Annotated in this window: 42 protein-coding genes (1 of these 42 cut by a window edge); 19 read left to right on the top strand and 23 right to left on the bottom strand. The window is 40.8% G+C overall.

The genetic code is table 11. The annotated features are described in order from the left end of the window. From RMY63_RS08365 to ntcA, 4 genes are all read right to left on the bottom strand, one after another. On the bottom strand, positions 1 to 114 hold the 5' portion of the coding sequence (locus RMY63_RS08365) for a VOC family protein (RefSeq protein WP_322728261.1). 303 nt of this gene lie to the left of the window's left edge; 114 of the gene's 417 nt are visible here — the first part of the coding sequence; it begins with the start codon at positions 112 to 114; the stop codon falls past the left edge of the window. A gap of 204 nt (positions 115 to 318) precedes the next feature. Then, complete coding sequence (locus tag RMY63_RS08360) at positions 319 to 774, bottom strand: Holliday junction resolvase RuvX (RefSeq protein ID WP_322728260.1); 456 nt, start codon at positions 772 to 774, stop codon at positions 319 to 321. 150 nt (positions 775 to 924) lie between these two features. Beyond that, positions 925 to 2,415 carry a DUF3084 domain-containing protein gene (locus RMY63_RS08355; RefSeq protein ID WP_322728259.1) on the bottom strand — a complete coding sequence of 497 codons (1,491 nt, stop codon included), beginning with the start codon at positions 2,413 to 2,415 and terminating at the stop codon, positions 925 to 927. Positions 2,416 to 2,583: 168 nt separating this feature from the next. Further along, the gene (ntcA, locus tag RMY63_RS08350; RefSeq protein ID WP_010998529.1) at positions 2,584 to 3,255 is read right to left on the bottom strand and encodes a global nitrogen regulator NtcA; all 672 of its coding nucleotides are present in this window, start codon (positions 3,253 to 3,255) and stop codon (positions 2,584 to 2,586) included. Positions 3,256 to 3,634: 379 nt separating this feature from the next. On the opposite strand from ntcA, the gene fabI reads away from it, so the two are divergent. The 5 genes from fabI to RMY63_RS08325 all read left to right on the top strand — a co-directional run bounded on the left by fabI (position 3,635) and on the right by RMY63_RS08325 (position 10,746). Beyond that, the gene (fabI, locus tag RMY63_RS08345; protein ID WP_322728258.1) at positions 3,635 to 4,411 is read left to right on the top strand and encodes an enoyl-ACP reductase FabI; all 777 of its coding nucleotides are present in this window, start codon (positions 3,635 to 3,637) and stop codon (positions 4,409 to 4,411) included. 136 nt (positions 4,412 to 4,547) lie between these two features. Beyond that, positions 4,548 to 5,183 (top strand): imidazoleglycerol-phosphate dehydratase HisB, encoded by a 636-nt coding sequence (gene hisB, locus RMY63_RS08340; RefSeq protein WP_322728257.1) that lies wholly within the window; start codon positions 4,548 to 4,550, stop codon positions 5,181 to 5,183. A 384-nt stretch (positions 5,184 to 5,567) separates the two neighbouring features. Next, positions 5,568 to 6,551, top strand: a complete 984-nt coding sequence (locus RMY63_RS08335; protein ID WP_322728256.1) for an ABC transporter ATP-binding protein — start codon at positions 5,568 to 5,570, stop codon at positions 6,549 to 6,551. 497 nt (positions 6,552 to 7,048) lie between these two features. Continuing rightward, complete coding sequence (locus tag RMY63_RS08330; RefSeq protein WP_322728255.1) at positions 7,049 to 8,518, top strand: SLBB domain-containing protein; 1,470 nt, start codon at positions 7,049 to 7,051, stop codon at positions 8,516 to 8,518. A gap of 827 nt (positions 8,519 to 9,345) precedes the next feature. Continuing rightward, on the top strand, positions 9,346 to 10,746 hold the full coding sequence (locus tag RMY63_RS08325) for a choice-of-anchor Q domain-containing protein (RefSeq protein WP_322728254.1): 1,401 nt from the start codon (positions 9,346 to 9,348) through the stop codon (positions 10,744 to 10,746). A 498-nt stretch (positions 10,747 to 11,244) separates the two neighbouring features. On the opposite strand, the gene RMY63_RS08320 is transcribed toward RMY63_RS08325, so the two are convergent. The 6 genes from RMY63_RS08320 to RMY63_RS08295 form a co-directional block, all read right to left on the bottom strand. After that, positions 11,245 to 13,473 (bottom strand): GumC family protein, encoded by a 2,229-nt coding sequence (locus RMY63_RS08320; protein WP_322728253.1) that lies wholly within the window; start codon positions 13,471 to 13,473, stop codon positions 11,245 to 11,247. Positions 13,474 to 14,248: 775 nt separating this feature from the next. Then, on the bottom strand, positions 14,249 to 15,445 hold the full coding sequence (locus tag RMY63_RS08315) for a glycosyltransferase family 4 protein (protein WP_322728252.1): 1,197 nt from the start codon (positions 15,443 to 15,445) through the stop codon (positions 14,249 to 14,251). Positions 15,446 to 15,735: 290 nt separating this feature from the next. Continuing rightward, complete coding sequence (locus RMY63_RS08310; protein ID WP_322728251.1) at positions 15,736 to 16,764, bottom strand: O-antigen ligase family protein; 1,029 nt, start codon at positions 16,762 to 16,764, stop codon at positions 15,736 to 15,738. Between the two features lie 196 nt (positions 16,765 to 16,960). Continuing rightward, positions 16,961 to 18,064, bottom strand: coding sequence for a glycosyltransferase family 4 protein (locus RMY63_RS08305; protein ID WP_322728250.1), 1,104 nt, complete (start codon positions 18,062 to 18,064; stop codon positions 16,961 to 16,963). An 82-nt stretch (positions 18,065 to 18,146) separates the two neighbouring features. Beyond that, positions 18,147 to 19,574, bottom strand: a complete 1,428-nt coding sequence (locus RMY63_RS08300) for an oligosaccharide flippase family protein (RefSeq protein ID WP_322728249.1) — start codon at positions 19,572 to 19,574, stop codon at positions 18,147 to 18,149. 213 nt (positions 19,575 to 19,787) lie between these two features. Further along, positions 19,788 to 21,230: a sugar transferase gene (locus RMY63_RS08295; RefSeq protein WP_322728248.1), complete on the bottom strand. Its 1,443-nt coding sequence runs from the start codon at positions 21,228 to 21,230 to the stop codon at positions 19,788 to 19,790. A gap of 1,036 nt (positions 21,231 to 22,266) precedes the next feature. Here RMY63_RS08295 and RMY63_RS08290 point away from each other — a divergent pair. The 3 genes from RMY63_RS08290 (at position 22,267) to RMY63_RS08280 (ending at position 30,853) form a co-directional block, all read left to right on the top strand. Then, the gene (locus RMY63_RS08290) at positions 22,267 to 23,169 is read left to right on the top strand and encodes a methyltransferase domain-containing protein (protein WP_322728247.1); all 903 of its coding nucleotides are present in this window, start codon (positions 22,267 to 22,269) and stop codon (positions 23,167 to 23,169) included. Between the two features lie 271 nt (positions 23,170 to 23,440). Beyond that, complete coding sequence (locus tag RMY63_RS08285) at positions 23,441 to 29,383, top strand: non-ribosomal peptide synthetase (RefSeq protein WP_322728246.1); 5,943 nt, start codon at positions 23,441 to 23,443, stop codon at positions 29,381 to 29,383. 288 nt (positions 29,384 to 29,671) lie between these two features. Beyond that, positions 29,672 to 30,853 (top strand): aldo/keto reductase, encoded by a 1,182-nt coding sequence (locus RMY63_RS08280; RefSeq protein ID WP_322728245.1) that lies wholly within the window; start codon positions 29,672 to 29,674, stop codon positions 30,851 to 30,853. 335 nt (positions 30,854 to 31,188) lie between these two features. On the opposite strand, the gene RMY63_RS08275 is transcribed toward RMY63_RS08280, so the two are convergent. After that, complete coding sequence (locus tag RMY63_RS08275; protein WP_322728244.1) at positions 31,189 to 32,517, bottom strand: hemolysin family protein; 1,329 nt, start codon at positions 32,515 to 32,517, stop codon at positions 31,189 to 31,191. A gap of 240 nt (positions 32,518 to 32,757) precedes the next feature. On the opposite strand from RMY63_RS08275, the gene mfd reads away from it, so the two are divergent. Together mfd and RMY63_RS08265 are read left to right on the top strand one after the other, a co-directional pair. Beyond that, a complete protein-coding gene (gene mfd / locus RMY63_RS08270) occupies positions 32,758 to 36,384 on the top strand; it encodes a transcription-repair coupling factor (RefSeq protein WP_322728243.1) in 3,627 nt (1,208 codons plus the stop codon). A 75-nt stretch (positions 36,385 to 36,459) separates the two neighbouring features. After that, the gene (locus RMY63_RS08265) at positions 36,460 to 36,672 is read left to right on the top strand and encodes a hypothetical protein (protein WP_322728242.1); all 213 of its coding nucleotides are present in this window, start codon (positions 36,460 to 36,462) and stop codon (positions 36,670 to 36,672) included. Between the two features lie 242 nt (positions 36,673 to 36,914). Here RMY63_RS08265 and RMY63_RS08260 read toward each other — a convergent pair whose 3' ends face one another. Beyond that, positions 36,915 to 37,436 (bottom strand): hypothetical protein, encoded by a 522-nt coding sequence (locus RMY63_RS08260; RefSeq protein WP_322728241.1) that lies wholly within the window; start codon positions 37,434 to 37,436, stop codon positions 36,915 to 36,917. A gap of 175 nt (positions 37,437 to 37,611) precedes the next feature. Then, positions 37,612 to 39,375 (bottom strand): gamma-glutamyltransferase, encoded by a 1,764-nt coding sequence (gene ggt / locus RMY63_RS08255; protein WP_322728240.1) that lies wholly within the window; start codon positions 39,373 to 39,375, stop codon positions 37,612 to 37,614. 843 nt (positions 39,376 to 40,218) lie between these two features. Here ggt and RMY63_RS08250 point away from each other — a divergent pair. From RMY63_RS08250 to RMY63_RS08240, 3 genes are all read left to right on the top strand, one after another. Continuing rightward, positions 40,219 to 40,461, top strand: coding sequence for a type II toxin-antitoxin system HicB family antitoxin (locus RMY63_RS08250; protein WP_322728239.1), 243 nt, complete (start codon positions 40,219 to 40,221; stop codon positions 40,459 to 40,461). A gap of 143 nt (positions 40,462 to 40,604) precedes the next feature. Beyond that, positions 40,605 to 40,823, top strand: coding sequence for a hypothetical protein (locus RMY63_RS08245; RefSeq protein WP_322728238.1), 219 nt, complete (start codon positions 40,605 to 40,607; stop codon positions 40,821 to 40,823). Then, on the top strand, positions 40,820 to 41,089 hold the full coding sequence (locus RMY63_RS08240) for a hypothetical protein (RefSeq protein ID WP_322728237.1): 270 nt from the start codon (positions 40,820 to 40,822) through the stop codon (positions 41,087 to 41,089). The genes RMY63_RS08245 and RMY63_RS08240 overlap by 4 nt, the downstream gene beginning before the upstream one ends. Before the next feature lie 134 nt (positions 41,090 to 41,223). Here RMY63_RS08240 and RMY63_RS08235 read toward each other — a convergent pair whose 3' ends face one another. The 3 genes from RMY63_RS08235 to RMY63_RS08225 form a co-directional block, all read right to left on the bottom strand. Beyond that, positions 41,224 to 41,655, bottom strand: coding sequence for an NUDIX hydrolase (locus tag RMY63_RS08235; protein WP_322728236.1), 432 nt, complete (start codon positions 41,653 to 41,655; stop codon positions 41,224 to 41,226). An 8-nt stretch (positions 41,656 to 41,663) separates the two neighbouring features. Further along, positions 41,664 to 42,116 (bottom strand): DUF3531 family protein, encoded by a 453-nt coding sequence (locus tag RMY63_RS08230; protein WP_322728235.1) that lies wholly within the window; start codon positions 42,114 to 42,116, stop codon positions 41,664 to 41,666. Between the two features lie 112 nt (positions 42,117 to 42,228). Beyond that, entirely contained in the window at positions 42,229 to 43,161 is a 933-nt protein-coding gene (locus RMY63_RS08225; protein WP_322728271.1) for a Sll0314/Alr1548 family TPR repeat-containing protein, read from the bottom strand. Between the two features lie 543 nt (positions 43,162 to 43,704). On the opposite strand from RMY63_RS08225, the gene dusB reads away from it, so the two are divergent. Beyond that, positions 43,705 to 44,760, top strand: a complete 1,056-nt coding sequence (gene dusB, locus RMY63_RS08220; RefSeq protein WP_322728234.1) for a tRNA dihydrouridine synthase DusB — start codon at positions 43,705 to 43,707, stop codon at positions 44,758 to 44,760. A gap of 178 nt (positions 44,761 to 44,938) precedes the next feature. Here dusB and RMY63_RS08210 read toward each other — a convergent pair whose 3' ends face one another. After that, positions 44,939 to 46,339, bottom strand: a complete 1,401-nt coding sequence (locus RMY63_RS08210) for an amidase (protein ID WP_322728233.1) — start codon at positions 46,337 to 46,339, stop codon at positions 44,939 to 44,941. Between the two features lie 208 nt (positions 46,340 to 46,547). On the opposite strand from RMY63_RS08210, the gene RMY63_RS08205 reads away from it, so the two are divergent. After that, entirely contained in the window at positions 46,548 to 48,047 is a 1,500-nt protein-coding gene (locus RMY63_RS08205; RefSeq protein WP_322728232.1) for a hypothetical protein, read from the top strand. Positions 48,048 to 48,157: 110 nt separating this feature from the next. Here the strand turns inward: RMY63_RS08205 and RMY63_RS08200 are convergent, their stop codons facing one another. Next, positions 48,158 to 48,412, bottom strand: coding sequence for a hypothetical protein (locus tag RMY63_RS08200; RefSeq protein WP_322728231.1), 255 nt, complete (start codon positions 48,410 to 48,412; stop codon positions 48,158 to 48,160). Positions 48,413 to 48,532: 120 nt separating this feature from the next. On the opposite strand from RMY63_RS08200, the gene RMY63_RS08195 reads away from it, so the two are divergent. Beyond that, positions 48,533 to 48,778, top strand: a complete 246-nt coding sequence (locus tag RMY63_RS08195) for a helix-turn-helix transcriptional regulator (RefSeq protein WP_322728230.1) — start codon at positions 48,533 to 48,535, stop codon at positions 48,776 to 48,778. Between the two features lie 85 nt (positions 48,779 to 48,863). Here the strand turns inward: RMY63_RS08195 and map are convergent, their stop codons facing one another. The 5 genes from map to RMY63_RS08170 form a co-directional block, all read right to left on the bottom strand. Continuing rightward, positions 48,864 to 49,691 (bottom strand): type I methionyl aminopeptidase, encoded by an 828-nt coding sequence (map, locus tag RMY63_RS08190; protein WP_322728229.1) that lies wholly within the window; start codon positions 49,689 to 49,691, stop codon positions 48,864 to 48,866. 338 nt (positions 49,692 to 50,029) lie between these two features. Beyond that, positions 50,030 to 50,554 carry a plastocyanin/azurin family copper-binding protein gene (locus RMY63_RS08185; protein WP_322728228.1) on the bottom strand — a complete coding sequence of 175 codons (525 nt, stop codon included), beginning with the start codon at positions 50,552 to 50,554 and terminating at the stop codon, positions 50,030 to 50,032. A gap of 103 nt (positions 50,555 to 50,657) precedes the next feature. Next, positions 50,658 to 53,519, bottom strand: a complete 2,862-nt coding sequence (locus RMY63_RS08180; RefSeq protein WP_322728227.1) for a pitrilysin family protein — start codon at positions 53,517 to 53,519, stop codon at positions 50,658 to 50,660. Between the two features lie 142 nt (positions 53,520 to 53,661). Beyond that, entirely contained in the window at positions 53,662 to 54,105 is a 444-nt protein-coding gene (locus RMY63_RS08175; protein ID WP_322728226.1) for a VOC family protein, read from the bottom strand. A 304-nt stretch (positions 54,106 to 54,409) separates the two neighbouring features. Then, positions 54,410 to 54,922 carry a TIGR02652 family protein gene (locus RMY63_RS08170; RefSeq protein WP_292868208.1) on the bottom strand — a complete coding sequence of 171 codons (513 nt, stop codon included), beginning with the start codon at positions 54,920 to 54,922 and terminating at the stop codon, positions 54,410 to 54,412. Between the two features lie 239 nt (positions 54,923 to 55,161). On the opposite strand from RMY63_RS08170, the gene RMY63_RS08165 reads away from it, so the two are divergent. From RMY63_RS08165 to RMY63_RS08155, 3 genes are all read left to right on the top strand, one after another. After that, a complete protein-coding gene (locus RMY63_RS08165; RefSeq protein WP_322728225.1) occupies positions 55,162 to 55,689 on the top strand; it encodes a gamma carbonic anhydrase family protein in 528 nt (175 codons plus the stop codon). Between the two features lie 230 nt (positions 55,690 to 55,919). Continuing rightward, on the top strand, positions 55,920 to 56,045 hold the full coding sequence (locus tag RMY63_RS08160; RefSeq protein ID WP_229547922.1) for a photosystem II protein Y: 126 nt from the start codon (positions 55,920 to 55,922) through the stop codon (positions 56,043 to 56,045). A gap of 149 nt (positions 56,046 to 56,194) precedes the next feature. Beyond that, positions 56,195 to 57,541 carry a folylpolyglutamate synthase/dihydrofolate synthase family protein gene (locus tag RMY63_RS08155; protein WP_322728224.1) on the top strand — a complete coding sequence of 449 codons (1,347 nt, stop codon included), beginning with the start codon at positions 56,195 to 56,197 and terminating at the stop codon, positions 57,539 to 57,541. Positions 57,542 to 57,671 lie beyond the last annotated feature (130 nt).

Here is a 57,671-nt window from a genome sequence, read left to right as displayed (position 1 = left end):
CAGCTTTCTCAATCCCAAGCCATCCTCGTAAAACTCAACCACTTTTGCCAGTTTGTCGGTTGGTCTAGCAATTCTAAACTGAACAGCGGGAAAATGTGTATTATTTGTGTTCATATTACCTTTTCATTGAACGACAGAACAACAGACACAAAGGAGACAAGATGTAGTAAAGATGTGGAGCAGCTTAGTATAGCAAAGTGCTGAGTGCTGAGTGCTGAGTGCTGAGTAGAAACTCAGTATTATCAAAGGTTTCAGCAACCAACATAGTCCTAACCTATGCTTCGACTGCTATAACTCCTAACTTATTGACTTGACTCTTCACTCCTTACTCCTCATTGCTGATTCCGTGAGGCGATTTAAGTATCTTTCGATTAAGAGAATAGCAACAATGTCATCTATGGGTCTTGGAGGCTGTCGTAGACCCTGTGGTAATAGCTTGATTAGCCCTTTGGGCGGAAACATTTGCCAATAGCGATCGCGTGCTTCTAAGGTTGTGTAGCGCTCATCCACTAAAATAATACTCAACGGTTCTGTCAATTTTTGATATAATTTCTCTCTCCACTGTTTGGCTGTAGTTTGGTCGCCCATGACCATCAAAGAGATCGGAAACCTTTGACGCAGTGTCTCAATGGTAGCGATCGCCTCTTTTGCTAGCACGACTTGATGATAATACAGTTGCCGATCCAGTCCCATCACCGCTAAACCACACTTATCTCGACCTGGATCAAACCCCAAGATGACTGGTTGGGTTGGTGAAAATTCACGGAAATTCATAATAAATTAAAAATTAAAAATTAGAAATGTACCCTTACAGGGATCTTGCTGGGCGTAGTGTCTGCTAAATAAAAAATGCAGCTACAGCAACTATTCTGGCTGCTGTTCAATATGTTTAAATCTTACTAACAACAGTGTGCAAATAATTTTTTAAGTACTAAAAATAATTTTTCCGTTAACTATTGCCACCAATTTTACTCTCAATGGCCCGGCTGTATAAGTATCCTCTGCTGCGATTGCTTTGATCTCCAAGGGTTGATTATACTGTCTTAGTTGGCTGACAAAGCGCAGAAAAGTCCCCTCTACTTGCACATTTTCGACAATTCCGGCATTACGGGCCCGAAATTGGGAAGCAGAAATCAGTATTTCTAGCCGCTGCTGTAACTGATAAGATGTCATGGTTTTGGAATCAGCAGTAGTCGTGGCTAGCACCGCGCCTCCCGAAAAAACCAGTTGATTCTGGGCTGTATCCGCGAAAAATTCTATCTGCTTTTCTCCCCTAACATAATTACCAGCAGAGAAAATTCGCACGACATATTCTTTACCATCGCCAATCTGCTTGCTTAATTGATCGACTCTATCCTGGGTCACGCGCAGCAGCTCTAAATTTGCCGGATTTGCTCCTGGCTCGCTTAATTCAAGGTTGGCGTTGCGATTGGCTTCTTGTAAAAGTTGTACCACTGCCTGACGAGCAGCAGCAGGTTGAGTAACACGAATTACAGCAGCCGACAGAACTTGACCACGAACTAAGGCCAGCTTGCCCAAACGCAGGTCGCGGTAAGACTGATAATATTTTTCCAGTCTGGCAACTTCCTGTTCTAGTTCCTCCTGTTGTGCTTCCAATTCTTTGAGGCGCGATTCTCGTTTGGCAATCACTTGCTCTCGCGCTGTAATTTCGACATTACGTTTTTGAATTAGTTGATCGAGTTGAGAAATTTTTTGATCGCGCTGTTCTATGGCTTCTTGACGGTTAGCAAGTTCGCGATCGCGTTTTTCAATTGCTGTTTTGGCTTCGTCAATGGCTTTTTTCGCTTCCGCATAAAGCCGTTGGCGTTCTGTCTTCAGTAGTTCAACTGCCGCCTGTAGTTCCTTTCTCTGGTTGTAAACACTTTGCAATTCAGCTATGGCTTTTTGGTATTGAGTTACCACCCGATCTAGCTGACCTTGAGTGCGTTGGAGTTGAGTTTGGGTTTGGGCTTGTTGACTAATGGTGCGGTTCAGCTGGGCTTGCGTTTCCCTCTGTTTGGCATTTGCCGTCTGCAAGGATTGATTAATTGCCTGCAAGTCTTGTTGTGCCTTTGCTTGAGCAATTCTTGCTTGGTTTAGCTCGCTCTCTACCTGACTTTTCTGAGTTTCTGCGGTTTTTAGCTGTTCTCGCTTCTGTCTGAGGTCTTTTTGAATATCCTCTAACTCAAAGACTCCTTTTCGCAAGCCTTCGTCGGCAGCGAATAAAATCCCTAAAGTTGATGCGGAAATTAAACCACCAGTAAAAATTGTTACTAGTATAGCGGTATTTTTCGGACGAAGCTTAAAAAGTGAGAGGCGGGCTTTGCCAACTCGTGTGCCGATGCGATCGCCAACAGTGGCAATTACGCCTCCCAGAATCAAAATTGCTGCGATGAGGATGTATCCGGTGGTCATCTTTAGCTACCGAAATCCTTCCAGATACAGCCTACTACTTTTAAGCATTGTCTGGAAAGAAGTGGAAATTGGCAATAGCTGAAATTATTCAATTTTAGATTTACCTCTAGCTATTAGTGTCATTTTTCAAAATACAACACGCGCCGATTCCCCTTCCTCCAATTGTTTTTATGTGAACTGCCTACTTAAGGTAACAGGTTTATGCACAGTAATCTTCTTTTTGTGGATGGAAATCATCTTTTTCTCACGCAAATCTCCCAGTAGCCTAGTAACAGTAACACGAGTTGAACCAATTGCCTCTGCGATCGCTTGATGAGATAACTTCAGATCAATTGTGATCCCATCTGCACAAGGAACGCCAAAATCCCGACAAAGAATTAACAAAAAACTCACCAACCTAGAACCCATATCGCGGTGGGCAAGAGTTTCAATCATCATCTCTGTTTGTAAAATTCGCGAAGACAGACCTCGCAGCATTAACATTGATAATTCTGGATTTTCCTTGAGTGCTTGCTCAACTTGTTCAATTGGTGCCGACAGTAATTCCACAGGGGTAAATGCAACTGCATGGTAAAACCTATCCGATTTATTTCCTGTCAGCAATGACAATACACCAAAAACACTATTTTCTCGCAACAGTGCTACCGTTATTTCCTCTCCTGCCTCGTACACCCTGGAAAGTTTCACAGCACCCTTTAAAAGAAAATAAACTCGTTCGGCAGGATCGCCAGGAAAAAAGATCGTTTTATTGCGTTCAAACGTTTCCACAACTGGCGGAAACGCCCCGGTCGCCATCTGACGAAAAACATTTGCTAGGGCTTTATCTTGTGTCACGATCATCTCCCTTCCCCTACCCAATGCCGGAAAAACAAAAACTGATTACCTAAGAATACACCTGAAAAATGAATAAAGCACCGTCAACCTTTCTGTACTTTCCTATACTCAAACTAATCTCTTCATAACTCTTTGTTTATAATGATACATAATTGTTGATCCTTTCAGCTACTACTTGTTGATAAGTAGTTCCAATAGCTGTATTCAAAAGGTTTTTTGAAGAACAAATAAAGATATCTTGAGAATATCTTTATAAAAAATCAAGATTTTTTTCATAGAAAACACCCTTAGCAATATTCATTTTTGTCAATCCTGTATAAAACAAAGACAAAACGTGCCTCAGATTCTAGTATGCTCCTAATGATCGATCGCATTAACAATTTATATGCTAAATCTGACTGGAAAAAATGCCCTTGTTACAGGTATTGCCAATAACCGCTCGATCGCCTGGGGCATCGCTCAACAGCTGCACAAAGCTGGAGCAAACCTGGGTATTACCTACCTACAGGATGAACGCGGCAAGATGCAGAAAAAAGTCGCAGAATTGGTAGAACCTCTTAACCCCAGCTTATTTCTTCCCTGTAATGTCCAAGATGACGAACAAATTAAATCTACCTTTGAGACAATCCGCGAACAGTGGGGAAAGCTAGATATCCTCATCCATTGTCTGGCTTTTGCCAGCAAAGATGATTTAAGTGGAGATTTTAGCCAAACCTCTCGCTCTGGCTTCAACACCGCCTTAGAAATTAGTACCTACTCGCTGGTGCAGTTAAGTGGTGCAGCCAAACCTTTGATGACAGAGGGAGGTAGCATCGTCACCCTGACATATTTAGGTGGTGTCAGAGCAATCCCCAACTACAACGTTATGGGAATTGCCAAGGCGGGGTTAGAAATGAGTGTGCGTTACCTGGCTGCTGAACTAGGGCCACAAAATATCCGCGTCAATGCCATCTCCGCAGGCCCCATCCGCACTTTGGCATCTTCAGCAGTGGGTGGAATTTTGGATATGATTCATCATGTAGAAGAAATAGCACCCTTACGACGCACCGTCAGTCAGCTAGAAGTAGGCAACGCTACCGCTTTCTTGTGTAGTGATTTGTCCAGCGGCATTACCGGACAAATTCTCTATGTAGATGCAGGATATGAAATTATGGGAATGTGACGCGATAAAGTTAGGAGTTAGGGTGAGAAAGTTAGGAGTTAGAAGTGAGGAGTTAAGAGTTAAAAATTTATAACTCATAACTCATAGTTCTTAATTCCTAACTCATAACTCCTAACTTTTAACTCTTCCACTCCCCATGCAAACAACCAAACTAAATTCAAACTACGATCGCTTAACCCAAACCCCTCGGATTGCCACTATTCACCGCACCACTGGTGAAACTAATGTGCAAGTTACCATCAACCTGGATGGTAGAGGAACTTGCACAGCAGCAACAGGTATTCCGTTTTTGGATCACATGTTGCATCAAATTGCCTCCCACGGGCTGATTGATATAGATGTCCAAGCCAAGGGAGACTGGGAAATTGACGATCATCACACCAACGAAGATGTAGGCATTACTTTAGGGCAAGCTTTGAACCAAGCATTAGGCGACAGAAAAGGCATTGTCCGCTTTGGTAGTTTTCTTGCACCACTGGATGAAGCCTTAGTTCAGGTAGCGCTAGACTTTTCTGGACGGCCTCACCTCAGCTATGGCTTGCAAATTCCTACCCAGCGTGTAGGAACCTATGATACCCAGTTAGTGCGAGAATTTTTTGTGGCTTTGGTGAACCATAGCCAGATGACACTGCACATTCGGCAACTGGATGGCATTAATTCCCATCACATCATTGAAGCGACATTTAAAGCTTTTGCAAGAGCAACACGGCTGGCGGTGGAAATTGACCCTCGTCGTGCTGGTCTAATTCCTAGTTCTAAAGGTGTTCTGTGAAAGGAGTCAAAAGGGGCATGGGGCAAAACAGTTCCTTTTTTCCGAGTTCCCAGTCCTGAGTAAAGAAGCAAGATTCCCAACTCAGCACTCAGCACGGGCTAAACCTTAGCTATCCGCTAACATGACTCAGCACTCTTGAGGGGCATGGGGCATTGGGCATTCAAAAGAGGCTCCAGGGCCGGGGTGCTGCTCTTGCTAAAGGGAAAACTCTTCTCCCTTGCTCCCTCTGCCCCCTGCTTCCCTGCCTTTTCCCCACTCCCCACTCCCCACTCACTCCCTACTCCCCAGTTCCCGATAATTGACACACAGCTTGGTGATGGTTATTATCAGCCTACCGGGTAATTTTTAATTAATACCAAGCTGATAAATAGTGATTTAACCGAGATGAAGTCTGTTGCAGATGACCCTAATTCTCAACTTAATACGACAGACATTCCGCCAGTAGTACTAACTTCTGAGTTGCGAAAAGTCTATCGCACTGGTTTTTGGCTAAATCAAAAAGTCGTATCTCTGAAAAACTGTTCTTTAACGGTTTACAAAGGCGAAACCTTTGGGTTACTAGGGCCAAATGGTGCTGGGAAAACCACCCTTTTAAAATTGTTGCTGGGAATTATTCATCCTACCTCTGGACGGGGATCGTTGTTGGGTAAGCCAATAGGCGATCGCAGTGTTAAGCAACATATCGGTTATCTACCAGAAAATCCCTATTTGTATGACTATCTCACTGGCTGGGAATTTTTGCAGCTAGCAGCTGGGCTATTCCAAATTCCCCAAAGTATCCAACGCCAACGTATTCCTCAACTGCTGGAATTAGTGGGTTTATCCCAAGCCGATGCCCGTAAAAAGTTGCTGCGTCGCTATTCCAAAGGAATGCTACAGCGTGTTGGTATGGCACAGGCGCTAATTAACGAGCCAGATTTAGTTTTTCTGGATGAACCAATGTCTGGTCTCGATCCGGTGGGACGCTACCAAATGCGGGAAATTATTCTGGCGCTCAAAGCCGCTGGTAAGACGATTTTTTTCAATAGCCACGTTCTGAGTGAAGTAGAACAGATTTGCGATCGCATTGCCATCCTCGCTCAAGGTGAACTAATTTGCTCTGGTTCCCTCAATGAACTTTTAGGCTTCAAAAACACATATCACGTCAAAGGTCAAGGTGGTAACTGGGAAATTCTCAAAAAATGGATACCCACTCTCATATTTGAGCCTGATGGTTCCTGGCACGGTACACTACAAGATGATTACTATGATTTTCTTGCCAGTCTTCGTCTCATGGAAGGTAAAATTATCGCCATGAACTTGTCACGTCACTCCCTAGAAGAATTTTTTATTCAACAAATCCAAAGAAAAAACAACTCATTGAATTAGTTTTGTTGCCAAATAGGAAATTGTCGACTGGCTTAAAGAACAAAACCCAAATTCTGCTTTTTTAAGTTCTCTTTGCCAACGCAACCCACAAAAAATAAAATTCCGACATCTTTTCAAGGTTATTTGTATTTATTTAATGAACTTGTTCCTAATTTTAGTAGTCCCTTACTACTCATCGCAGATTTTAAATATCATTAAATTAACTTTGACAAGAAAACTTTATTCGTAACTACTTGATTGTTGGCTAACAAACAATTTCTTGTAGAAACTGGGTTTAGTTGCCTAAATCCTATATTTTTTGATATTGTTCTATTCAAGCAACATTAACTTTAAGCTAACTTCACTAAAAATTTAAGTTCAATAAACAAATTTCCTCCGGAAAATCACACTTTTCTAGGAAAATAAGAGTGTCGGGGAACTTGAATATTTAGGTATAGTCAAAATAAAAATGTTTAGACAGTACTTTATAGATTGTAGTTTCAGAGTCTCAGGTAAATATGCTTAACAAAAGTTTGTCTAAATTCCTAATTCAGCCAGCTGTCGGTATGGCTTTGTTAACTGCTGTCAATGCCGCTGTGTCATCTGCCAGTCTAGCTCAGGGACAACCATTACCACCAACTACACAACCACCAATCACACAAACACAATTAGATACTAATTATTCATTAGGAGGCGGCGATCTCATCCGTGTAAATGTATTTGAAGTGCCTGAATATACAGGTGAATATCAAATTCCCCCAGGTGGAGCAATCAACCTACCTTTAATTGGCAGTGTGTCAGTACTAGGGCTAACAACTGAACAAGCTTCTGACGAAATAGCTAGAAGATATGCTCGCTTCCTCAAACGTCCCTTAATCTCAGTCAATCTGTTGTCTCCTCGTCCCATCAATATTTTCGTTGCTGGAGAGGTGACACGTCCTGGAGCTTACACTCTAAGCTTGAGCGGAGGCGCCGGCAACAATCCAGGCGTACAATACCCAACTGTATTAGCCGCATTAACAACAGCGCAGGGGGTGACTTTAGCTGCGGATGTGACTCAAGTTCAATTACGGCGTAAGATAGGACGTTCTTCAGAGCAAGCTGTTAGCCTCAATTTGAAGGAACTCATTCAAACAGGCAACTTATCGCAGGATATTACCTTGCGAGATGGAGACACTATAGTTGTGCCAACAGCAACCAACTTCAGCGTCGCAGAATCTCGCAATATATTTGCAGCTAACTTTGCCGCCAGTCAAACCACACCCCGCACAGTAACAATTATTGGTGAAGTTAACCGTCCTGGTTCGTATCTTGTTACCCCAGGTAATACAGATAGCCAAGTGGGCGCAACCCCTAACAGTGGCACTGCCAGCCCTACTGGTCTACCAAATGTGACACGGGTAATTCAATTAGCTGGTGGAATTACAGCACAAGCTGATGTGCGTAATCTCAAACTACGCCGACCTACAAGAACTGGCTCAGAACAATCTATAGATATTAATCTTTGGCAACTGTTACAGAGTGGTGATGCCAATCAAGACATCATTGTGCAAGACGGAGATACGATTGTTATTCCGACGGCAACTGAAATTAACCCCGCAGAAGCGACTCAATTAGCTACCACTACTTTGTCTCCTACACGGATTCAGGTTGGTGTGGTCGGCGAAGTCAAAAAACCAGGGTTAACAGACGTTCAACCAAATAGCTCTTTAAATCAAGCTATACTCGCCGCTGGCGGATTTAATGATGCCAGAGCTAGTAGTAAAGCTGTTGATTTAATTCGCCTCAACCCTAATGGTTCTGTCACTAAACGTATAGTAAAAGTGGATTTCTCCGCTGGGATTAATGAGCAAACTAATCCCATACTCCGCAATAATGACGTTGTAGTAGTCAACCGATCTGGTGCAGCTAAGACTGGCGATACCATAAACACTGTAACTGGACCTCTAGGTATTATCCTTAATCTTCTGAACTTATTCGGACTCTAGTTTAAGAGATAGATGCAAATGGGGACGTTGCCAACCCTCTTCGTCCCTAAAATTGCACTATCCTTTGATCAACACCAAGTTACATATAACTAACGCTCGACAAGGCATCGCTTCTTCCAAATTGCGTTTTATAGAGGCTGTGATACTGGTTAGGACAAGTCTGCGATAAATATCTGACAGATGCTCTCTTCTGATTTGCCAATGTTCTAAGCTATCTGACCACTTCTATATATCCGTTATTATAATAATTTTAAGTAATATTACTCTTAGAGAAATACTGTAAACTTTACAACTCTCACTGTAAATTCTTAATGTGCATTAATAGGCTTTGGCAATCTTTATTGTAGGTACTTGGATTTCTTATGATAATGAGAATATTTTAGACAGCATATGCGGTAAGTACTAGTCCAGAATTTATTTTTAGTCATTTAGTGATTCTTATTATCATAAGAATTATTTAAGTAAATTAACTAATTGATGACAGATATACTATTTTAACCACAGATACCGCGTATACACAGTAGAATGATGTCGAATTGGAAATGACGCCATTTGTGCGGTTGCTTGGTGTTCATGAATAGGGTAACTCTGGATACTGATATTTTTTATTCAGTGATTTTATCAGATGTTTGCGATTTTTTGGAACACAAGCTCAAAAGGTGGTTCAGCCATATTTAGGCGAAAATGCGCAGGTTTAAACCTATAAAACCGTGTATAAACTTACAAGTGGCAGTGATATGACCGTATCCAATACTGGGTTATTAACTAAGGCTAGAGTTACTGACCGTTAACGATTGAGTTTTTGCAACATACCCTATTTTTTCCCTATGATGATTCATGGTTTCGGTTTTCTCAGTTTGAGCGCATCTTTTGTACTTCCCTGGGCATTAACAGGTCTGGTTCAAGGACAGAGAATAACAGAGTCTTTATTTAAAGATGTTCCTCAGTCATCTACTGTTCAGGAAATACCAGTACCTAACCGCAAGCTAATCAGTCGTATTTCAACTGCGACAACATACTATGTTAGTGGTAACGGAAACGACAGAAATAGCGGGCTTTCTACCTCATCTGCTTTTAGGACACTTCAAAGGGCAGCAAACCTTACCAATCCTGGTGACACGGTACTTATTATGAACGGGGACTACAAGAATAGGCCCAAAGATGGGGCTGTACTAGGTATTAAACGTTCTGGAAGAGCAAATGCATGGATTAAATATAAAGCATATCCTGGGCATTTTCCAAAAATTCAGCACAATACATGGAATGGTATCTCGATTTCAAATGGAGCTTCATATATCGAGATTAACGGGCTGGAGGTCATAGGGAACAATGCTAAAATGAACTATAATGAGGCGTATGCGTCATATTTGTCAAGAAAGAAGAAGAAGAAACCATCAAATCCGCTTACTGACGGAAATTGCATAAGCATAGGAGAAGACAAAAGTCATCCTCATCACATAAATATTCTGAACAACAAAGTGCATGATTGTGGAGGATCAGGTATCTCAGCAATGCAAACTGATTATGTGAAAGTGGATAATAACACTGTTTTCAATAACGCTTGGTACACAGTTAATGGTTCCAGTGGCATTTCCATGCTTGATAATTGGAGTTCTGACAACAACCGGGGATACAAGATATTTGTGACCAATAACAAGAGCTACAAAAATCGAATGTACATTCCTTGGATTAAAGTCGGAAAGATATCAGACGGTAATGGCATTATTGTAGATGTTTCAAAAGGATATAGAGGACGGATTTTAATTGCTAACAATATCACCTACAAGAATGGTGGTTCAGGTATTCATGCCCATGATAGTGAGCATATCGATATTATCAACAACACGGCATATTTGAATCAGCAAAGTCCAGAAGTTAAAAAAAAGGCAAAGGGCGAAATTTATGCTGGTTATTCGTCTGATGTCAGAATTTTCAATAACATTATGTATGCTTCTCCAGGTAATGCTGTGAATAGCAACATGAAAAATGTCAACGTCACTTATGACTACAATGTTTATTCCAATAATTCGACGATCAAGATTACAGGATCTCGTGATATGATTGGAGATCCACAGTTTGTTAATGCCTCGGCTCGTGACTTTAGATTGAAATCAACAAGTCCGGCAATTAATAATGGTTTAAAGTGGAAAAGTTTGACAACGGATTTTCTAGGCAATCCTCGTGTGTCCGGTTATGCAACCGATAGAGGAGCAATTGAAAATAGGTAGTAGTTAAAAGTATAGCATTGGGTTGTATGATAAGGTTCTTATTTATACAGAGCTTTTGTCTACAACCCAATTGGAGACGGGTCATGAAAAGCCACAAGGGAAAACAAGACCCAATAGCACGACCGCATAAACAAGAAGAATAGAGATGCTGAAATTATGTGCGGCTACCGGAGATATTTGGATGAATAAGGTTTTGTGCATGGAGCGAACTGAGTTACACATATTACTTGCGAGGCTAGCAAAAATCCTAATAAACCCAATTAAACTAGAGTGGCAACATCTAAAGAAATCGGACTACCATCCTCAAAATTATCTATAGCTTCTAATATAGCGTTTCCTATACTGATGAAGATATACCTTATCAGATATAGGAGCGCTATATAATTCTAAGTCCGGTTAATTATTTATTATTTAAAACTTCTTGCGTCTTGGCGTCAGTATTTATTAATAAATATTTATCCGAACTTGATTAGCTCCTAAAATAATTTTTTTGAAGCTTTATTTCTTCGCTAGTCCCTTCAACTCTTTTGTCAACTCTCTTGGGTTAAAATATTCGTGAGAATGATATCGATAACTAGTAGATTCATTTTTATCAATGACTCCATTGACTACTAAACCTAGAACGTTGTAATTGGATCTCTCTAATATCTCTTGAGCAGCATTAGCACTGTTGGAATCAATTACTCCCGGTCTGGCTACTAACAAAATACCATCAGTCATTTGGCTTAAAGTCAAAGCATCGGCTGCCAAAAGTAGTGGAGGGGCATCAATAATTACAAAGTCATATTTATACTGAGATGAGAAATTCTCAATCAGTGATGCCATCCGTTTTGAGTCAAGCAAAGCAAGTGGGTTGAGAGGTCTAACTCCAGCAGTTAAAACATCAAGGTTGTCCATTACCTTAGATACGGCAATGTCAAATTCAGCCTGACCTACAAGAACCTCACTCAAACCAACTTCATTGGTTAGTTGCCAGAGATGATGTTGAGAAGGAACTCGCATATCTGCATCAATTAGTAAAACTTGACGTCCTAGTTGAGCGATCGCTGCTGCCAAATTAGCTGAAACTGTAGACTTACCTTCTTTAGGAACTGCGCTAGTAATTACAATGGTTTTGAGCAAATTATCTGAACTTAAGAATTTCAGATTTGCTTGAATCATCCGGTACATTTCGCTCGTTAAAGAGTGAGGAGTGTCCCTAACAGCAATTGTTTGAGATATTGATTCTGCATTTGAATAACGAGAACGAAGCTTTTTAACAGACAAAGGAACAATTCCTAGCAAAGTATATCCAAATACATCTCTAATTTCTTTAAGTGTTTTTAGAGATCTATCTCTCATGGCGAGAAAAAGTACAGTTGTGGTAGCAAAAAACAAACCGAACATGACTCCTAGCACCAAAACAATAATTGTTTTGGTTAATGTGGGATCTTCGGGCACTAAAGCCTGAGCAATAATCCGGGAACTAGGTGCATTTGTATTTTCAACTAACTGTAGCTCTTGAACCTTTTTCAATAAAGTTTGATAGGTTGATTCTGCAACTTCAACTTTCCGTTCCAACTCTCGCTGATTTTGTGCCAGCTGGGGTATGAGTTTCACCCGCTGTTCGTAGCTGGCACGAGAATTATATAGAGAGGAGAGTCTTTGAGTTAAGCCAAAACGTTGTATTTCTGATTGCAAAAAGTTTTGTATCAGGCTTTGTCTGAGTTCTCCAATCTGCAATAAGCTCTGGGGAACTTGTGTTTGATTGCCAATAGTCTGACCAACTTGCTGTTGCAAGAGAGATTTTAAATTAGCTTTTTTTGCTTCTAGGTTAATAATTATAGGATTGTCATCTAGAAAACGGCTGCGCTCAACCGCTAACTGCCGATCAGTCTCTTGGAGTTGTGTAAGAATTCCCTGTACTGCTGGTGACTGACTGAGGGCACTCACAGCGATCGCTTCCTGAGAATTTAGCTCTACTTTCTGCCGCAGTTGATTGGTTTGGGCATTTACCTCATCCAGTTGAGCCTTGACAGTATTCATCTCATTGTCTAGATTTCCAATAGTCGCAACAGCTGACTTTGTCTCCTCTGATAAATCTGCAATCTGATGCTTTTGTTTAAATATACGTAGCGCTACTTCTGCATTATTAACAGCAGCTTGAGTTGTAGGAAGTTGCTTGGCCATAAACTGACGAGTTGCTCCTGCCTCAGAGCGATTTGTCAGAATATCATTTTCTAAATAAAACCTCATAATTGTGTTGACTACTGCCGCTGCTTCTTCAGGATCGTGACTTTTATAAGCAATACGCAATACATCTGTCCCACCAACAATTTTTAGGTTCAGGACTTTTAGTAGTTTTTTCACCTCCAGAGGTTCACCTTCGTTGTCTTTAAGTTGTAGTTTGTCTATTGTCCGTTGTAATAAAGCTGGGGAAGAAATAACTTCTATCTGACTGCTGATGGGATTTTGAGTTGCTACTAATGGTTTCAAATCTCCTGCCTCTCCTCCTTCAGAGGTATCAGGATAAAGATTATTGCCTGCTACTTTAAAACTGGGAACCCTGAATAACAGTTTTCCTTCTGCTTCATAGTCTGGCTTCAGAAACAGTATAGATATGGCACTCAGAATAACTGTTGCCGCAAATATACTGAAAGCCGGTAACCACCACCGTTTCAATATCAATAAGTAACGATTAAGGTCTAAATCAATAGATTCTCTAGATTCCATAGATTTTTCTGACATAAATCTTCCAAAGTACAGGTCTTAAGCAAGAAACTAAAAATTGACTTAGAACAGCCACAAACCAGTGCAATTGACAATACTGATTATATATAATTTTACAATATAAAATATAGTATAGACCAATACGGTTCAGTTAAGGCTTAACTCTTTATCAAAATCATTTTTTTAACGTAGACGCAAAGCGGCTTGCCGTAGGCTACCGCCAAAGACGCAAAGATAGAGAAGCAAGAAATATTTAACTGAACTGTCTTGTAGTATAGAGTATTTAAGTTAAAATTTAGTCCCCATTTGGTGCAAATGTGTAACGGTGGTCTGTGTACCTTTATTCAGCAAAAAATTTGTTAATTTTGGGATTTGAGGTGAGTTAACTACGTCCCATAAATCAACCCTTTAGTAACAGGACGTTCAATTAAAAGTTTTTTGCATTAGCCATCAACTATTAATATTCAATTTATCTCTGGATTATCAAAGGCTTGATTTTTTTACTTGGATACTATACGGCTATATTCCTTGTCAGAGCAACTATCTTAACCTGAGTTCGGAATAAGCTGAAACCTTGATTTGGTCGTTAGTTTTGACAGTGTGAAACCCTTATTCTTTCGTCCAAGCAATTAAATTTGAGTCCTTAACCCAAACTGACGTTATCTTAGCCAAAGCCAAAATTTCACAATCAAGTAAAAAACTCGACTTTAGTCAGTTTGTAATTTTTGGACAGAAACATCTACTCATTACTCAATCCAGTTACTTAGTATAGTAATTCTGAAAGTTCAAGTAGCTACCTACTTTGCCAAACTTTATCGTAAGCATCTAACAGTTTTGGAGCTTGATATTGCCATTCAAGAATCTCCTCCATTCTGCGTCGCCCCTCGGCTCCAAGCTTTTCTCTACGTTCAGGAAAATCTAGAAGTTGCAGAATTTTCTCAGCAAATTCCACCTCATCGTTAGGCTTGGCATAAAGAGATGCTTCTTGTGCAGAACGTCTTCCTTCTCGCAAATCAAACTGGACAATTGGTTTTCCCATTGCCATATATTCAAGGATTTTATTCATAGTGCAGTTTTCGTTATAAGCAGATGTTGGAGAAGGCTCTACACACACATCGCAGCTGGAAAGCCGCTCTAAGAGTTCTTCACCTTGCTTAAACCCTGTAAATTCTACAAACTCATTCACTTCTAACTCTTTAGATAAGTCCTTGAGCTTTTCTGCCATAGGTCCACTACCAATTAGCATAAAGTGAATATCAGAGCGATTTTTTTTGTGGACAATGTAATATACCATTCTGAGGAGATAATCAATACCCTCTGGTTCTCCCATAACACCCATGTAACCTATCAAGTAGTTTCTACCTCTACGGTAATTGGGGTTTGGAGGCATTCGGCGAAAGCGCGAAAGATCCGGCGCGCTACGAACTATAAATACTTTCTCTGGTTTCTTGTGCCCACGGTTAAGAGCTACTTCTCGGTGTGACTCGTTCGTTGAAATTACCATATCTGCTGTGGCATAGGTCAAGCGTTCAGCCCAGCGTAATCCATGATAAAAAATATCGCGCCGCCGATACTTAGCTTCATACATTTCCGGACTGAGGTCATGATGATCGAAGATAATAGATATACCATGAAATAATTTAAACCATGCTGCTACCAAGAAAAGTAAATCGGGCGGATTACAAATATGTATGACATCAAAACCACGCTCTCGCCATACCCTTTGAGCTAGACGGAATTGCCAGTTAATCGCCCAACTGTACTCTCGGAGATAGCCAATGACAGAACTTTCTTCTGGTGGTAGAGGATGACGGTAAATGTGAATCTGCTCAATAATTTCGTAATCTTTTTCAAAGCCATTACCTGTAGGTGAAATTACACTAACTTCATACCCAGCTTTTTGCAAAGTAGTTGCTTCCATCCATACCCGTCTATCAAAGGGAACTGGGAGATTTTCAACGATAATTAGTACTTTCTTCGGTGATGCCATAATAATTTCAATTTTTAATTAGTTTAGTAAGTAATTATTCACTCACTCACTCGGAACAATGGTCGAAACCCTGAATTTATGGGTATAAGCAGGGGAAATGTGAAACGTTACTTTAGTAAAACACTCACTTGTCAAGTCTAAAATATACCTTATTTATGGAACCTATATTCATACTTGGCGAAACTGGGTTGAACAATAAATATGCATATCTACATCATAATAGCTATCAGTTTTGCTGCTACTAGCTGGTTACAGTTATATTGATTAATCATTTTCTTGTTACTTAATCTTTACATTCTGACTGAGAGAGATGCCGCCACATACAGTATCCAAGTCAAACTATTTGATTCCAGCAAGTTAGATTCAGTGAGGCTAGATAAGAGTATAAATGTCATGTGTATAAGTGGCCAAATATCAAATGCTGTTTTACTACCACGCACCCAAGCAAATCCTTGCAGATAACTGCGCCAAAATCCTAAAAAGAATACTCCTAACCCTAAAAGACCCAAATCTAGGCAAAGAGCCAGATAGCCATTGTGGGGGTGGCTTGGCGTCCATCCAGCTGCAAGCCAAATATAAGCAGATTCGCCATTCCATCCTTGCCAGAATCCACCATAACCATAACCAAGCCAAGGATGTTTCCAAATCATATCAATTACTAATGGCCACAACTGTGTTCGACCAGTCAGTGTCGCATCTTTCCCAATTGCACTGAATAGGATATCAGCATCGTTAGACAACCAAAAATATAAACTTTGGCTGATAGTAGCTATCATTATTAAGGTTGGTACCATGAACTGGTATGCCCAGCGCCAAATTTGAAAAGCAAAAAATGCCAATATTAGAATTAATAGATTAATTAGAGATGAACCTGAAGACGCAAGCAGTAAAAGTAGTACTGATAAGCAAAACCCACCCCAAAAAAGCCAATTACGTCTTTGATGTTGATAACCAAGGATCAAAAAAGTCATACTACTCGTTACCATTCTTGCTCCTAGACCGTTTTTGTGCGTGAATACTCCACGCCACTTTGAGCCGCCCAAATCATGCTGTATCCCGTATTGAGGCAAGGCTATAGCAAAAACGCAACTAAGTATTATAATAATTGCAAAGTTCCAAGCAAGTAAATGTAACTGCTGTTTTAAGCTATATCGCGAAGCAAAATATAATCCAAATAAACTGGAATTAATGAGTGCAAAACTATTTTTTAATGTTGTTGATGGTTCAAAAGACCAAATAATAGAAACAGCTGACAATAAAATTAAAGAATAAAGCCAAAAGTCTTTACTAAGGAAATAAAGAGTTTTCTTCCAACGCAAAACTAGTAGTACTAAGGTAACTGCGTAGATGAAAGAATAAATAATCCGAATTAAAGAACTATCATATTCTACTAAATCAGTCTGTCCTGCTCCTCCTGACAGTACAACAACAAAAATTGCCCCTGAATACATCAGCAAGCTCACAATTGTGAATACCTGTTCAGCAAAAATTAGGATTTTCCTCATAATAAATTAACTAATATTTATCTTGCATATTCATTTTTTTATAATAGATTTGAGCTGTTTTAGCGGCAATATTTGACCAATTTAAATCTTCCTGACAACGAGCTAATACTGCAGTTTGCATACGTTGTTGCAAGTCGCGATCGCTTAACAAATAAATAATAGCATCAGCTAAAGATTGGACATCACAAGGTGGAACTAATAACCCATCTTTTTTATGCTGAATTATCTCACTTAATCCCCCTACTTCAGAGGCTACAACCAGTGTTCCCATCCCATAAGATAAGGCTGCCACACCACTTTGAGAGGCTTCTATATATGGTAGAACTGTTACCGTACTACGTTGAAATAGATTACTTACTTCTTCAAGGGGGATAAAATCATTGATAATTTCGTAGCGCTTTTCATCATAACCATTAGGGAAATATTGTTTAACGTTTTCTCCCCGTCCAGCGATAATCAGCTTGACTTCAGGTATACGTTCAGCAATTAAAGGCATAGCCTGAAGTAAATATTTCAATCCTTTGTATGGCCAGATGCGTCCAAAAAATAGCAATGTATTTGGCTCACGAGTCTGACTATTCTGACCCCTCCGACGCTGATACAAACTACCAAGTTCCCCATGTGGCAAAACATTGACTCGCTCTTGAGGTATACGAAATTGTTCAGTTATAATCTTTTTTAATTGATGAGTGTGGACTATCAATTGTTGGGAACGATAGAAGGCAATACGCCTGGTATACTCTGAACCGAATACAGTCATGCTATCTCCTGGGTGACGGAATACGTCGTGGATGGTTGTCACCAGTGGCGGCATTTTGTTGAGTAACAAAGTCCAATCATACCAAGGATCGTTAGTTTCTTGCACATGCAAAACATCCGGCTGTATGTCTTTGATAATACGCATCATTGCGTACATAGACAATAGGTTGCGCGGGTCGCGAATCCGTGGTTTTTTAAAGCTAATCACGCGGATACTGGGATCAAGAACATTGCTACAGACATCTGAGACTTTTTCCGGGTGAATTAGCGTTAAATCAACATGTTTAACCAGACTGTTTGCTAATTCAATAGTGTAATCTTCAAAACAAAAATGTAATAAAGCAACTTTAATCATAATCAAAATTATATCCTTCAGTTTATTTATTTCACCAGTTTTTAGGAGTTAATGATAAAAATTTATCGGAAAATAATTACTGCTATCCTAACAATTTGAACCATAAAAAACGAAACCCTCCAAAGGCACGAATACCAAAATAAATCCCAAATAAAGCATAGGCACAAGTTGCAATAATTAGAGTTAATATAAAGTCTAAGCTAAGTTTTTGTAATAATATTAATATCGGTAGCATTAAAATAGTTATTATTAATGGTCGGTGCATAATTCGCCATAAATTTAATGAAAATAGGCGAGTATAGGTGAAATAAATATACTGGACAAAACCAGCAATAGTCATTAATAATACCATTAAAGCTGCACCTACTAACTGATAGTGTAAAACTAATAGCACACCTCCCAAGCTCCCTAGTGTAGTGGTAATAACTACTTCACGTAGGTTCACTATCTCAAAACCATTGGCTACAAGTAAATAAGTCAGTGAGCGTGTAAACGGCAAAAAAACGAGTGATGCAGCGCTTATAAGGAGGGCTATATTTGCTTCAGCAAAGCTAGCATTATAGAGAAAAACTAGTAAATCTTTGCCAAACAATAAGATTCCAAGATATAAGGGCAATGCTATTATTAGTAGGATTTCGATAATATTTTCAGCTATCTGCCTCTGCTTGTCCCGTCCTTGCTCTAATGCCTTTGAAAGTCTTGGAAATATTGCTAAACCTATACTATTAGCAATAATCATGAAGGGTTGCAATAATTGTGTTATTCCGCCAAATAAACCTACTAAAAACTCATTGCCTAACAATGAAAGTATCAATATTTGAATTCTGCCACTAACTACAGCTATTGCTTCAATAGCAAAAAATGTCCGCGCACTTTTGATTGTATTAAAGACAAAAATCCTATCAATCTGCCATTCTATTTTTACTAACCGGGCGATAAAAATCCATTCAATTACCAAAATTAGTGTTTCTGAAACAACTAGAATTGCCCCCAAATATTCAATTCCATATTTTAATTGCATTGCCCAAATCATTATTATTAGGCGTAAAATATAGACTGGCACTGTCGCGATCGCAATCAGATGCATCTTTTCTTTAGCTTGAAAAATTGCCTCTGTGATATTAGAAAGCGCAAAGGGAATGATCGTTAAGCCCATTATGTAACAAACAATCGAGGTTTTGGAACTATAGGGAAGTAAAAATACTACAATCACCAATGCCGCATAACTGAAAAAACTAAATATTAACTGTAGACAAGTACCACTCATTAAATAGACTGGTGTTTTTTGTGGCTCACGAGCTAGTTCTCTAGTAAACAATGTTTTTAGTCCTTGTGAGGCAATGCCCACAAAGATAAAGTAGTAGCTATATGCTAGTAGATACTGCCCTAAAGCTTCAGCTCCTAAAGTCCGAGCAATCAAAGCGGTTAATACAAAGGCTGTAATACTTTGTGTTAACCGATTGAGTATCATTGAGAAGGAATTACTTATGAACTTGTACTTTTCTACCATTCTTATAATTCTTAATTCAGCTTAATTATTTCATTTTGTTTCGGATATATCCTTATAAATATAGATTTTTCTAGAACGTCCTCAAACCAAACAAGTAACTAATTACTCAGTAAAGTAGAAAAATCCAAATTTAATCCGCTATAAATTAAACTGAACACTGCAATAAATTAGTAAATTTTCTAATCATAGCTGTACTGCTATGGATTGTTGCTGTTAGTAAGCACCGTCTTTTTTCAAAACCACCATAACTGTTTTAAGGAGGATTTCAAAGTCTAACCCAAGCGACCAATTTTCGATATAGCTAATATCGAGATGAATCACTTGTTCAAAATCTAAAATATCTGAGCGACCTGAGACTTGCCAAAGACCTGTAATACCAGGTAAAATTTCATGTCGAATAAAATGATGTTCAGAGAACTTTTCAACATCTCTGGTAGGTAAAGGGCGAGGTCCTACTATACTCATTTCTCCAAGGATAACGTTAAAAAGTTGAGGTAATTCGTCTAAACTGTAACGACGGAGAAATTTTCCAACACGGGTAATGCGAGGATCATCTTTAATTTTAAAGATGATTCCATCTTTCGTTTCATTTAAAGCTTCTAATTCTTTCTGTAATTTTTCCGCGTCAGACCTCATGGTTCTGAATTTCCATACTTTAAACTGTTTACCATGTAAACCTATACGCGTTTGTCTGTAAAATACTGTGCCTGGAGAGTCAAGTTTTATGGCTATAGCTATACCTATATAAATAGGAAATGATAACATTACAAATAAAGTCGCAAAGCAAAAATCACAACTACGCTTTATCCAAAAATCTTTACCTGTAATTATCGGACAATCCAAACTCAGACAAGGCATTCCCCCTATTTTATTGAACTGTACGTTTTTATAAATTGGTTTTAATTCCATCGGTAAAATATGTACTTGTATCCCAGATGCTTGAAATAACCAGCACAAAAACATTCTATTTTTTAGCGCATCCCAAGATATAAAAACTTCTGTCACTCCTAATTGATTAAGCTGAGTTAAAGTTTGCTGACGTTTATATCTGTCTAATGAACTAGCATTCGCCGTTCCAGATACAATGTAGTGCTTTTCTTTTTTTAGAAAACTCGCAATCTGATCGTGATCTTGAGGGTCACAAATAATAAAAACAGAAGAACGAACTATTTTTTTCTGCTTGCGTAGATATTCAAGAGTAATATTTACAGCGTATCTACCAGTACAAATAAAAAATATACTTAGCAACCAAGGTAATAATATTAATTTTGGACGCGTGATATCAACAACTGGTTTATACAAAGAACTAACTAAAATGATTAATCCATGAGCAAAAGTTAGCGATTTGATAATATTGAAATAGTCATAGCGTTTTTGACCTTCTCGATAAATACCTTCAAGAGCCAGCGATCCTATTTGAATCCCAATAGCTGTTAAAATCGGTAAATAATGACTCGGTATATACCAAGTAAAATTTCCAGAAGTAGATTGATATACTGCTAAAACCCAAGCTAGAAATAAAAGAGTACAGTCTACTAAGAATAATGTTATTAATCTCAACCACCACGAACCCTTACGTACCGTGGCAAATGTCGATGCACGTAAATCCAAAGGCACTTCACTGAATTTATTTGTTGTAATACTTTGATTACTCATAATTAGTAATTAATTAGGAACACTTGGTGTAGCTGAAAAGTTGATTGATCGGAGCTTAATATACAATCCAGTTTGGATATCTCATATTTATATTTTTTTATTTACAAAAAAACCTGAACTTTCGAGTCTAGTCTCAACCATTTTCTTCGAAGTAACTTTAAGTTTTTCATTAAAAGCATCTTCCAACCTCGGTTTTAGTGCCTTTAATCCCGAAATATCTAGGTTTCATTGCACCCTATAATCAATCACATTTTAATCTATAAAACTTAATCGCAAAAAAAGGATTTCTTGGTGAATTTAAATTAGTATTTAAACAAAACTCCTGATGTTAATAATCAAGCAAGGAAGCAAAATAAAATAATATTATAATTTTTCAGGTGACTACTTACATGAACTGAATTAATTATGATGGATATCGCAGATATCATTCAAGAGTTTCGCTTCTTCGAGGTATATAATGATTGATATTACCTCAGAAATTACTCTAACATATTAATGTATGATTAATTCAGCTTTTGCTTATAAACTTATCTTAAGTCTATATGTTTATTTTACGCATAATTACTGATTAACAAAATCTACACATAATTTATAACAAAATGCATCAAAAATTTGATATTCGTAACAAAAGTTTACATAATCACATATTTTGTGGTTAAACTTGAGTCAGTTTCATGGGCATTTCTAAATGAAGTCTCAAAAGGGCAGTAACCTTAACGACGAGACTGTAGTTTGGACTAGAAGGCTAATGTTACACAAATGAAACTTGAAACCTACCTAGTTGGGTTTCATGAAGTTCACCTAAATTCTTCAAAAAAATAATATTATGACTTTACATGAATTTTATATAATTAGAGACAAAATAAAGATTTTGTAAAAAATCTTTTTCATTCAGTAGATTTTACTTAGATAGGATAATGTACTTTTATAATTGCGTGTAAGTGTTTGTGTTTATTGGCTAAACCAGAAATTTGATCTTTTGGATTCAATTGTAATTAAGAGTTTCATTTCAATCAATAAAACATAGGGTGAAAGTATGGTGACTAGCAAATTAGATATAATAAATCGATTGGGCAGGTTTTTAAACAGTAAAAAGTGGCGTTTGCTGACAAATTTGCGTCTCAACAATTTAAAAGTCAATAAAATTTTACGCTCCACAAATGATTCGGAAATAGGAAAAGCACAGACAGAAATAAACAATTTATCTTTATCAGAAAAAGATTATAGGGATTTTGTAAATTCAGATGTACTAAGTAAATATAATCAGTTTGATTATATCCATTCCAAGCCACTTGAATATCTGACGACAATGACTCTGTTAGATTTGAAAGAAGGTGATGAAATACTAGATGCTGCTGGTGGGGAAAAAGCTGAATATATAAAGGCTTTAATGGCAGTTTCGGACTTTAAATTGAATGCTTACTGTCAAGACTCTTTATTGGATGGAAAAGTCACAGATGGAATTAAGTACATTGGTGGTTCTATTGATGCGATCCCTCTCCCAGATGAATCTTTAGATGGAATTAGTTGCCATCACTCTTTTGAGCATTTCCGAGATGATTTGGATATTAAATTTATTAAAGAGGCAGTACGTTTATTGAAAGTGGGCAGGAAACTTGTCATTGCGCCCCTATTTTTAACTAACGAATATGCAGAAATCTGGAATAATAAACAGATTCAGAAGTCCAATCTTGACAAAGCAATCACAATTTTTGACAATACTGCAAGCTTTGCTGGATGGGGTGCATACGAAGGCTTTGCTAGAACTTATAGTCCTGTTGCATTTAAAACAAGAATTATTGATCATTTACCAAGCAACTGCCATGCAAAAATCTACAAAGTTATTGTAGATGGAAAACCTGTGCCAGACCTCCAAAAAAATTATCATCAACCTCTGCTCAATGCTGAAATGAAGGCACTGGTAATAGTCAAAAACTAAATAGCAACTTTTGAGTTTGGTAAGTGTTATAGCTGTTTGTAATTCCTTGGAGTCCAAACAATTAGTAGGGGCGCACAACATATCTGTGTGCTCCTAGTGTTGTATCATTGAAAATTGCTATATGTTAGTTATGTGAGAATTAATAGTATTCTGCTCATTTTCTAGAGATTGGGGGTTGTATTTTCACATATCTTTTAGTCATAAACCTTTAATTATTTACGTCCTCATAAAACTTTAATTATTTTATGCCCACTGAATTTACATATAGAAAATGCAGATAAATAGTCAAACATCAGAATATAAACAAAATATTACTTTAAATACCTTAACTCACATTATCGGCACTCAAGTTTTACAGGAATTGAATGATACCCAAGTAGTTCATCATCAGGATCTGTGCATTCATCAAATGTTTGAGATCCAAGTAGAGCGATCGCCCCAAGCAATTGCAGTAGTATGTGAAAATACACAACTTACTTATCAACAGTTAAACCAGCGGGCGAATCAACTAGCGCACCACCTACGTTCTTTAGGCGTTGGGCCAGAAGTACTTGTAGGTATATGCCTGGAGCGCTCCTTAGAGATGATTATAGGACTACTGGGCATTCTCAAAGCTGGAGGCGCTTATGTGCCTTTAGATCCAGCATATCCCTCAGAACGTTTAGCTTTCATCTTGGAAGACACCCAGACACCAGTATTGTTAACCCAAGAAAAACTGGTCAAGAACTTACCACCACATCAGGCACAAGTGGTTTGTCTGGACTTAGACTCGCAAGGGAATATCCAAAACAGTCAAGAAAATCCTGTAAATGAGATGACGGCTGATAACCTCATCTACGTAATCTACACATCTGGCTCTACAGGACAGCCAAAGGGTGTAATGATCCCTCACCGTGGCATCTGCAATCAACTCCACTGGAAGCAAACAACTTTTGGATTAACTCATGCAGACAAAGTTTTACTAACTATTTCTTTTAGCTTCGACCCCTCAGTGTGGCAGATATTCTGGCCATTGTGCTTTGGGGGCCAATTGTTTATGGCTCGCCCTGGTGGACATCAAGACACTGCCTACCTTGTGAAGGTGATTACTGAGCAGCAAATCACAGTTCTGGCTTTAGTACCTTCTATGCTGCGTGTCTTATTGGAAGAAAAGGGAATTGAGAATTGCCGATTCATCAGACATATTACCTGCGGTGGTGAAGCTTTACCTGGCGAACTTATAGAACGCTTCTTTGCGCAACTGAATTTGGACAATGTTCTACATAATTGTTATGGCCCAACAGAAGCTTCCATTGATACCACTTTCTGGAGTTGCCAACGCGGCACTAATTATGCTAATGCACCCATTGGTCGTCCGATTACCAATGCAGAGATTCACATCCTTGATGAAAATTTGCAGCCATTGCCTATTGGTGAATCAGGTGAACTGCACATTGGCGGTATTGGTCTAGCGCGAGGCTATCTTAACCGTCCAGAATTGACCACAGAGAAGTTTATTTTTAACCCTTTTAGCTCTGAACCTGGGGCACGACTTTACAAAACTGGAGATTTGGCACGTTATTTGAGCGATGGTAATATCGAGTTCCTTGGTCGGATTGACCACCAAGTTAAAATACGTGGCTTCCGAATTGAATTAGGAGAAATTGAAGCCATACTAGCTCAACATCCGGCACTGATGCAGACTCTCGTCATCGCCAGAGAGGATATGCCTGGGGACAAGCGACTCGTGGCATATATTGTTCCCAGTTCAGAGCAAATTCCTAGTCAAGCTGAATTGCGTCGCTTTTTAGAAACTCGGTTGCCTGAATACATGGTGCCTAGTTTCTTTGTATTTTTGGATACTCTACCATTAAATCCCAACGGTAAAATAGACCGCCACGCCTTACCTGCACCAGATACATCTGATATTAGCCTGTCAACTAACTTTGCTCCACCTCAGAATTCGACAGAAGAAGTCTTGGCTGGCATTTGGACGAAAGTTTTGCGTCTGGAACAAGTAGGTATCCATGACAATTTTTTTGAATTGGGAGGTCATTCACTGCTGGCCACTCAAGTGATGTCTAGAGTTCGCCAAGCTTTTCAAATAGAAATACCGTTGCAACTCTTATTTGAGAATCCGACGATCGCTACTTTAGCCCAAGCAATCGCCCAAAACCAAACTCCAGAAAATGCTCCCCAAAATCAGACTATTCCTCAAATAGCGAATCGGGAATCAGCCCCTTTATCCTTTGCCCAGCAGCGAGTCTGGTTTTTGGAGCAGTTGGAACCCAACAGCGCAGCATATATCGTCTCCAATGCACAGCGCTTAACGGGCAAGTTAAACCTGGGTATATTGCAACAGTCACTAGATGCGATCGTTGTCCATCATCAGGCATTACGAACCAACTTTATGACATCACTTGATGGTAGCCCCATACAAGTAATTGGCACGCCTCGGCCAGTAGAACTCAAAATCATTCAGGTAACAAAAGATCAAGTAGAATTTTTCCTCAATCAAGAGGTGCAACATCCCTTCAACTTAAAATCTGACTTGATGTTGCGAGCTACTTTGCTCCAAGTAGACGAACAGGAGCATATACTCTTGTTAATCATGCACCACATCGCCTCAGATGGCTGGTCAATCGCTATTCTCTGGCAGCAGTTAACAGCACTCTATGAAGCTTTTTTGAACAGTCAGCCTTCCCCCTTGACAAAATTGCCCATTCAGTATGCAGATTTTGCAGTATGGCAGCACCAATCGCTATCAGGTGATGTACTTTCCAGCCAAATTAACTATTGGAAAACCCAATTAGCAGGTGCTAATACTGTACTGGAATTGCCTACCGACCGACCACGACCACCAGTACAAACTTACCAAGGAGCAGCCCAATCTCTGATCCTACCGCAGACTTTGAGTGCATCACTCACAGAACTCTCGCATCAAGAGGGTGTCACTCTATTCATGACATTGCTGGCAGCCTTTGGGACAATACTGCACCGCTACACTGGGCAAGAAGATATTCTTATCGGTTCTCCCATTGCCGGACGTAACCGTTCTGAGATTGAAGAATTAATTGGATTTTTTATTAATACCGTTGTTTTACGGACTGATTTTACCGACAACCCCAGTTTTCGGTCAGTGCTAAATCGAGTCCGCCAGATGGCATTAGCTGCTTATGCCCATCAAGATATGCCCTTCGAGAAACTGGTAGAAGAACTGCAACCAGAGCGAGATACCAGTCGCAACCCACTGTTTCAAGTGTGGTTTAATATGCTCAACTTAAGGGACATTCAGCTGGAACTACCTGGAGTGGCTATAGAACCAGTATCGATCCTAGAAACAGCTTCTAAGTTTGACTTAACCCTTTACGTTACAGAACAAAATCAAGGAATCCAACTTGATTTAGTTTACAACACCGATCTGTTTACTTCAGAACGGATGATGGAAATGCTTCATCAATTCCATCACTTGCTGAATCAAATTGTTGCTGCTCCAGAGAGACAGATTAGTTTATATTCCCTGGTGACGCCAGAAGCGACACCTTTGCTGCCAGAGCCAAGGGCGGTTTTGCCAGAACCACGGTATGAGTTAACGACAACAATGTTTACCTCTTGGGTAAATCGTACTCCAGAACATTCATCACTTCGTCAAGGAATTCGTACTTGGAATTATGGGGAATTGGGCAAAATTGCTCAAACCTTAGCACAGGTTTTGTTATCTCACGGAGTAGAGCGGGGAGATGTCGTAGCCGTATATGGTACACGCAGCTTTGGGCTAATTACCAGTATGCTTGGCGTACTCTTGAGTGGCGGTGTGCTACTTACCCTCGATCCGAAACTTCCTAGCCAACGCCAGCGGCTGATGCTACAGGAAGCTAAAGCTAAATACATATTATATATTGATGGTCAGCGTCCAGAAGACGAAAATATATGGGAGTCTTTAACTAGTATCTGTGTCAACCCAGACACAGGAGAAGCTATAAATTCCCAAAAGAGAATTGAAGTAGTAAATCTACCTGAAATCGCTGCTGACGATGCAGCTTATATTTTCTTTACTTCCGGCACTACTGGTGTACCGAAAGGGGTGCTAGGGTCTCATAAAGGATTGGCGCATTTTCTCAACTGGCAGCGACAGACCTTTGAAATTAATCAGCAAGACCGCGTTGCCCAATTAACTGGTCTTTCTTTTGATGTCGTTCTGAGAGATATTTTCTTACCTTTAACTAGCGGTGCAACCTTGTGTTTACCGGAAGAAGAGGATAACTTAGAACCGACGAGAATTCTGCATTATTTGGAAAAGGAGCAGATTTCTGTACTTCATACAGTTCCTTCACTGGCGCAATTATGGTTAGCGAATGTGCCGTCAGGAGTCTCTTTACGTAACTTACGCTGGTTGTTCTTGGCTGGAGAACCTCTGAAAGAAACCCTTGTACTTCGGTGGCGGGATGCTTTTCCCGAATCAGGTGAAATAGTTAATCTCTACGGCCCGACAGAGACAACTTTGGCAAAGTGTTATTACCAAGTACCTGTTGAGTGTACACCAGGCGTACAGCCAGTAGGATTGCCGCTGCCTCAAACTCAAGCACTGGTTTTCACACCAAATCACCAGCCGTGCGGTATCGGTGAACCGGGCGAGATTGTAATCCGCACTCCATTTTGCAGTTTGGGTTACATCAATGCCCAGCAAGAAAACGGTTCTCGATTTGCCAAGAATCCTTTTCGGAACGATCGCCAGGATTGGCTTTATTATACAGGCGATCGCGGATGCTATTGTCCAGATGGCTCTCTAGAAATTCTCGGTCGCCAAGATCATCAAGTCAAGATCCGAGGCATACGCATTGAGCCAGGGGAAATTGAAACGGTGTTAGCCCAACATTCAGATGTACTCCAGACTGTAGTCATTGCCCGTGAAGATGTTCCTGGAGATCAACGTTTGGTGGCTTACATTATACCGAATCAAGACTCAGCAATTGCGATTACTGATATCCGTAGCTTCCTCTCGACAAAATTGCCACAGTACATGCTACCTTCGGCTTTTGTCGTGCTGGACACCATACCCTTAACCCCCAACGGTAAGGTAGACCGTCGCGCTTTACCAGCACCAGACTTATCAAGGCAAGAAGCAGAAGCCAGCTTTGTTGCTCCCCGCAATCAAGTGGAACACCAGTTAACACAGATTTGGGAACAAATTTTAGGTGTCCAGCCTATTGGTGTTAGGGATAACTTCTTCGAGCTAGGAGGACATTCTATCCTAGCAGTAAAACTGTTTTGGCAAATTGAAAAGACATTTAATAAAAACCTACCTCTTGCCATTCTTTTCCAGTCAGGGACTGTAGAGGCTCTAGCCAAAATAATCTGCCAAGAAGAAGATTTAACAAAAAACTCGGCTTTAGTAAATACCTTAGACCAATCAAAATCTTGGTCATCCTTAGTAGAAATTCAATCCAACGGCTCCAAGCCACCTTTCTTCTGTATTCATGGACTGGGTGGAGAAGTCTTATGTTTCCGTGAATTGGCATTGCATCTGGGGATAGAACAACCATTTTACGGATTACAACCACGGGGATTAGATGGAAAACACCCTCTCTATACCCGCATTGAAGATATGGCAGCGCACTACATTCAAGAAATTCAGACCCTTCAACCTCATGGCCCTTATTTTCTCGGAGGTTATTCCTTTGGGGGTACAGTTGTCTTCGAGATGGCTCGGCAACTCCATGAGCAAGGCGAACAAGTTGGTATTTTAGTTTTGCTTGATAGTTGTCGTATAGGTTATAGCTGGCAGGCACCATTTCTCAAGCGAGTTTTTTTGCATTTAAATAATATTGTTCAACAAGGACCTAACTACCTTTGGCAAAAGGTTGTGAGATGGAGTTATTGGCGTAAGCAAGAACTGCAAAATACATATAACCGTTACTTGGAAGACGTACTTAATGTACCTGAAACTGACAAGCATTTAAAGGTTATAGATACTAACACTCAAGCCCTCAGTGACTATACTTTTTCACCTTACCTTGGTCGAGCTATTCTTTTGCGGACAGAGGATAAAAATCGGGACGAAGCTATAGGCATAGAATACGATCCTCAATTTGGCTGGGGCGACTTAGTGGTTGGAGGATTAGATATCCATTACATTCCCGGATCTCACCTGAACATACTTAATGAACCCCATGTACAAGTGTTAGCTGAAAAATTGAGAAATTGCTTAACTCAGGCGCAGTCTCAGACGCGATGAATCGCGTCTCTACAAATGGTTTATTTGTCGCACTCTTTTTTTAAATTGGTCTAAACTTGAGAGAATAATCGAAAAATTCTTGCTAGTGGTAACTAGGGTGAGATAATTATTCTGTGGAACTGGAATATTGGTAGGTAAAAATCCAATAACCAAAAGACCTGACCGATTTAAGAATGCGATGAATATTGCTAGTGTCACAGATTGAACAGAGGGAATGATTGTGGCACTAAAAGCTGGAATGACTATCGTTTTTAGATTTTAAGTTGGTAAGCAATCTACAATCCACTGATGCTATATAGAAGATTTGGACGCACAGAATTACAGATGCCAGTGTTTTCCTGCGGTGGCATGAGATATCAGTTCAAATGGGAGGATGTTCCTAATCATGAAATTCCTGCTGATAACCAGGCAAATCTGGAAGCGACTATTAGAAGGGCGGTCGAGGTTGGGATTAATCATATTGAAACTGCCCGTGGTTATGGTACTTCTGAAATGCAATTGGGGAGAATATTGCCCAAGTTTACCCGCGAAAAGTTGATTGTTCAGACCAAAATCAATCCAAAGGCAGATGCGAAAGAATTTCGGGAGACATTTGAACAATCCTTGCAAAATCTCCAGCTAGATTATGTTGACCTTTTAGGGTTGCACGGCATTAATGATCCTGAATCGTTAGATAACAGCATCCGTCCTGGCGGCTGTTTGGAAGTAGCACAGCAGTTGCGAGCAGAGGGAAAAGTTAGATTTATTGGCTTTTCCACACACGGCTCGACAGATATGATTGTGCAGACAATTAATACCAATCAATTTGATTACGTGAACCTGCACTGGTACTACATTAATCAATGGAATTGGGCGGCAATCGAAGCAGCTAAACGCCACGATATGGGAGTGTTTATTATTAGCCCTTCTAATAAAGGAGGTTTGTTGTATAAACCTCCACAAAAATTAGTCAATCTTTGCGCCCCATTGAGTCCAATGGTGTTTAATGATTTGTTTTGTTTGAGTCATCAAGAGGTACATACCCTGAGCTTGGGAGCAGCAAAACCACAAGATTTTGATGAACACCTGAAGACTTTAGAATTAATAAATCGGGCATCAGAAATTTTGCCACCAATTTTAGTACGGTTGGAATCAGAAGCGATCGCTACTTTGGGAAAAGATTGGGTACAATCCTGGGAAACAAATTTACCAACCTTTGACGAAACTCCTGGTGAGGTAAATATTCGGGTGATTTTGTGGCTGCGGAATTTAGCGATCGCCTACGATTTAGTAGACTATGCCAAAATGCGCTACAACCTACTTGGCAATGGCGGGCACTGGTTTCCCGGCAACCAAGCCGAGCGGCTAGACGAATTAGACTTGCGGCAATGTCTCGCCCGTAATCCCTACGCCGATAAAATCCCCCAACTTCTAGAACAAGCTCATCATTTGTTGGCAGGTGAAGCGGTCAAACGTCTATCTCGTACTTGATAAATTGCAATAAATAGGGCATTATACCAATTCGCAATTCGCAATGACGCTCGCGGACTCGCTAACGCTGCGCTAACGCAATTCGCAATTAATAAATTCAGATGGTGTCTGGGTTTCAAGGTTTTAATCTGTTGCCGGATTTTAGAGAATTGGTATTAGACCTCTTGCAAAAGTTCCCTAACACCCCACCCCCAACCCCTCCCCGCAGGCGAGGAGGGGAGAATTTGATATAAGTCAAAGGCGGGGTGGGGTTCTTTTTTTGATTTATGCAAGAAGTCTAATAATTATCAATGCCCAATGCCCAATGCCCAATGCCCAATGCCCAATCCCCAATCCTAATCAGATTTTTTCGTATCTGCTGATTTAACTGCCTTCGGTACAACTAGCACTTTATCAACGCGATTACCATCCATATCCATCACTTCAATTCGCATACTTTGCCATTCAAAATGATCTGCTGCGGCAGGAATACGACCTAAATGGGTGATCACAAAACCGCCTAATGTTTGATAACTGCCGCGTTCCTCAGATTCCCACTCTTCCATACCAAAAAGTTCCAAAAACTCCTCTACAGGCAACATCCCATCCAAGAGCCAGGAACCATCTTCGCGTTGTACAGCTTGTGGTTGATCCTGTCCATCCATTGAAGGAACGTCACCCACGATTTCACTCATGATGTCGTTGAGAGTGACTAATCCTTGAATTACGCCGTATTCATCCACTACCAGCGCCATGTGAGTGATAGTTTGCTTGAATAATTCCAAAACTTTCAAGCCACGGGTGCTTTCTGGCACAAATACAGGCTGTCGCAATCCGATCGTTAAATCTAGTGGTTCCCCTCGGAAACTCCTGGCTAATAAGTCGGTGACAGGGATAACACCCAGCACATTGTCAAGTCCCCCCTGACAAACTGGATACCGAGAATAGGCACTATCAACCATTTTTTGGCGATTTTCTTCGGCAGAGTCGTCTAAGTCTAGCCAAACAATATCAGGACGGGGTGTCATTAAGTAACTGACAGGGCGATCGCCTAAACGAAAGACTCGCTCTACCATATCCTGTTCAGCTTCCTCAAAGGTTCCTGCTTCAGTGCCTTGCTCAATTAAAATTTTAATTTCTTCTTCGGTGACTTGCGGCTCAGTAGAAGCTGTAATTCCCAGTACTCGCAGGATCAAATCTGTAGAAGCACTTAAGAGATATACCATTGGCGAAGCGATCGCCGATAAGGCACGCATTGGAATAGCTACAGTCGATGCAATTCTTTCTGGATTGTTTAATGCCAGACGCTTTGGTACTAATTCGCCAATAATCAGTGACAAATAGGTAATGATCAAAACCACTATTCCAAAAGATATCGGTTCACTATAAGGTGCTAACAAAGGTACAAGTCGCACATAGACTGCCAGTCGGTTGGCAATTGTTGCTCCTCCAAAAGCACCAGTTAGGATACCGATCAGGGAAATACCCACTTGAACGGTTGACAGAAAATGATTTGGAGACTCCGCTAATTTCAATGCTGCCATTGCCTTGGCATCTCCTTGATTAGCAAGCTGCTGTAGTCTAACTTTCCGTGCCGAGACAATCGCCATCTCAGACATAGAAAACACGCCATTGGCAATAATTAGCACCAAAATGATTAAAATTTCAAAAGTGATGGAGGACATGTTTAAAATTGCCGCTTATCAGAGCAAACGTAGCTCAATCCCTAGTATCTAGTATTAAAGGTGCTTCGATAAATACTTTGACTATATACAAAGTAGTAGTTATAGTTCTTAAGTTTATAAGTCACTGTGCATTATTCTTCCAGTGAAGGAATAAGAAAGCTGTTAACACTTTTAAAATAGTTGACATAAACTGCCTTAAGATTTGCTGACCCACAAAGACTCCCATCGCTAGTAGTACTTATGTCATTTTCTTCTATTGTGCGTGCCTTAGCGCGATCGCCGCTCACCACTGAATTTATTTCTAAGCTGAATCGACAACAAGAATTGCGGTTAAATGGCATTCCCAGGCTGCCCAAGACTCTAGTGGCTTCGGCATTAGCGCAGTCTCAGGGCAAGGATTTGTTTGTGGTTTGCGCCACTCTGGAAGAAGCTGGACGCGTTTACGCACAACTGGAGGCAATGGGATGGCAAACAGTACATTTTTACCCCACCTCCGAGGCTTCTCCCTACGAACCTTTTGACCCGGAAACTGAAATGAGTTGGGGGCAAATGCAGGTATTGGCAGATTTACTCAACATTCAAGAGTCATTGGTCATTAGTCATTTGTCATTAGAAACAAACCAAGGACAAAGGACAAATGACATAGACGCGCCAGCGGCTTCCCGCAGGGTAGGACAAAGGACAAATATGGCGATTGTGGCTACCCAAGGGGCGCTGCAACCTCATTTGCCTCCACCAGCAGCTTTTGGGCAATTCTGTCTTACCCTGAAAAAAGGGATGGAACTAGACCTAAATAGCTTCAGTGAGAAAATAACTATTTTGGGGTACGAAAGAGTTCCTTTGGTGGAAATGGAAGGGCAATGGAGTCGGCGGGGCGATATTGTTGATGTGTTCGCGGTTTCTTCTGAGTTTCCAGTCAGGTTGGAATGGTTTGGCGATGAAATCGAGCAAATGCGGGAATTTGACCCAGCAACCCAACGTTCCGCCCTCGACAAAGTTGACCAGTTAATTCTTACCCCCACTAGCTTCACTCCCATCGTGATGGCTGCACTGAAAAATAGTCCTGAGTTCCGAGTGCTGAGTGCTGAGTTAAATTCTGACTCAGCACTCAGCACTCAGCACTCATCACTGATTGAAGGTAGTCGTCGCTTTTTGGGGTTGGCTTTCGAGCAACCAGCGTCCCTGCTAAACTATTTATCAGAAAATACCCTGATTGCCATTGATGAGCCAGAACAGTGTCATGCTCATAGCGATCGCTGGGTAGAAAATGCCCAGGAACAATGGGGAATGGGGAATAGGGAATGGGGAGTAGGGGATGAAGAATCTAGCCCCACTCCCCACTCCCTACTCCCTACTCCCTTAGCAATACCGAAAATCCACCGTTCGTTTGATGAGTGTTTGGCTGATGTTGCCAGGTTTAAAACCTTATATTTATCGGAACTGTCAGAGGAAAATGATGGGATTAATCTTGCTAGCCGACCTGTTCCAGTCACGCCGCACCAGTTTGCAAAACTAGCTGAAACCATCCGCCAAGAACGCGATCGCAATTTCTCGATCTGGCTGCTTTCTGCTCAACCTTCGCGTTCTGTCTCGCTGTTGCAAGAACATGACTGTCCGGCTCAGTTTATCCCGAATCCCCGCGACTACCAAGCGATAGATAAACTGCAAATCAACCATACTCCTATAGCCTTAAAATATTCTGGTCTTGCAGAACTAGAAGGTTTTATCCTGCCTACGTACCGATTGGTAATCGTTACAGATCGGGAATTTTTTGGGCAGCATTCTTTGGCGACTCCCGGCTATATCCGCAAGCGCCACAAAGCTACTTCTAAGCAAGTTGATCCCAATAAGCTGCGTCCAGGCGATTATGTGGTTCACAGAAATCATGGTGTTGGTAAATTTGTCAAGCTGGAAAGTTTGACGATTAATAATGAAACCCGTGATTATTTGGTAGTGCAGTATGCTGATGGGTTACTCAGAGTCGCAGCCGATCAAGTAGGTGCTTTATCCCGGTTCCGCGCCGGAGGTGATAAAGCACCGGAACTCAATCGGATGACCGGCAAAGCTTGGGAAAATACCAAGAATAAAGTCCGCAAAGCGATTAAAAAATTGGCGGTGGACTTGTTGAAACTGTATGCAGCGCGATCGCAACAACAAGGTTTTAGCTTTCCAGGTGATATGCCTTGGCAGGAAGAATTAGAAGATTCTTTCCCCTACCAACCCACAACGGATCAGCTCAAAGCTGTCCAAGATGTAAAACGCGACATGGAAAGCGATCGCCCAATGGATCGCTTAGTTTGTGGCGATGTCGGTTTCGGAAAGACGGAAGTGGCGATTCGTGCTGTTTTTAAAGCAGTCACCGCCGGTAAACAAGTGGCACTCCTTGCGCCGACGACTATTTTAACACAGCAGCATTACCATACACTCAAAGAACGTTTTGCTCCTTACCCTGTAAATGTCGGTTTACTCAACCGCTTTCGTTCTGCTGAAGAACGCCGTGATATTCAAAAGCGATTGGCAACGGGTGAATTAGATGTAGTAGTTGGTACACACCAACTTTTAGGTAAAGGTGTGTCATTCCGCGATTTAGGACTGTTGGTAGTAGATGAAGAACAGCGGTTTGGGGTAAACCAGAAAGAGAAAATTAAAAGCCTGAAAACTCAGGTTGATGTGCTTACCCTCTCCGCCACACCCATTCCCCGAACTTTGTATATGTCTTTGTCGGGAATTCGGGAAATGAGTTTGATTACCACACCACCCCCAACCAGACGCCCGATAAAAACCCATTTGTCACCAATTAATACCGAAAGTATCCGCACTGCAATTCGTCAAGAATTAGACAGAGGTGGACAGGTTTTTTATGTAGTTCCACGAGTGGACGGAATCGAAGAGACAACAGCAAATTTGCGAGAAGTGATACCGGGAGCTAGATTTGCGATCGCTCACGGTCAAATGGATGAAAGTGAGTTAGAATCAACCATGCTCACCTTCAGCAATGGTGATGCAGATATCCTCGTTTGTACAACAATTATTGAATCTGGCTTAGATATTCCGCGAGTCAACACCATTTTGATTGAAGATGCTCACCGCTTTGGATTGGCACAGCTGTATCAATTACGCGGTCGTGTGGGACGTGCAGGTATCCAAGCTCATGCTTGGTTATTTTATCCGAAGCAACGGGCATTATCTGATGCGGCACGGCAACGTTTACGAGCGATTCAGGAATTTACTCAGCTAGGTTCTGGGTATCAGCTAGCAATGCGCGACATGGAAATCAGGGGTGTGGGTAACTTGCTTGGTGCAGAACAATCCGGTCAAATGGATGCCATCGGCTTCGATTTATACATGGAAATGCTGGAAGAAGCAATTCGGGAAATCCGAGGACAAGAAATTCCGAAAGTGGAGGATACCCAGATTGACCTCAACCTGACGGCATTTATCCCAGCAGATTACATTATGGATTTGGATCAAAAGATGAGTGCATACCGGGCGGTGGCGACAGCTAAATCTAAATCAGAATTAAAACAGATTGCAGCTGAGTGGAGCGATCGCTATGGTACTTTACCAGTGTCGGCAAATCAACTTTTGCGAGTTATGGAACTCAAACAGCTAGCGAAAAAACTCGGATTTAGCCGGATTAAACCAGAAAACAAGCAGCACGTTGTTTTAGAAACGCCGATGGAAGAACCCGCTTGGAATTTATTAGCGGCGAATTTACCAGAAAATCTCAAAACGCGCTTTGTGTATTCGCCTGGTAAAGTGACAGTGCGCGGTTTAGGAGTTTTTAAAGCAGATCAACAATTGCAGAATTTAATTGATGCTTTCGGGAGAATGCAAGGTGCGATTCCAGAGGCGGTTGGTGTTTGATAAGACGAGTAATATTAGAGTAAAATAAGGTGTTCAAAACATAGACAATAACGAGTAGTTAAAAAGAGTAGAGACATGGAAACTACAACTAAAAGGCAAGCGTTAATCAAGGCTATTAATGAACAATTAGAACTGGCTTATGACGATACCTTACAAGATATTCTATCACTGTTAAAAATCCGTAAGCAGGAAGACGAGTTGGACGAAAGAGATTTTGAAGAGGGATTAAAAGATATCGTAGAAAATGGCACTTTAACTTGGTCAGAACATCAGCAAAAAACTGCATGAGCTACTAAGTAGAAATTTCCAAAAGTGCATCTAAACAACTCAAAAAGTTACCTATAGATATTCAGGAAAGGCTAGAAAGCAAAATTCAACAATTAGCTCTCGATCCTCGCCCTGATGGTGTGGGAAAATTAAAAAATGGTGAAAATCGTTATCGCATCAGAGTAGGCGATAGTTCCCACCCCTTTGGGGATGCAGATAGACCTATACAGGATATGTCGCACAGTAGCAGATGTTGATCATCATCAGGATTTACTCAATTTAAGTAATAGACCAACACTCAAGGCAGCTAAACTAGCAAATCCAAAGGTAGGTTCGGGAATAGATTTTGCAACTACAAATGGTTGAGTTTCAGAAGAGGAAATATAGTTGGCAAGAAAAGGCTTGCCAATATAATTAAGATAAGGTAAGCCAACAACATTAGCAGTATACTCATCTAAATTTTCAGAAGTTGAGAAAGCTAATTTAGAATTACTAGAGTTAAATCCAAAAGAACTTAAACTAGATACACCCAACCATTTCTCTTGAGGAACTTTGGAGTTTCCAGAAAATATCAAATCAAACCTATTTAACTCACTTGTGTAAATCAACCCATCATTATTTTGATCCACAGCAGAAAATGAACCAGACAAGATACCTCCCCCTTCCCAACCTGATTGTGTAAAGGTATAGTCCAGAGATGCAGCTTGCACTTGGTTAACTGAGCTTCCTAGCAAGCTGAAAATACTAAGAGTAATTGGAAATGCTATTTTTGAGAACCATCTCATAGTTTTATGCCAGAGAATTGTTGAAAAATTTTTGATATTGAAAGAGAGAAAGTACTTGCTCAAAACTAGCTATACTACTTGTTCTAATCGAACTAGCTGATTATTTAATGCCATCAAGCTAACTGTCTAAGAATCAGTGCCAACTCTGAGCTAATAACATTATTAAAACTAGCTTTTACTCACCTAAAGGCGCTCCTTCACGACGTGGGTCAGCACCACTAACTAGCCCCTGATTAGTTAGTACAATTCCCGTGGAACCACTGGTTAGTTGGATAACGCTGACTGTATGGCCCTTGGCTTCTAAAGCAGGTTTCAGGTTGGCAGCATCTGTATCTGCTTCTAGTTCAGTTGGCCCATTACGACTACCAAAATTTGGCAAAGCTAGCGCTTGCTGAATGTCTAATCCCCAGTCCAGATGCCCTACTATTGCCTTAGCGACATAATTAATAATTTGCGGCCCACCAGCTGAACCAATTACCATTACTAGCTTGCCATTGCGATCAAAGACCATCATGGGAGCCATTGAGCTTCTTGGGCGTTTCTTGGCTTCTATGCGATTAGCAACGGGCTTTCCTTCTGATATCGGCGAAAAAGAGAAATCTGTCAGTTGGTTGTTAAGTAAAAAGCCTCGTACCATTAATCTTGAGCCAAAGGCATCTTCAATGCTAGTAGTCATTGAAATAGCGTTACCTGCCGCATCGACAATTGAAACATGACTAGTAGATGGCAAATCCTTAGATTGATCTTTACCCCAGCGACGTGCTTGCTGTAACAATGGATTGCCTGGTTGGGCTTGACCGATTGAACGTTCAAGATTGATTCTCGCTGCCCGTAACTTTAGGTAGTTAGGGTTAATTAATTCTTTGACTGGTACTGAAACAAAATCTGTGTCAGCTATGTATAAATTTCTGTCAGCATAAGCTAAACGTCCAGCTTCAGAAAATAAATGGACTGCTTCTAAAGAAGCTGGCTTTAAAGCTGCCAGATTAAATTGTTGAAGAATACCTAGAATTTGCAGTACGGTTAAACCACCAGAACTTGGAGGCCCCATGCCGCAAACTTTGTAAATTCGATAAGTGCCACAAACTGGCTCTCGCAGTTTAGCTTGATATTGCACTAGATCAGTGGTGGTTAAGTCGCCTGGTACTGCTGCTTGCCTCACCGTAGCTACTACATCTTTAGCAATATTTCCTTGATAAAAGGCATTAGCGCCTCCTTTGGCAATCTGACGCAATACCTCGGCCAGAGATTTATTGACTAATCTTGTACCAATTGGCTTGGGTGTACCATCGGGTTGATAGAAATAGCTCTTAGCTGGCTCGTTGCGAGATAGATATAGATCCTTACTTAGCAGAGTGTACAAACGTGGTGAAAGTGGAAAACCTTGTTCAGAAAGTTGGATAGCTCCTTGAAACAGTTGAGACCAAGGTAACTTGCCATATTTTTTGTGTGCCAACTCTAGCATTCGTAACACCCCAGGCACACCTACAGATTTACCTCCGACAACAGCATCATAAAACTGTAATGGTTTGCCATTGCCATCGAGAAAGCGATCTGGTTTAGCCGCAGCCGGTGCAGTTTCTCGACCATCATAAGTAAGCAACTTCTTCGTTTTGGCATCGTAGTAAACAAGGAAAGCACCACCACCAATACCTGAAGATTGCGGCTCTACCAACGTCAATACCATTTGGACTGCAATAGCAGCATCTATTGCACTACCTCCACGACGTAAAACATCGCGTCCGGCTGCTGATGCTAGTGGATTTGCAGCTACTACTACATACTTATTTGTGCGAACAGCTTCACGCTCAACTCGACCACTCCCAGCCTCTGGTGGAGGAGGGTTGTCGGCTTTGCCTATGGTAATTGGCAAGAGGGTAGCACTGAGTGTGAGGGGGAGCAAACAAGTACTTAACGCAAACTTAGATGCTGTAGTCAACGCAACTCTCCGAATTTAAATATTTGATTTATCGTCAATTCTGGAATTACAAAAAAACCCCATCGAAACTCTAGTAATATTAAGAGTCTTGCTTGTCGATTTCTTGTTTACTTCACAGATTAGCTTACAAGACATCAACTTACAGTATATTAAGATGCTAGTCAACTATTTATCACTTTTAAAAATTTTGATTGTGTATGTATTGAAAACAAAGCGATCGCTACCCACACCACCTGTAAAGATATCTTTGCCAGTAAGCTGTTCCACATCTAATTTGCATAAAATCTAAATTAGATAAACTCGTCTATCTACTGCTAAGTAAGTCTGCTTTAAAAAACCAACCTATGTGACGAAATATAAAATCAGGAAACAGCTTAGAAATTGGTCATTCCACAGTTTTTATAAAACTAAACATACATGCGTTTTATCGTGCCGACTTACTTATTCGGGCATTGGATACCTAACTCAATCGCAGAAATGAAAGTTTACAAAAAGCTCTTTTAGAGAGTCGATCTTGTATTTTAAAAGAGTGGCAGACTGCCGCAAAGCTTTTGAGCAGGCGGAAATTCCAGACCCAGCCTTTTGAGTCTAGTTGGTAAAATTAAAGGAAATATTAACTCAACTTCAACTAATGCAGCAAAAGTATGGTATATCAGGTTGAGATTACCTCAATTGCAGAAGCCCTAATTTTTCCATTAGGTATTCTCATTGACTTAAAGCTATTGAAAATTAGATTGTGGAAAAAGTCACGATTTTTCAGGACTTGAGGACTTACCGTGAAAAATCAGGTTAGCAAGGAAGTATGGTTGTTAGCACATTCTCACAAACTAGCTCAACAGGTTTATGAAAATTAGAGCAATTATTCATCCAGCAGAAGAAGGCGGCTATTGGGCAGAGGTTCCCGCGCTTCCTGGTTGTATTACCGAAGGAGATACCAGAAAAGAGGTAATGGTTAATTTAAAAGATGCTATTGAAGGTTGGCTTGAAGTTGCCAACAGTCGTAATGCAATTTCTACTATTTCAGCGATCGCTATGGTACTTTACCACTGCCTATCTAGTTTGTCAGGCTATGAAAGATTATCATAGGGTGCTATTAAAACTTGAATTTGAACTCGAAAAAGTTAACTAGAGCGATCGCACTTTGCTCCCACCCCACGCGATTGCAAACAACCCCAACAGAGTGCAAGCAGAGATAATTTATAGTATGACTTTCGTAACGATTAACAGCCATGACAGAGCTACTTGAACAAGCGATCGCTAAACTGAAAAATTTGCCTGCCAATGAACAAGATGCGATCGCGGCAATGATTTTGGAAGAACTAGAAGATGAACGCTTTTGGGATGAAGCTTTCACACGTTCCCCTGACGTACTTGCTTTCCTGGCAACCGAGGCAATGGCTGAATACCGTGCAGGTAAAACTCAAGAGTTAGATCCAGATACATTGTGAACTCACGTATAACCGCTCAGTTTCCTCAAGAGTTTGCTTCACTACCTGAGCAAGTTCAACAGCAAACCCGTGAGGCATACTGCCTCTTCAAACAAGATCCGAGCCATCCAAGCTTGCGCTTCAAAAAAGTACATCCAGAACTACCAATTTATTCAGCACGGATTAGCAAAAGTTATCGAGCGGTTGGACAGTTAGATGGAGATACGGTTATTTGGTTTTGGCTTGGTTCACACGCAGAGTATAATAAGTTGCTCTCTGGGTTGTAGCGACACAGTGCGATCGCATTCCTGATTTTGATCATAAGATGAGTGCTTACTGTGCAGGAATGGTGGCAAAATCTAAAGCAGAATTAACGTCAACCAGTATATTGTGTTTTTGCTGAGTGCGATTTCCAGATAATTTATAAATATTCAAAAAATACTTCAGGCACTAATCTGAATTCCCCAGATTTCAAGCGAGAGATATTTATCCATAACGCTCTATGTTTATGATGTGGCGATTCGGAAAAAACTAAACTTTCCAGTTGATAAAATTTGGAATCAGCAAAGTCACATTGATAAAGCTGAATAATTTCATGACCTTGCCTACCATTAAATGTAAACAGGTTCTCTATACAACCTAAATATTTAATATTCGTCAAATCTGCCTGAATTTCTTCTTGAAACTCGCGTTGTAAAGCGTCATGGCTAGTTTCGCCAAATTCAACACCACCGCCTAAAGCACGATAAAATGTCTCTTGTTTTACGGGGTCGTAGCCTTCAGAAAGAAATATGCGTTCGCCATCCCGAATTAACCCCAAGGCTATTACCCGAATTTCGCCTGCTTTATTCATTTTTATAACTAATTATCGTAAATAGACTGAGGACGAGTTTCGCTATCCTCAATAGGCCAATCTGGATTTTCACCACCGATGTACAATTCTTCAATGGTGACATATTCCTGACTTAGCTGTGTGAGAGCGTTGATTAAAATATCCAGAGCGATCGCATCACTGGTTCCTAAGTCAAACCAACAACGTCCCCACTGTCCCTCATATTCAAATTCACCAATGTTATGCATCAGTGCTAGCAGGCTTTTGTTATACCCTTGTTCATCATAATTCATATAGCTAATATCGAGTCCAGTGTCCTGCACTTGAAGATTCTCTGCATTAAATGCACCCAATTTACCCAGATAAAACCAGGAATTGAAAGCTTCTTCTACATATTGCTTTTCACGCGCAGAAGGATTTGTGCTGAATTTCAGCCAAATCCACATATCAAAAGGATTAATTTCGCGAAACTGAATCTCCATTTTGGTCTAATATCTCAATTACTCTTCTGGAAATAAGCATATCAAAATGGGGAATGGGGAATAGGGCATTGGGCATAGAAAATAGAGAAAAAACTTCATCGCCAATGCCCAATTATTCAGGATTTTTCAGGCTAACAGCATTTTTGCGTTCACGCTCAATTTGTTTGACTAAATCGCCTGGGAGTTGGGATTTTTTAGCCAATGCTTTGTCAAAATTAGCGATCGCTTCCTGGATTATCTGCTGGCTTTTTTCTTTTTGCCCCAGTCGTTTAAGGATTTGGGCTTTGAGATAATAAATTTCTGGATTATCTGATGTAGTTTTGATCGCTCGGTTGACATACTCTAGTGCCTGTGGATACCTTTTTAAATCCCGGTAAGCAAGAGCAATGCCCCGATCGACTAAATAGCCAGGAGCAGCATTTTGTTCTAAACCTCGAATTGCCTGATCTGGGCTAGCAAAAGGCAAATTAACCGCTAATAATAAATCCATATAACCCTTAATTAAGTTCAGTTCTGGATCGTTGGCAGAAATTGCTTCGGCTTTGTCTAAATATTTATAAACTTGTCGCAGCCGACTCAAGGCTTGGGGTACATCGTTGACTGTACCTTCACGGCTGATAACTACTGCACCTTCTAAAAAATGACCTACAGCAGTGTATAAATTACCACGCAATGGATCGCTAGGAATCAGTTTTTGTCCTGTTTCTAGAGTTTTCTGACTGTAGGTGTCAAGTTTAGCCCAATCCTTATTTCCGTATGCTAAAGATGCCTTCATCGCATAAGCTAGAGGTTCATTTGGCTCTTTGGTTAGTGCTTGTTGCAGATAACGATCTGCTGCTGGATAGTTGCCCTGTTGGAAAATTGCTTTAAAAGCTGCTTCTGTTTGGTCGCCAATTTGATGAGGTTCGCGATTGCGAAATGGATCGCCAGCTAGAGAGGGATCTACCCACAAATTAAGTGCGATCGCAGCTGCAAAAGCAGTCTGAGCAAAGGTAGTGAGTTTAGCAGACACTACTAATTGAGGCGAAGAAAACCTTTTAGTCATTTTAACCTTCGGAGGATGTTTGAAAAGTAATGACTGGACGTAGGTCAACAGAACGTGGACGACCTGTTGAGCTTTCCGGTGGGATAAACTCGATAGTAATTCCCATTGTTCCAAATTCAGGTTGCTTGGGTAAGATTTAGACATGGCTTTCGTAACACTGTCGCATTTGTTTCTACTGACACAGTACCGTTACGCGAACTTTTTTTGACTTTCCAAACATCCTCTTAGAATGATACCTTTGTTGTTAAGATTGGGATTGAGTTTTGAATAAACTGCGAAAGAGTTAGGTTTGAGTCTAGAGGAGATTCAGCAAGAAATGCAACAACAGTTTCCAAGTCAGGATACGTAACCTACAATTACAGCAGAATTCAGAGTCAGAATGGGCTACGCTCCGCAGCGCTAACAGAAGTAAAACAGGCTTTATACGTGGCTTTGAGACTTAGCTTGTGTACCTCACTTTCCTTAAAATTTGCTGTATCCTCGATCGCGAATTTTCCTACATATTCTTGCTATTTTCCACTCCCATAATTTTTAATTTTTTCTATGATTTCGCTCTCTCCTATTCTTCAAGCTAGACTCTCCCAACCCTTAAAGATTGGCTCTTTCGAGTTAAAAAGTCGGGTTCTCCAGTCGCCTCTATCTGGAGTCACAGATATGGTGTTTCGCCGTCTAGTGCGTCGCTATGCACCAGATTCAATGATGTATACCGAAATGGTAAATGCTACAGGGTTGCATTATGTCAAGCAATTACCCAAAATCATGGAGGTAGATCCCAACGAACGCCCGATTAGCGTTCAACTATTTGATTGCCGTCCAGATTTCCTGGCAGAAGCAGCAATAAAAGCGGTTGCTGAAGGTGCTGATACTGTTGATATTAATATGGGTTGTCCGGTTAATAAAATTACTAAAAATGGTGGTGGTTCTTCGTTGTTGCGGCAACCAGAAGTAGCAGAAGCAATTGTGCGGGAAGTGGTAAAAGCTGTTGATGTACCTGTGACAGTAAAAACCCGTATTGGCTGGAATGATCACGAAATTACTATTCTCGACTTTGCCAAGCGAATGGAAGATGCCGGAGCGAAAATGATTACGGTACATGGACGCACCCGCGCCCAAGGGTATAACGGTAATGCTCGTTGGGAATGGATTACCCGTGTAAAAGAAGTGCTTTCTATCCCAGTGATTGGGAATGGAGATATTTTTTCCGTTGAAGCGGCAGTGAAATGTTTAGAACAAACTGGCGCTGATGGCGTCATGTGTTCCCGTGGGACTTTGGGTTATCCCTTTTTGGTGGGAGAAATCGATCGCTTCCTAAAAACAGGGCAGATATTACCGACACCTACACCGATTGAGCGCTTGGAATGTGCAAGAGATCATTTACAAGCTTTGTGGGAATATAAAGGCGATCGCGGTGTACGTCAAGCCCGTAAGCACATGACTTGGTATGCTAAAGGTTTCGTTGGTGCTGCCGAACTTCGAGGACAGCTAAGTTTGGTTGAAAAAGTAGATCAGGGTTTGGCAATGCTTGACAAAGCAATTGAAAAATTAGCTAATGGTTATGAACTAGAAGAAGAAGCACAAGGTAGTTTGGTAATGCTTTAAAAAGTTGATTTGATCACTAGCTTGGGGTGATATCGTTGGTTGATGAAAGCGAGCGTATTTAGGGTTGAGACAATCAGAACGATTACCAAGCCATCCACCGCCAAGTATGACCTGAACACTTATACTTTGTTTCTATTGGCAAAATCAAAGTATCCAGGCTGCACACGTTTGGCAGAGATCATGTAATTGCCCAGGCTGGACGATGATGAATCCAAGGGTTAGCCGCTTCTAATTGTGCTGCTAGGCTGATGATTGTGGCTTCAGCAGCAGGTTTACCAATTAGTTGCACACTGATGGGTAAACCCTTACTGTCAAAGCCTACAGGAATTGCGATCGCAGGTTGTCCAGTTGCATTCGCAGGCGGACAAGGGGCAACCCACTCAATAATATTTTGGAATGTCTCTTCTGGACTCAGCGAAGCCCATTCCCCAATGCGGATGGGTGAATGTAGATAAACTGGCAATACCAGCACATCCACGGTATCGAAAAACGCCACAATTTGACGCGCTACTACCTGCATTTGGGAAACTGCTTGCAGGTACTGGGCAACAGAACCTGTGCGTGCAAATAGCCAGCGATTCAATGGCTGTAAAGCCTCAACAGGAAGTCCTGATGCGGCTACCCCAGCTTGCCAAACGATTTGAAATGGTTCAACTAAACCACTAAAATCTGGGGATTTTTGTTCAACGTGGTGGCCGAGTTGTTCTAATAACTGGACTGTTTGGCGGACACCTTGCTGACAGTTCGCGTCAGCTTCTCCCAAAGGAGAAATGCTAGTTTCAAAGGCAATTCGCAAAGCACCAAGTTTTGTCTCAGTTGCAGCGAGAAATGATGCTTCAGGATCGGGCAACCAGTAAGGATCGCCTGTAATATAGCCAGAGATGGCATCCAAAAGGGCAGCAGCATCAGTGACAGTGCGGGCGATTGGCCCGTTGACGGCAATTCCAGCGAGGCGTTCGCCTACAGGTGCTTTACTCACTCTGCCCCTAGATGGTTTAATTCCCACCAAACCACAACAAGCCGCAGGCCCCCGAATTGAACCACCGCCATCAGAACCTTGAGCGATCGCACACAATCCTGCTGCTACTGCCGCCGCTGCGCCACCACTGGAACCGCCAGGGGTGTATTCTAAGTTCCACGGATTTCGTGCTGGGAGAAAACCCGCAGGTTCACTGTATGGAAATGAACCTAATTCGGAAGTGGCTGTTTTACCGAGAATAGTAAATCCAGCTTGCTTAATCCTCGTGACAACTCCATCATCATAGTTAGGGATATTGTTCAGTAATGCCGGATTTCCATAAGTACAGGTAACACCTGCTACAGCATTGAGGTCTTTAATGGAAATCGGCACGCCAAAAAATGGCGGTAGTTCTGAGGTAGTTGTCAATAATTCTGTTTTGGCTTTGGCATCTGCGATCGCTAATTCTGCCGTCACTGTAAAATAACTTCCTAATTGGGGATTTAATTGCCCAATCCGTTCTAAATATATTTCTACCAACTCTAGCGGTGATATTTCCCGGCGACGAATTAATTGCGCCAACTCTAGTGCTGGGGTAAATGCTAAATCAACTTCATTCATAGGTTAGTGAATGGGTAATTTTGTTTTTATCTGGGATTTTTAAACTGAAATTGTTACTTTAGCAGAATTTCCGGGAACTATACATTTTATGGCTCCTGGTATTTGTGACTCATTTAGGATGCTCAGATGCAATAGGCGTGCTTATATTCTTACTCAAGCCATTTTAATTGTTTCGCATAAACTTTCGACAAATCCCTAAGAGGTATTTATGGCTAACCTAGAAATACTTGTTAGTGAATTGCCAACATTGATTCAAAGTCTAAAACTGACTCTTGGCGATTCTAATGAAATCATCGAACAAATTATCCTGATTAATAATGCTCAGGAAAAACTACGAAATATTAAAAAATTAGTCGCTCAAGAATTGAGATTTGAGAATGTCAAAAATTCTGCGATCGCTACACTTCCTCGAATAAATACAGTAGCTAATTTATTTATACCTACTCTGGGATTAATAGATTCAGCCATAACAGAAAAATTTGGAAATTCAGAAACTAAAATTTCATTGACCGATTTACAATCAAAACTTGATGCTTGGATTGAATGGGGTTATTTTTTGCAAGCAATAGCAGCTGATATTCTCAGTGATATTCAATTAGTAAATCAACTAAATTCTGATATTATTCATTTAAGTATATCCAATGAATTTAAAACCTTAAATGAAAGCTTACAAATTGACTTAGACTTGGGTAAAGCTAATATTTTACAACATCAAATTGAAAAAATTAGCAATTGTCAAAAACAATTATTACAGTTACAGCAAAAATTAAATTATATTTTTCATACAATTAAAAATAGTCGCAGCTTATTAAATATTTTATTAGGTGTATCAGCTTTTTATGGTAAATCTGGTTTCGCTTTAGAGTGGTTAGATGATGACCACGAATTAATTATATCGAGTGAGGGAAAATTCCAAGAATTAACAGATATTCTCAATGATTGTGATTTATTTCAAGAACAAATTGCTACTTTAATCATTCAGGGTGACACTTTAAGCGAACAGGCAGAACAAGCCATAAAAAAGATTGAACAGGAAAGTAGTAATGAACCAGTTATTAGCCAGCAAGTAGAAGTAGTACCAAAGTTTTCAACACAAAAAATAATACATTCGGCTTTACTCATAGCCTCAAGTTTATTAATCTTAGGTTTTGCTGGTTGGAAAATTAAAGAGCAAAGTCCACAATTGCAGCAGATGAGTCCAAGTTTAACTCAAGCAGGAAGTACGTTCGTCCCAGACGATGTCGGAGCCGTCGCCAAGTTTAAATCTGCTCAAAAAATCGGTATGGAGGCTGCTTCTTTGGTTCAAAAACCACCGCATCCTCTAAAAGTCTGGCAACAAGCACAAAACAAATGGCATCAGGCAATAAACTTGCTAGATAGCATTCCTAATGAAACATCAGTTGATGACCAGGCAAAGAAGAAATTGGCTTACTATCAGATTAACTATAAATATATCAGTCAAAGAGTTTTAATTGAAAAAAAAGCTGTAGCGAACTTAGAATCAGCCCAAAAACTAGCAATAGAAGCTAATTTATTTGTCCAAAATTCGCCTCATTCACTACTAATTCGGCAGCAAGTACAAGATAAATGGCAGCAGGCAATCAATTTATTAGAAGCAATTCCAGAGAGTACGTCTGTCTCTATACAGGCTAAAGAAATGCTTCCTATTTATCAAACTAATTACGCGGCTATCAGTAAAATAATTTAAAAGTAAAAGACTATAATAATCTTATTTTATTTGTCAAAATTGCAGGTTGCAGATGCCCAACTTTTTTAATAAATCGGGCATCTTGTTTATTGTAGCAGTGACACAACTAATTAATTAACAAAAATATGGCGAGTCAAAATACTCATCATCTCCCCAGGATTTGCAGTCGGTAAAAGTCGACTCCACTCGCCAACCTCTGCAAATTGCAAGTTATGCAATGTGTGAATTATGCTAATCACTCCTCGACGAGAACCGATTACGAGAATTCTGATAGATTCTTTGCCGAAAATTGGATCTTTAGAAGCTTTAACAGCAACAAAAGCAGAGTTTGATTGGTTAGTATCCGCTAGAAAGCTGTTAGGCATTGCTTTCACCTAATTCCTATTCAAAAGTAATATTCACTGTATCTGAATATCAAAACTGAGAAAATCCCCACAATTCTGCGAATATTTACTAACTGATGGGTTTCTGACATAATCAATGGTATGGGAAAAGTAGGAATTGCCCTCAGACAAACCTTAGAAACTTATAACATTAGCCAAAATAAACTATCAGTCATCATGAGAGTTAAACCTTTCGTCATTTTCCGCTGGTATCATGAACAGACAGACCCCAGCGGTGAAACAATCCTCAACATTGCTAAAGCACTCCAAAGCATCGAACCAGCCGCCGCTGGCGAATTTATCAGGCTATATGCAGGGGACTTCCTTCCAGACCAAGAAAAGTCCTAGAATCGCCGCGTTCAAAAAATAAAGAGGCAAATCGCTTTCTTTTGACGCTTCACCTCTGTTAAAAACATCTAATTTCAACTAACAATTACACCTTAGAACGGTCAGTCAAAATCTCATAACCTGTCTCTGTCACTAAAACTGTATGCTCAAACTGAGCCGACAAAGAATTATCCATAGTGACTGCTGTCCAACGGTCAGATAATGTTCGGGTGTGTCTGGAACCCGCATTTAAAATTGGCTCAATTGCCAGCGTCATCCCCGCACGGAGTTTAACATTTGGCATCTCGCGGGTACGGTAGTTGAATACTGAAGGTTCTTCGTGCAGGTTACGACCGACACCGTGTCCAGTGAACTCTTCAACTATACTAAAGCCGTTAGCTTTCACATGATCTTCAATTGCTCCAGCTAAGTCAAGCAAGTATACACCAGCCTTTACTTGCTCAATGCCTTTATATAAAGCTTCTTCTGCTACGCGAATTAATTTAGCAGCTTCTTGCGTCACTTCACCGACAGCAATTGAAATGCAAGAATCACCGTGAAAGCCTTGGAAATAAGCGCCCGTATCTACTTTTAATACATCCCCAACGCGAATCACTTTCTTGGGACTAGGAATGCCATGTACTGCTTCATTATTAATGCTGGAGCAAATAGAACCAGGAAAACCGTGATATCCTTTAAAACTCGGTGTTGCACCCATTTCGCGGATGCGTTTTTCTGCATAAGCATCCAAATCAGCTGTTGTCATTCCTGGCTTTACTAGCTCGGAAATCTCTTTTAGGACAGTTGCTACAATTGTCGATGATTGCCGCATGATTTCAATTTCACGCGGCGATTTAATTTCAATTCCTCGGCGCTGTTTTTTTGCAGGTGCAGGTTGAGTCGCTTGAGAAAGTAAGTTACTGAAAATGTTCATGGGAAATTAATAATTACTGGTGGCTCTGACGCTGAAGTCTCAATGCTTTCTCTGGGTTAATTGAGAAATAATATCTATAATTTAAGTTATTTTAATCCCTGATAGGGATTCTTCTATTTTGGGCGCTAATGTATATAGAATAACATATTTGCATACTCCTAATTTGTCGGACTTGAATCAAAAATGCCCTAAGTTATTTTTCACGATACACTATGGAAGTTAGTATAGTTTTGTCTAAAATTGTGATGAATTGAGAGTTGAAATTTAAACGCAGAGGGGCACAAAGGTACGCAGAGAATTTAATGAAATGTTGTATTTAACTCAATTATTTTTGATTTTTAATTCTTGATGGCAATCTCTCCAGTCATACCTGCTTCTGTATGTCCTGGTATTGTACAACGTAAGCCATAAGTACCAGATTTCAGGGGCACAAATACCCATTCGGCTTCAGCACTGGGCTTGAGTTCCAGTTCGTGAATGGCTCCTTTGATTTCTACTTTGCCTGCTTCAACTTTTTGTGTCCAGATGCCATCGGCAAAATCTTTAGCGGTAAAATAGTGTTTCAGTTGGCTGGGATTAGTAAGCCGTAGTTGATAGCGTTTACCAACCTCAAATTCCAAATGATTTGGCTCAAATTTGAGTTCGTTAGCTGCATTACCCAAGCAAACTGTAATTTCTGTAGCTGGTTGCTTAAGCAAATCGCCAGACAAATTCGCCGCCATTGCTGGAGTAGCAGCGATGAAATTTAAAGTTAGAAGCAACGTTAATATCACGTAGTTACGCCGTAATATTTGTACCCAAGCAGGAATTGTGAAAGTAAGGGATTTAATTACAATTTCGTAAAAATAGTTATAAATTGTCATCACTAATTCTTAAAAGGCAATGCTGATGAGCAGGAACAATTAAGAAATGGCGGGAAAAACCACTTTACCCATTCTTTATATTATCCATGCTCAGTGCCCATCTTTACCTAATACTTTTCTCTGCTAATACAGATGGCCCAGCAGTAACGACTACGATTTGATCTGGATGGAGTAACTCACGAGCCGCTTGATTAACTTGGGTAAGGGTGACTTTCTGGATTTTATCAGTAAAGGAGTGCAATTCTACTTTATCTAGTCCATACACTTCATTCATCAGAATTTTATCTGTTAATTCCTCTGGATTTGCCAGGGAAACGTTGTAGTTGCTGATGAGGGTGCGTTTAGCTGTTTCTACTTCCAGTGCAGTTACACCTTGTTGATGGATTTGTTGTAGTATTTGGCGGGTGCTAGCGATCGCTTTACTGCTATCTTCAGGACTAGTCTGCATCTCAATCAAAAATGTCCCTACATTCTTGCCGACTTGGAAAGAGCTATAAATTCCATAGCTCAAACCTTGACGATCGCGCACTTCTGCACCTAGTCTACTAGATAAAGTATCGCCTCCCAAAATCTGGTTCAATACTAAGGCTGCCTGAAATCGAGGATCGTAACGGTTAATGCTTGTGTAACCCATATAAGTTACAGCTTGGGCTTTATCTGGTAAAACTGGGTTGACACTCACTATTTTCTGTGGCATTGCCACCGAGGGATATTTTAATACAGGTGCTTGATTGCTAACTTCCCAGTCTCCAAACTTATTTTTAATCAGCGATCGCACTTTGTCTAGATCAAAATCTCCCACCAGGGCTAGCACTGTTGTATCTGAACGATAATGTTTAGCTTTGAAATCAATCACATCCTGGCGCTGAATCTGCTGTAAACTCTCCTCTGTGGGAAAGGTGTGTAAAGGATGTTTTTTCGGATAAATTGATTGAACAAATACTCTTCTGGCTACTTCTGATGGCTCATCTAATTCCAGTTGCAGCTCAGTTAAAGTTTGTTCACGATGCAATTCCAACTCTTTGGTTGGAAAGGTACTATTTTTAACAACATCTGCCAATATCTCTAAAAGTATCGGCAAATCCTCTGCTAAACTATCACCTTCGATATGCACACCTTCGCGGTAGGTTTGAAAGTCTAGACTTGCCCCTCGTTCTCCTAAGACTTTAGCAATAGTAAAAACATCCTTGCTCTTAGTGCCATTTAGCAAATTATCTGCCACAAAAGCAGCCAATCCAGCTTTATTTTCTGGATCAAATTCTGTCCCAGCTTGAATATAGCCGCTCAAGGTAACGGTGGGAGTACTTTGATCGGGTAATAGTAATATCCGCAGTCCGTTAGTCAATTTAAATTCCTGTGGTAAGACTTGGGCAATCGCATCTATAGCCAAATCCACGGGTGGTAAGTATTTCATCACCTCAGAAAAAAGCACAGGTGCGCCAGGAAAGAAGTTTTCTGTAGTTTGGGCTGAGTCTGGTTTGTCAGCAACTTCTGTTATTCGCTTCTGGGTTGGTTCAAAAAAGCCTACTGTCCGCGTTTCTTTTGTCAAGTATTTGTTAATCACAGCAACAACATCCGTCGGCTTCACCAGATGAACAGCTGCCAAATAGCGGTCTGTGTAGCGATAATCACCAACAGTTGTCTCATCAGTGCCCAATCGCATTGCTTGAGAGGTGATATCACGGTTACTCAAAATTACATCTGCTGTTAATTGAGTTTTAGCTCGTTCTACTTCCTCAGATGTCACACCTTTTTCTGCTAGATTAGCGATCGCACTACTCAACATTGAATCAATTTTTTTCAAATCTTGTTTAGCTCCAGCCGTTACCAACAACTCATACCAGCCAGATTCTCGCAAACTGGTGACGGATGCTGTAACTTCACTAGCTAAACCTGATTCCACCAATGCCTGATAAAGTCTAGAATTCCGTCCCTCTGTCAAGATGTAATCCATCACATCCAGCGCCGGGACATCCGGTTGATTGGCATCTGGTAGTGGATAGACAACTTGTAACAGCCGTCCTGCTCCCGGTTCTCGCAATACGATGGGAGTGCTGAGTGCTGTTAGCGGAAGCGGGGCGTTTAGCCCGTGCTGAGTACTGAGTGATGGAGATAAGGGAGAAATAACTCCTGCCTCCTGCCTGGGTAATTTGCCAAACACCTCTTTAACTATTTCCAGGGTGTTTGCTGTTTGAAAATCTCCAACAATCACTAAGACGGCATTATCGGGAGTGTAAAAATTGCGGTAATATTTTTCTACCTGCTCTACTTCAAATTTCTCGACATCAGCTTTAGTACCACCTACAGGCAACCCGTAAGCATGATTGGGAAACACCGCCTTCATGACAGCGCGGTTGAGACGATATTCTGGACTATTTTCGTAACCCTGCAACTCCGAAATTACTACCCGCTTTTCACTCGCTAATTGCTCTGGCTCAATCTGGGAATTTCGCATTCTGTCTGCTTCCAGCACCAAGAGCGCTTTCAGCTTGTTTCGTTCCACAGTACCGTAATATGCGGTTTGATCGTAGCTGGTGAAAGCATTGGAATCACTACCTAAAGCACTAAACAAACGTCCAAATTGAATTGGACGGTTTCGAGTACCTTTAAACATCATGTGTTCCAACTGGTGGGCAATACCATTCACGCCCGGTTCTTCGTTACGTGAGCCAACCTTGTACCATACCTGCACCGTCACCACTGGCGCAGTATGCACTTCCTTTGTCAGGACAATTAGACCATTCTCCAGCACTGTCTTGCGGACATTTTCTGTCAGTGTTGAGGGCATTATTCTTTTTGCTAGCAAGGTTGACTGATATTTTTCTTTGTTAGTAGATATAGCTGGATGTTGGCTATGAGCAGGTCGATCGCTCAACCAAAAAACAGCTACTAGCCATAAACTTAAAAGTAATAACGGCAAAGGATATTTATAAAATTTGGAATAAAATTTGGAAAATCCATACATGTATTTAGCAGTTTTGTCTGTAAATTAAGTTACATAACTATTTTTGTGAGTGACTACACTTTAATCTGGCAAAAAAATCTGTGACTTCAGTAACAATATAGAAAAACAACATATTAGCAACAAAAGTCATAAAAAAGCTAAATTATGCGAGTTTTGCTAAAATCCGAATGAATTCCAGAGGTAAGCCATCAGTATCAGCGATGAAAGCTACTTCATAAATGCGATCGCCTATTTGCTGTTGTGTTGGTTCTAAAAGCACCTTCAACGGTTCTAATCCTTCGGTTTGACTCTCAGCCGCTAGGGACGCACGTTCTTGTAAACTTGTCAACCAGCTAGGTAAATCTGGTGTAATCTCAGTTAAATCGAACGAGAGATGATAGTATCCCACATAATGTTCGTCAGCAAACGCATCTGGGGCTGGTTTTGGTTCAGGAATTTGGATCAGTTCAATTCTGCCGCCCAATCCTTCCATCCAGCAAGCTAGGGTGTAGCCGGTAGTAAAGCGTTCTGAAATTGTAAACCCTAAAAGTTCGTAGAAAGCGATCGCTCGATGAATATTCGCAGTCCGAATAGAAGCGTGGTGCATAATTAGTTACTTGTTCTTTGTCACTTGTCCTTTGTCCTTTGTTTAGGTACTTTTAACTAAATCCAATTCTTCTTTTGGAAATGAGAGAAGTATGAGCAGTGGTTTTTGCCATGAGTGCAGCCCGCCCGTAGGTATCAAAACTTCAGAGCGTCTCGCCTACCCATAACCAAGGGCGGACAAGATGTCCACCCCACAAGATTGGATAATTTTTTCTTGGTAATTCCTTATTCACTAACGACCAATGACCAATGACCAATAAGAAATGACAAATGACAAATGACCAATGACCAATGACAAATGACCATTACTCAAACAACCTGAAATAAGGGTAGCGTACAGGGACACCAGGCTCTTTTTCCAAGTCAAAATTAATCACTTCCCAACAGGCATCATCTGAGGTATCGGGGCTAAACTCCACGGGTAAGCCGTACAATCGCGCAGCAGTAGCTTCTGGTTGTCCAGAACGCCAAGGCGTGCTGCGTTCTAAATAGCCGCTCATCAATTCTTGATAGCGTCGAGCAATAATCACTCGTGTTGCTCGAAAGCCTTGGGTATAGAGCTTATCTAATGCTTCGTGAATTTCAAAGCGAATACCATCAGGATGAGTATGTTGTCTATACCATTCATTATTCCACCTCCGCCAATGACGCCCCGATTGCAAATGGATTAATTCTCCATTTTTAGGATTAGCTTCAAACGCGCCATGACGAGGACACAAATAGGTATCTGTTAGTGTCAGCGCCGGAATAGTCTGGCGACAATGGGGACACTGTATTTCCGGCCCAAACATCGGGTACTGCAAACCTGGATTCATCATGAAGTGCGTACAAACATAGTTTTGTCTTCACTAGCACTAGTGGGTTGGATTATACACTTCGGCTCAACCACTTTGGGTTACTTGCTCACTGCTGCAAAAACACAGAGTTGCGGCAGGAACAATGTTCACTAGTGTTTTCCTCAGCGTAGAGGCTTGACGCTGTGATATCTTGGTTGTGCAACCAGCCTCAAAGGTTGGAGTTTCTCCAGTGTTCCTGTGTACCATATTCATATTCTATCGTGTCTACCGCTTCTTACTGGACATCTCCTGATTTTTCTCAAGCTGCCTTCATTGCGGGCAATGCTGTTGTTATCGGTTCGGTAAATATAGCAACAGGAGTGAGCATTTGGTATGGAGCAGTGGTGAGAGGAGATGTAGAACGGATTGAAATTGGCGAATACACCAATATTCAAGATGGTGCAATTCTACATTGTGATGCTGGTTTTCCAACAATTTTAGAAGATCATGTTACCGTAGGGCATCGCGCTGTGATACATTCTGCTTACATTGAGCGTGGAAGTTTGATTGGGATTGGCGCAGTGATTTTAGATGGGGTACGAGTGGGCGCTGGTAGCATTATCGGTGCTGGCGCAGTCGTAACTAAAAATGTACCGCCTTTGTCCCTAGTTGTCGGTATTCCTGGTAAAGTATTACGCCAAGTCACAGACGTTGAAGCCGCAGAACTGATTGAACACGCTAAACGTTACCAAAAGTTAGCTTTAGTTCATGCTGGTAAAGGTACTGATATTGGTTTTAGCAAGGCTTAGGGAGTGGGGAAGCTGGGGCCCCCTCTGGGGATAAGGGGTAATGGGGAGCAGGAGAGCAGGGTAGATGAGGGAGAAGAATTAATAACAAATGACAAATGACAAATGACAAATACCCCATAATTTAAACATTCTTTACATATCTAGTTGGAAAAGTTGCCCACTTCAGCTAAAAATAAAAATGAGAGCAGTTGACAAAACTTTAATTTCTAATTAAGAGAGGGGTTCTAGATATGGATATCGATTTCCGTATAGCGATCGTTTTAGCACCAGTTGCCATTGCTGCTGGCTGGGCAGTGTTTAATATTGGTGCTGCGGCTTTAAGACAAATTCAAGGCTTTTTGGATCGGGAAGCCTAAATTCATTAATCGGGGATTGGGTATGGGGCATTGGGGACTGAACATTGGTTATTTCTCCCTCATCTCCCTTACCTCCCTCATTCCCCCACTCCCCATTACCCCTTATCCCCAGAGGGGGCCCCACCTTCCCCACTCCCTACTCCCATTCCTTGGATATAGATTCTGTAATACAACCATTGCAACGCTTTGGTGTCCATCTGGGACTCGATCGCATTGTCAATCTATTGGCAAATCTCGGCAATCCTCATCACCAAGTCTCGGTAATTCATGTTGCTGGCACTAATGGCAAAGGTTCAGTCTGTGCCTATCTTTCCTCGGTACTCACTGAGGCTGGTTATCGTACAGGACGTTACACTTCCCCCCATTTAGTTGATTGGACGGAACGTATTTGTCTGAATGAACAGCCAATTTCCTCAGAGGAATTGAGTCAATTATTAGAAAAAGTCCAAGCGGTTATTCGTCATCAGGACGAATCGGCAACTCAATTTGAAGTAATTACGGCGGCTGCTTGGTTATATTTTGCCCAGCAACAAGTTGATGTGGCTGTGGTAGAAGTTGGACTAGGAGGGCGCTTAGATGCTACCAATGTCTGCTTGGAACCTTTGGTTACGCTTATTACTTCCATTAGCCGGGAACATTGGCAGCAACTTGGCCCTACCGTCGCTGATATTGCTAGAGAAAAAGCAGGTATTCTCAAACCTGGATGTCCTGTTGTGGTTGGGCCATTACCACCAGAGGCAGACAAAGTGGTGCGATCGCGTGCCTTAGAATTACAATGTCCAATTTTTACACCTCAACCCGCCCGTGAAATCGCTACAGGATGGGCAGAGTATATGTGTAAAGCACAGGGGCAGAGGGGCAGAGGGGCAGAGGGAAAAATTAAAGAATCAGCCCATCACTCTATCAAATATCCGTTGCCGTTAGCGGGACAGATTCAGTTAACTAATTCAGCTTTGGCAATAGCAGCTTTAGAAATTCTCCAGCAACAGGGTTGGCAGATTTCAGAAGAAGCCATAACTAAGGGTATGGCCAAAACTAAATGGCCGGGGCGGATGCAATGGACTACTTGGAAAAACCATAAATTATTACTTGATGGCGCTCATAATACCGCCGCTGCCCAAGTTCTCCGACAATATGTTGATAGCTTAGACGCAGTTAACCCCAAGCCTGTAAATTGGGTTATGGGAATGTTTGCCGATAAGGATCATACTGATATTTTTACCGCTTTACTGCGACCAGGCGATCGCCTTTATTTAGTGCCAATACCAGTAGAACCTTGGCTGGGTAGAACTTCTGCTGACTTAGACTACTTATCAAATCTAGCTTACAGCCTCTGTCCAGAATTAAGCGATCGTCAAATCCATCCAGATTTATTCACAGCACTAGAAGCCGCAACCTCAACCGTTACCACAGACGATTTCATAATTGTGTGTGGTTCACTTTATTTAGTAGGCGATTTTTTAGCAACAACTATATCTATAAGTTCACTACAATGATTGTTGCAATAGCTTAAGCCTTTCTTATACATGTAAGAGTATTTGTTACAAAGGTTAAAGTCTTTCCAGCAAATAATTATACCTTTCCTGCAAATACTTAAGCCTTTCTTATATATGTAATAACATTTGG

It is taken from the genome of Nostoc sp. ChiQUE01b (genome assembly GCF_034531255.1).
Lineage (GTDB): Bacteria > Cyanobacteriota > Cyanobacteriia > Cyanobacteriales > Nostocaceae > Nostoc.
This window is presented reverse-complemented; position numbering and strand designations above follow the sequence as displayed.

Excerpts from the sequence above, each read along its gene's own strand:
- RMY63_RS08195 (WP_322728230.1), top strand. The coding sequence starts at position 48,533 with ATGGGAAAAGTAGGAATTGCCCTCAGACAAACCTTAGAAACTTATAAC.
- RMY63_RS08275 (WP_322728244.1), bottom strand. The coding sequence starts at position 32,517 with ATGTCCTCCATCACTTTTGAAATTTTAATCATTTTGGTGCTAATTATT.
- RMY63_RS08305 (WP_322728250.1), bottom strand. The coding sequence starts at position 18,064 with ATGATTAAAGTTGCTTTATTACATTTTTGTTTTGAAGATTACACTATT.
- RMY63_RS08225 (WP_322728271.1), bottom strand. The coding sequence starts at position 43,161 with ATGACTAAAAGGTTTTCTTCGCCTCAATTAGTAGTGTCTGCTAAACTC.
- mfd (WP_322728243.1), top strand. The coding sequence starts at position 32,758 with ATGTCATTTTCTTCTATTGTGCGTGCCTTAGCGCGATCGCCGCTCACC.
- RMY63_RS08285 (WP_322728246.1), top strand. The coding sequence starts at position 23,441 with ATGCAGATAAATAGTCAAACATCAGAATATAAACAAAATATTACTTTA.
- hisB (WP_322728257.1), top strand. The coding sequence starts at position 4,548 with ATGCAAACAACCAAACTAAATTCAAACTACGATCGCTTAACCCAAACC.
- RMY63_RS08200 (WP_322728231.1), bottom strand. The coding sequence starts at position 48,412 with ATGCCTAACAGCTTTCTAGCGGATACTAACCAATCAAACTCTGCTTTT.
- RMY63_RS08170 (WP_292868208.1), bottom strand. The coding sequence starts at position 54,922 with ATGATGAATCCAGGTTTGCAGTACCCGATGTTTGGGCCGGAAATACAG.
- RMY63_RS08230 (WP_322728235.1), bottom strand. The coding sequence starts at position 42,116 with ATGGAGATTCAGTTTCGCGAAATTAATCCTTTTGATATGTGGATTTGG.
- RMY63_RS08260 (WP_322728241.1), bottom strand. The coding sequence starts at position 37,436 with ATGAGATGGTTCTCAAAAATAGCATTTCCAATTACTCTTAGTATTTTC.
- fabI (WP_322728258.1), top strand. The coding sequence starts at position 3,635 with ATGCTAAATCTGACTGGAAAAAATGCCCTTGTTACAGGTATTGCCAAT.
- RMY63_RS08315 (WP_322728252.1), bottom strand. The coding sequence starts at position 15,445 with ATGGCATCACCGAAGAAAGTACTAATTATCGTTGAAAATCTCCCAGTT.
- RMY63_RS08280 (WP_322728245.1), top strand. The coding sequence starts at position 29,672 with ATGCTATATAGAAGATTTGGACGCACAGAATTACAGATGCCAGTGTTT.
- RMY63_RS08295 (WP_322728248.1), bottom strand. The coding sequence starts at position 21,230 with ATGAGTAATCAAAGTATTACAACAAATAAATTCAGTGAAGTGCCTTTG.
- map (WP_322728229.1), bottom strand. The coding sequence starts at position 49,691 with ATGAACATTTTCAGTAACTTACTTTCTCAAGCGACTCAACCTGCACCT.
- RMY63_RS08330 (WP_322728255.1), top strand. The coding sequence starts at position 7,049 with ATGCTTAACAAAAGTTTGTCTAAATTCCTAATTCAGCCAGCTGTCGGT.
- RMY63_RS08160 (WP_229547922.1), top strand. The coding sequence starts at position 55,920 with ATGGATATCGATTTCCGTATAGCGATCGTTTTAGCACCAGTTGCCATT.
- RMY63_RS08205 (WP_322728232.1), top strand. The coding sequence starts at position 46,548 with ATGGCTAACCTAGAAATACTTGTTAGTGAATTGCCAACATTGATTCAA.
- RMY63_RS08245 (WP_322728238.1), top strand. The coding sequence starts at position 40,605 with ATGACAGAGCTACTTGAACAAGCGATCGCTAAACTGAAAAATTTGCCT.
- RMY63_RS08180 (WP_322728227.1), bottom strand. The coding sequence starts at position 53,519 with ATGTATGGATTTTCCAAATTTTATTCCAAATTTTATAAATATCCTTTG.
- RMY63_RS08320 (WP_322728253.1), bottom strand. The coding sequence starts at position 13,473 with ATGTCAGAAAAATCTATGGAATCTAGAGAATCTATTGATTTAGACCTT.
- RMY63_RS08300 (WP_322728249.1), bottom strand. The coding sequence starts at position 19,574 with ATGGTAGAAAAGTACAAGTTCATAAGTAATTCCTTCTCAATGATACTC.
- dusB (WP_322728234.1), top strand. The coding sequence starts at position 43,705 with ATGATTTCGCTCTCTCCTATTCTTCAAGCTAGACTCTCCCAACCCTTA.
- RMY63_RS08250 (WP_322728239.1), top strand. The coding sequence starts at position 40,219 with ATGAAAATTAGAGCAATTATTCATCCAGCAGAAGAAGGCGGCTATTGG.
- RMY63_RS08210 (WP_322728233.1), bottom strand. The coding sequence starts at position 46,339 with ATGAATGAAGTTGATTTAGCATTTACCCCAGCACTAGAGTTGGCGCAA.
- RMY63_RS08175 (WP_322728226.1), bottom strand. The coding sequence starts at position 54,105 with ATGCACCACGCTTCTATTCGGACTGCGAATATTCATCGAGCGATCGCT.
- RMY63_RS08335 (WP_322728256.1), top strand. The coding sequence starts at position 5,568 with ATGAAGTCTGTTGCAGATGACCCTAATTCTCAACTTAATACGACAGAC.
- RMY63_RS08355 (WP_322728259.1), bottom strand. The coding sequence starts at position 2,415 with ATGACCACCGGATACATCCTCATCGCAGCAATTTTGATTCTGGGAGGC.
- ntcA (WP_010998529.1), bottom strand. The coding sequence starts at position 3,255 with ATGATCGTGACACAAGATAAAGCCCTAGCAAATGTTTTTCGTCAGATG.
- RMY63_RS08290 (WP_322728247.1), top strand. The coding sequence starts at position 22,267 with ATGGTGACTAGCAAATTAGATATAATAAATCGATTGGGCAGGTTTTTA.
- RMY63_RS08185 (WP_322728228.1), bottom strand. The coding sequence starts at position 50,554 with ATGACAATTTATAACTATTTTTACGAAATTGTAATTAAATCCCTTACT.
- RMY63_RS08265 (WP_322728242.1), top strand. The coding sequence starts at position 36,460 with ATGGAAACTACAACTAAAAGGCAAGCGTTAATCAAGGCTATTAATGAA.
- RMY63_RS08235 (WP_322728236.1), bottom strand. The coding sequence starts at position 41,655 with ATGAATAAAGCAGGCGAAATTCGGGTAATAGCCTTGGGGTTAATTCGG.
- RMY63_RS08325 (WP_322728254.1), top strand. The coding sequence starts at position 9,346 with ATGATGATTCATGGTTTCGGTTTTCTCAGTTTGAGCGCATCTTTTGTA.
- RMY63_RS08360 (WP_322728260.1), bottom strand. The coding sequence starts at position 774 with ATGAATTTCCGTGAATTTTCACCAACCCAACCAGTCATCTTGGGGTTT.